Source organism: Dyella sp. 01N448, assembly GCF_056399225.1.
Genome location: NZ_JBFTQX010000019.1, coordinates 1 through 47,700, shown reverse-complemented (window position 1 = coordinate 47,700; position 47,700 = coordinate 1). Strand labels below are relative to the sequence as shown.

The following is a 47,700-nucleotide window of genomic DNA, read 5'->3' as shown; positions in this document are numbered from 1 at the left end:
GGCTGCCGCCGCTCGAGTCACTTTTCTTTTGCTGGCCCAAAAGATCCCACGGGACTAGCTTCGCGTCGAAAGTAACCCAAAGAAAATGGCCTGATAACGCCCGCAGCATCGTGCTGGGATAAGCCCGAACGCTCGAGGCGCGTCCTTATGGGACAACCTCCGAGGGTACGCAGCGGGTACCTCAATGCGCTGCGCAACGCGCCCGAATCGCTGAGAACTTAAAGCGGGCCCACGCTGCGCATCGGCTTTCGTCGTCCCGCTTCCCTTTGCCACGCGGGCTTGTCTGTGGGAGCGCACCCTGTGCGCGACAGCCACGCCGCGGTGTACCGCTCCGTAGGTTTGTCGCGCACAGGGTGCGCTCCCACAAAGAGTCGACCGGCAAGGTTGATCCGCAACCCACGAAGCTGCCTAACCCTTGTAGGAGCGCACTTGTGCGCGACCGCGGAGCTGCGGTGTACCGCTTCGTAGGCTTGTCGCGCACAAGTGCGCTCCTACAAAAATGCAGAGGCTCCCAATCTTTTATCAGCGCCCCACGACGCGCGCTCCCACAAAGAGCGATCGCAAGATTGAATGGGCGCCACAGCGTGCGAAACCCTTGTAGGAGCGCACTTGTGCGCGACCGCCGCGCTGCGGTGTATCGCTTCGTAGGCTGGTCGCGCACAAGTGCGCTCCTACAAAAATGCAGCGGCCTCTAATCTTTTATCAGCGCCCCACGACGCGCGCTCCCACAAAGAGCGATCGCAAGATTGAATGGGCGCCACAGCGCGCGAAACCCTTGTAGGAGCGCACTTGTGCGCGACCGCGGAGCTGCGGTGTATCGCTTGGTAGGCTGGTCGCGCACAAGTGCGCTCCTACAAAAAGGACGGACGGCAGTGCCGCATACTGTCGGGCTCTTGATGTAGCCCGCGCCTATCGGGGGCTCCGTATGATCTTCCCTACGGAACCCCACCCTCACGCACCAGGGCGATCACCTCATAACACGCGCCCATGGTGTGATAGTCGGTCTTACCGGCAGGGCTCTTCTCGTCATCAACCTTGTGATTGTCACGAGTAAGAATGCGAAACCACGCCCCATACCTGTGGTCGACGAAATACTTCCACGCATACGCCCACAGCTTCTCGTACCAAGCGTCGTATTCAGCCAGGCCCGTACGTGCATGCAGCAGCGCCGCCGCAGCGAGCGATTCGGCCTGCACCCAGAAATACTTGTCGTCGTCGCAGACTTCGCCGTCGGGCGCAAAGCCGTAGGCCATGCCGCCGTATTCGTTGTCCCACGAGCGTGCGAGTGCGGTGTCGAACAGGTGCTTGGCGGTGGGCACCAGCCAGTCTTTCTCGATGCCGCGTTCGAGCAGCAGCGGTTCCATGATCAGCAGCAGCTTCGCCCATTCGGTTTGATGGCCGGGCTGGAAGCCCCATGGACGGAACAGGTGCTTGGGATTGTCGAGGTGGTATTTCCAGTCGACGTTCCAGTTCACGTCATAGTGTTCCCACACCAGGCCATCGGCCTTGGCCGCCTGGCGACGCGTCATATGGTCGGCCAGCTCCAGCGCGCGTTCCAGATAGCGCGGCTCATCGCTGGCCTGGTACGCGGCGAGCATCGCCTCGCACATGTGCATATTGGCGTTCTGGCCGCGGTAATCGCTGAAGTGCCAGTGCTCGTCGGCTTCGTCGCGATAGAGGCCGGCGTCGGCATCCCAGTAGCGTTGTTCCAGCAGCTCCCAGGTTTCGTCCATCCACGCTTCGGCCTCGTGCACGCCGGCCTTCTTGGCGGTCGAGTACGCGAGCAGTACGAAGGCCACGCCATACGCGTGATACGTGGTGTCTTCCGGCTTGCCATCGCGGATGGTCCACGCGTAGCCGCCGGTGGCGGGATTGCGGTGCACCTCGCGCAGGTAACGCAGGCCGTGATGCACGGCGTCGAGATACTCGGGATTGCCGAACTCGTTGTACGCCATCGCGTAGTTGAAGACGAAGCGCGTGCTGCTCACCAGGTGACGATGGCTGCGGTCGTAGATCGTGCCGTCGTCCTTGTAGTAGTGGAAAAAACCACCGGCGGGATCGATCGCATGAGGGTGGTAGAACGCCATCGTGGTCGCGATGTGTTCGCGCAGAAACGCCTCGCTGCGGAAATCAGGCGTCGTGGTCATGCGTACGTCTCCATGAAGTTGAGCACTTCGGCTTCATCGGGAATGGCCGAGAACGAACCCTGGCGCGTCACGGTGAGTGCGCCACAGGCCGCTGCGAAGCGCAGGGCTGCATGCAGGCGGGGCAGTTCGGTGATCAGGTGATCGATGCGGTCGTCGCTGTGTTCGAGCTTGGCCAGCTGATAGAGCAGGCCGCCGACGAAGGCGTCGCCCGCGGCCGTGGTGTCCACGGCAGGCACGGCATATACCGGCAGCTCGCCTTCCACATCCGGATGGAACCAACGCAGGGCCTTCGGGCCATCGGTGATGATGACCAGACGTGTGCGTCCTTCCCACAGCTTTTCCAGCGTGGCTTCCTCGCCGTCGACGGCGAGCCAGGCGAATTCCTCGGCGCTCAGTTTCACCACGTCGGCCAGATGAAGAGCCGGCCACAACAGCGGGCGTGGCTCCACATCCCGCGGCCACAATGCAGGACGCAGGTTGAGATCGAAGCTCACCAGCGCGCCGGCGTCATGCGCGCGGCGCATGCCTTCGCGGGTGGTCTCGGCGAGCGCCGCATCGGTCATGCTGTTGGAGCAGACGTGGAAGACGGCGGCGCCGCGGAAACTGTCCGCATGGAAATGCATGGGACGGAACAACAAGTCGGCCGACGGCGGGCGATAGAAGCTGAAACTGCGCTCGCCGTGGGCATCCAGCGACACGAACGCAAGCGCGGTGTTCGCTTCATCGGTGCGCGCCACGCCATCGGTGTTCACACCGAAACGGTGCAGGCTGTCCAGCAGGAAATCGCCGAACATGTCCTTGCCGAGCATGCCGGCAAACGCCGCATCGCCGCCCAGACGGGCAACGGCGACGGCCACATTGGCGGGCGCGCCGCCGGCGTAGGGCACAAAACTGCGTGGGAAGCCGGCTTCATCGCCGCCTTCACTGTGGAAATCGATCAGCGCTTCGCCGAAACAGAGGATGGTGCGTGACATCGACAAAGACTCAATGTTGGGGAACAACGGGATCGCGAACCAGCGAACCGCGCAGACCGTAGAACACGATGTAGCCGTAGCAGAGCAGCGGCAGGATGAAAGCGTGCTGGATGCCCATGTGGTCGGCCAGTACGCCCTGCGCCAGCGGCAGCAGCGCGCCGCCGACGATGGCCATGATCAGCAGGCTCGAAGCCTTGCCGGTGAGCGGACCCATGCGTTCGATGCCGAGCGCAAAAATGGTCGGGAACATGATCGAGTTGAACAGGCCGATCGCGATCACGCTGACCATCGCCACGTCGCCATGGGTAAGCATGGTGGTGAGCACCAGCAGGCCCGCGACACCGGCGAACACGGCGAGCAGCTTGCGCGGGTTGATGATCACCAGCAGGGCCGAACCGGCCAGGCGCCCGACCATCGCGCCGCCCCAGTACAGCGACACGTAGTGCGCTGCCTGCAGTTCGCTCATGTGGCCGATCTCCGGCAGCGACAGGTAGTTCACCAGGAAGCTGCCGATGGACACTTCCGCGCCCACGTAGAAGAAGATCGCCAGCACGCCAAAGAACACATGGCTGTGGCGCAGCGCGTCCATCAGCGTGTGATGCGTGGTGTCGGCCGCTTCGGTCGACTCGGTCAGCGGCGGCAGTCGGAACAGCCACACCACCAGCGCCAGTACCAGCAAGGCGCAACCGAGGCCGAGATACGGCTTCTGCACCAGCTCGGCCTGCTTCTGGCGATAGCTGGCCAGTTGCTGTGCGGTCTCCGGCGTCAGATTCGCGCGCACCTTGGCGAACTGGGCATCGCCGCTGGCATCGAGATGCGAGGAAGCGAGCTTGTCCAGCGCCTGGGCAAGATTGGCCGACGGCAACGCGGCAAGCTGTTGCGGCGACAGCGCGGAAAGCGTGGCCAGCAACGGGGCGCCGGCAAGCCGGTCCAGTGCGCGCGGCAGTTGATCCTGCGGAAGTTGCGCGATGCTTGCAGCCACGTCAGTCGCGGGCAGGCGATCGAGCGCCGTCGCGGCAGCATCGTTCAGTGCGGCCACCAGACGTTCCGGCGGCGCCTGACGCATCGCCTCAACCGCCTGCGCGGGCGGCGCATCGTTGAGCGTCTGCACCAGCTGCACGGTTTCCGGCGCCTTGCGCACGGCGTCGGGCACGGTGAAGGCAACGGCGGAAAGAATCAGCAGGCCGCCAAACCAGGGGCCCAGCGTGGTGCCCAGCGAATTCATCGCCTGCGCCAGCGTGAGGCGGCTGGAGCTGGTGCGTTCGGGACCGAGCAGCGCCACATACGCATTCGCTGCGACCTGCAGCACCGTGATGCCGGTGGCCAAGACGAACAGCGCCGCGAGGAAGGCCGCATACGAATGCAGCAGCGCCGCCGGCCAAAAGCCGAACGCGCCCACGGCAGCAATGGTCAGGCCCGCCACGATGCCCTTCTTGTAACCAAGCGCGGCGACCAGGCGCCCCGCCGGCAGCGACATCAAAAAGTACGCGCCGAAAAACGTGAACTGCACCAGCATCGCCTGTGCGTAGTTCAGCTCGAACACGGTCTTGAGGTGCGGAATCAGGATGTCGTTGAGGACGGTCAGGAAACCCCACATGAAGAAAATCGTGGTGGTCACCGCCATCGCCATCGGATAGTCGGTGTAGCGCGTCGAACCGGTGGTCGACGACGTGGTCGCCGACTGAATAGGTGGTGCTGCGAAGGCCATGCGGAATCCGTGGGTCAGGAAAGAGGACAGCTGCTTTCGCGCACGACCAGTTCCACCGGCGCGATGATGGTGCCCGAAGGCGCCTGCGGATCGCGCAGGCGAGCGAGTAGCATGTCGGCCGCCTGCCGTCCGCGTGCACGCGGGGCAGTGGACAGCGTGGTGAGCGACGGCATGCTCATCGAGGCTTCGGCGATGTCGTCGAAGCCGGTCACCGCGAAATCGCGGCCCGCCTGTCGACCATGCTGGTGCAGGCCGAGCATCAGGCCCAGCGCCACGGCGTCGTTGTAGCAAACCGCGGCGGTGGGCGCGGAGCCCGGGCCTTCGAACAGAGAACCTGCGGCGCGCGCGGCATCCATGCGCGTGGGCGTGCTTTGCACGCGCCAGTGCGACTCGACCGGAAGACCGGCCGCGTTCATGGCCTGCGTATAGCCCGCATGGCGTTCGCGGGTGGAGCTGGCATGGTCATGGCCGCCAAAAAAGGCGATATGCCGATGACCCTGCGCGATCAGATGTTCGGTGGCCTGGCGGGCGCCGCGCTCGTTGTCGAGCATCAGGCGATCCCAGTGCGCGTATTCCGGCAGCTCGCCGCCCAGCTCGCGGTTGAACAGCACCACTGGGGTGTGGGTGCCCACGGCGGCCAATACCTTGCGCGCTTCGCTGTCTTCGGCGGGCGACAGGATGATGCCGCCTGGTCCGTGTTCGATCAGCGAACCGAGCACGGCATGTTCGCGCTCGGCCGAATCGCCGGAGCTGCCGAGCAGGGTGACGAAACCGGCTGTACCGAGCGCGTCGTCGACGCCCGCAGCAAACTCGGCGAAGAACGGGTTCGCCAGTTCGTTGATGACCAGGGCCACGCTCGACGACGTACGCCGGCGTAGGTTGGCCGCGGCCCGGTTATAGACGTATCCCTGGCGTCGCAGTTCTTCCTCGACCCGTGCCCGGGTAACCTTATTCACGAGGGGACTGCCACGCAGCACCAGGGAAACCGTGGCGCGGGACACACCGCAGCCGGCTGCGATGTCGTTGAGTGTGATCTTTCTACCGACCGGGGTCTGGCTTTCCATCGCAGGCCTGGGTTGATTGGAACGATCCAAAGGTACCTGCCTCCGCGCACGAACGGAACCGATTTCGATGGCGCGACGCAGCATGCAACGATGCCTGCAGAGATGTTAGCGTCAGGCGAAATTAGAACGATTCAAATCCACTCTTTCGGGGAATTCTATGCGTAATTCGCGTTTCCGTGCATGGCTGCCCACTTTGCTGGCTGCAGCGGTGTCGATTTCCCTGGCTGCGCCGGCCTGCGTGCGGGCTGCCGAGGGGCATTCGGTCGATGTGGATCCCCGCATCGGCACCGGCGGCGACGGGCATACTTTTCCTGGCGCCACGGTGCCGTTCGGCATGATCCAGCTGTCCCCGGATTCGGCCATGCCCGACTTGAAGCACGCCTACAAGTGGGCCGCCGGCTACCAGTACGGCGACAGCAGCCTGCTCGGTTTCTCCCACACCCATTTCTCCGGCTCGGGCCATTCGGACCTGGGCGACGTCCTGGTGATGCCGATCGCCGGCGACGTGCGCCTGGAGCAGGGCGACCCGGCCAAGCCGGGCAGCGGTTACCGCTCCCGCTTCAGCCATGACACCGAAGTGGTGCAGGCAGGTTATTACGCGGTGACGCTCAGCGATTACGACGTGCGCGCCGAGCTGACCGCCGGCCGCCGCATCGGTTGGCACCGCTATACCTTCCCGACTGGCAAGCCCGCGCATCTGTTGCTGGATCTGCGCCCGAGCATCTACGACTACGCCGGCAAGGTGCTGTGGTCCAGCCTGCGCGTGCATGACGACGGCACGGTCACCGGCTGCCGCACCACGCGCGGCTGGGCGCCGGGCCGCGAGCTTTGCTTCGCCATGCGTTTCTCGCAGCCGATGCAGGCGCGCACGCTGTACAACCGCGAGACCGACATTCCCTATAAGGGCTTCAAGGGCCCGGGCTATCAGCCGGAAGACCACGATGCGCAGAGTGGCCGCGCCCTGGTGGGCGTGTTCGACTTCGGCTCGCTCAAGCAGCCGCTGGGCGTGAAGGTGGCCATTTCGCCGGTGAGCGAAGCCAACGCCATCGCCAACCTCGATGCCGAAGGCCAGGGCTGGGATTTCGATGCGCGTCGCGCCGAAGCCCGCAGCCAGTGGGACAAGGCCCTCGCCTCGATCGACGTGGAAGGCAGCAAGGATCAGCGCGTCGGCTTCTACACCTCGCTGTACCACGCGCTGCTGTCGCCCACGCTCAGCATGGACGTGAATGGCCAGTTCCGCGGTGCGGACAACGCCGTGCACCAGGCCGTCGACAAGAACGGCAAGTTCGAATTCCACTCCACCTGGTCGCTGTGGGACGTCTACCGCGCCCAGCAGCCGCTGATGGCGTTGCTGATGCCCGAGCGCAGCACCGACTTCATCCGCTCGCTGATCGCCTCGCGCGAAACCAGTCCGTTCGGCATCCTGCCGGTGTGGGCGTACCAGGGCCTGGAGACGTGGTGCATGATCGGCTACCACGCCGTGCCGGTGATCGCCGACGCCTATGTGAAGGGCGTGCGCGGGTTCGATGCGGACGCCGCGCTGAAGGCGATGGTCGCCAGCGCCACCTATGCGCCTTATGGCGATCTGGGCGACTACATGAAGCTCGGCTACGTGCCCATCGACAAGGAGCCGGAAGCGGCCTCCAAGACGCTGGAATACGCCTATGACGATTGGTCGCTGGCGCAGATGGCCAAGGCGATGGGACGCAAGGAGATTGCCGCCACCTTCGACAAGCGCGCCGGCAACTGGCGCAATGCATATGATCCGAAGACCGGCTTCATGCGCGCACGCAAGACGGACGGCAGCTTCCGCGAGCCGTTCAACCCGGATGCGGCCGGCTACGGCAGCGACTACACCGAAGGCAACGCCTGGCAGTACTCCTGGTATGTGCCGCAGGACGTGGCCGCGCTGATCAAGGCGATGGGCGGCGACCAGACCTTCGTCACCAAGCTCGACAGCGTGTTCGAGGCCAAGGTCGACAAATCGCACTTTGCCAACGTCGAGGACATCACCGGCCTGATCGGCTGGTACGCGCACGGCAACGAGCCCAGCCATCACCTGGCCTATCTCTACGACTACGCCGGCGCGCCGTGGCAGACGCAGAAGCGCCTCAAGCAGATCATGGACAGCCAGTACGCCACCCGCCCGGACGGCCTGGCCGGCAATGACGACCTGGGCCAGATGTCTGCCTGGTACATCTTCACGGCAGTGGGCTTCTACCCGGTGACGCCGGCCAGCGACGAATACGCCATCGGCCGCCCGTTCGTGAGCAGCGCCACCCTGCACCTGTCCAATGGCAAGACCTTCAAGGTCACTGCAGAGCCGCTGGATGACGCCCACCCCTATGTCGGCAGCGTCACCCTCAACGGCAAGCCGCTGGACCGGGTGTTCCTGCGCCATGCCGAAATCGTGTCCGGCGGCGAGCTGCACTTCACCATGCAGGCCGAGCCGAACCGGGCCTGGGGGCAGGCTGTGAGCGCACGCCCTAGCTCAATGAGCGTGTCTACGACCAAAGTCCACGGTAATTCCGACAAAGCTGCCCCTAAAACGCCACTTTAAGAGGTGGCGTTCTCTGGGGTGATTCTGCAACCATGCCTGTCATGTTGCGCTCATCCTGGAAACTGGCGTCGACGCTGCGACCGGCCATGAAGGACCGCGTCGCCCTGCGCTGGCGCCTGGGCGGCCTGCTGGCGGCGGTGCTGGTGATCGTGGCCTTGCCCTACGTGGTCACCCGCAGCGGTGCCAGCGAGGCCATCCTCGCCAATGAGCGCGTCACCCACTCCAGCGAGGTGAAGTCGCTTACCTATCGCATCGCCTATGTCACGCGGGACAGCGAGGCGGCCATTTACCGCCTGATCCACGGCGACGCGGACGCGACGGTACGCATGCGTGCCGAGCGGGCTGCCCACGAAACGCCCGGCCTGCTGCAGCAGTTGCGCGACATGACGCGCGACAGTCCGGATCAGCAAGCCCTGATCGGCTCGCTCAGCTCCACTGTGAGCGGTCGCCTCGCCTTGAGCGGGCAGGCCATCATGCGGCACGACCATGGCGACGAAGCCGGCGCATCCGATGCGATGCGCGACTCCGGCACCTTGTTCAAGATGGACGATCTGATCGACGGCATCGTGCGCAACGAGAACACCACGTTGCTCAGCCGTCGCGATGCGGCCAGCCGCGAATCGTTCAACAGCGCCCTGGCCTTGACCATCACGGCGATCGCCCAGGTGCTGCTGCTGACCATCGTGGTGATCGTGTCCGAACGCCAGATCAGCCGACGCCTGCGTGCCGAGGTGCGCGAAGGCCAGGCGGTGCAGCGTTCGCAACTGATCGTGCAGGCCGTGCGCGAACCGATCGCCCTGCTCGACGCCGGCCTCGGCACCCTGCTGGTGAATGCGGCCTTTGGCGAGCTCTATGGCCTGCCGCCCGATTTCCGGCAATCGCTGCCGCTGACCGATATCGGCGATGGCGCGTGGACCGACGGCGCACTGCTTCAACGGCTCAACGACGTGCTGCTGCTGGACCGCGAGTTGTGGGATTACGAGCTTATCCAGCGCACCGTCGATGGCGTCGACCGCCACGTGGTGATCAACGCCCGTCGCCTCGAACAGGACAACGGCGGCGATCCGGTGCTGCTGCTCACCCTGAGCGATGTCACCGCACGCGCCCTGGTCGAGCAGCAGGTGAAGGAGCTCAATCGCCAGCTCGAAGGCAAGATCGAACAAGTGTCCGATGTGAACCGCGAGCTGGAAGCATTCAGCTATTCGGTATCGCACGACCTGCGTGCACCGCTGCGCCATATCAGCGGCTTCGCCGGCAAATTGCAGCAGCACCTGGGCGAGGCGGCGGACGAGCGCTCGCGCCATTACATCGAAGTGATCAACGACGCCGCCAAGCGCATGGCGCTGCTGATCGAAGACCTGCTGGTGTTCTCGCGCCTGGGTCGCGGCGCGCTGCGCCTGCAGCCGGTGGATATGCAGTCGCTGGCGGACGAGGCACGCGCGCTGGCCGAGACGGATGCGCACGGGCGTCACATCGTGTGGTCGATCGCGCCGCTGCCTATTGTCATCGGCGACGAGAACATGTTGCGCACGGTGTGGCAGAACCTGCTCGGCAACGCAGTGAAGTACACCGGCAAATGCGAGGTGGCGCGTATCGACGTGGACGTGCAGCGCCACCGCGACGGCAGCTACGAATTCGTGGTCAGCGACAACGGCGCCGGTTTCGACATGCAATACGCGGGTAAACTGTTCGGCGTGTTCCAGCGCCTGCACCGGGCCTCGGAGTTTCCGGGCAACGGTATCGGCCTGGCCAATGTGCGTCGCATCGTCACGCGACACGGCGGACGCGTCTGGGCCGATGCCCAGCCAGGGCAGGGCGCGCGTTTCCACTTCACACTGCCGTCTTCGGACCTCGCAGAAAGCTTCGCGCAGAGGCGCCAATGAACCACGACCTCCGTACCATCCTGCTTGTCGAGGACAGTCTCGCCGACGCTGAAATGGCCTTGGACGCGCTTGCCGGTGCCCATCTGGCCAATCCCGTGGTGCACGTCGAAGACGGCGTGGACTGCCTGGACTACCTTTATTGCCGCGGCGAATGGGCCGGGCGCGAACCGACCGATCCGGCCGTGGTGCTGCTGGACATCAAGATGCCGCGCATGAGCGGGCTGGAAGTGCTCACGCAGTTGCGTGCCGACGATCGATTCCGCCGCGTGCCGGTGGTGATTCTGTCATCGTCGCGGGAGGAAAGTGATCTGGCGCGCAGCTGGGACATTGGCGCGAACGCGTACGTGATCAAGCCGGTGGACGTGGACCAGTTTTTTGAAGCGGTGCGAACCGTGGGGCAGTTCTGGGCAGTGCTCAATCAGGCACCTGACCATATCTGAATGGGACGAATGTTAGGGGTGGTTCCACGACGGGGTGGTTGACAGTGGATAGGCAGCAGTGGGCGTTACCCCGAATCCGTGTACTGCAGATCGAGGATAGCCAGCTCGATGCGGAGCTCGTGTTGTCCGAGCTGGACGCCGATCACATCGAATACGACGTGACCCTGGTGGACGCCGAGCGCGAGTATCTCTCGGCGCTGGAGGATTTCCAGCCGGATATCGTGTTGTCCGACTTGAGCATGCCGGGTTTCTCCGGCCAGCGCGCGCTCGACATCCTGCGCGAACGCGACCAGGACCTGCCCTTCATCTTCGTCTCCGCCACGCTGGGCGAGGAAGCGGCGATTGAGGCGTTGCGCAACGGCGCGACCGATTACATCCTCAAGCAGAATCCTGCGCGGCTGGCCTCGGCAGTGCGCCGCGCCATGCGCGAAGCCGAAGCGCAACGCGCGCGTCGACGCGCGGAAACCGAACTGATCCGCGCGCAGCGTTTCGAGAGCCTGGCGATGCTGGCGGGCGGCCTGAGCCACGACTTGCGCAACCTGCTGCAACCCTTGTTGCTCGCCGGCGACAGCCTGCAGGACTACCAGGACGATCCACGGCTGGCGCGCCTGGGACGGCTGGTGCGCGACTGCGGCAAGCGTGGCCTGGACATGGTGCATTCCATGCTTTCCTTTGCGCGCGGCGCACGTCGCGCGGAACAAGTACGCGTGGGCGCGCTGCTCGAAGCACTCGGCTTGTTGCTGCAGGGCAGTGTGCCGCGCAATGTGACGCTGGAACTGGATGCTTATGATCCCGATCTCAGCTTCGACGGCAATCACACCGAGCTGCAGCAGTGCCTGCTCAACCTCAGCCTCAACGCGCTGCAAGCGATGCCCGAGGGCGGCAAGCTGCGCATCTGCACATCGGTGGCCAGCTTGCCGGAGCATTTCTTCCAGCCCGGCGAGGAAAGCCGCGAAGGCAACTATGTATGCCTCAGCGTGATCGATACCGGCACCGGCATGGACGAGAACGCATTGCTGCATCTGTTCGAACCGTTCTACACGACCAAGGAAAGCGGTACCGGCCTCGGCCTGGTCTCATGCAAGCGCATCATTACCGCGCATGGTGGCGTGATGCGGGTGGAGAGCGTGCTCGGCGAGGGCACCAGCTTCCATATGCATATTCCGCTGATGCAGCAGCCCGCCGATGTGGTGGGCGAGCAGGAAACCGCCAACCTGCAGGGCGAAGCGGAGCGCGTGCTGGTGGTGGTGGAAGAAGCCGGTCAGCTCTCGCTGCTGGTGGATACGCTCGATTCGTGGGGCTATCAGGCGCATGCGAGCCAGAGTGGTACGGCTGCCTTGCAGTGGCTGGAGGCGCAAGGCGTTCCCGATCTTGTGGTGCTTGATGCCGACATGAATCTCTTTACCGGCGTGCGCACGTTGGCGGCCTTGTTCGACCATGGTTATCGCGGTGCGGTGCTTTTGCTTGCGCGTCCGGATGCGCCGCCGGATATGGATGAGTTGCCGGTGATGGAGCATTTGTATCTGGTGGACAAACCGGTTTCGACGTTGCGGTTGTTGAAGACGGTCAGGGATGCGTTGGAGGAGAGTACGGGTGGGGATGGGCCGCAAGGGCCAGTGTGAGTTTTTGCTCCCTCTCCCCTCCGAGGAAAGGGGTGGGGTGAGGGGCCAACCTAGCCTCGTTGTTTGGATGTGCCGCAGTCTTGTTCTTGTTCGTCATCCCGGTGCAGGCCGGAAGCGCTCGTCAACAGCCGAATGGCTGATAATCCAGAGCCTCGGTGTTTTGTTGTCGCGTATTCGCGACCTGGTTCGCCCGCCGCGTCATACGGGGACCCCGGGGCTGAGCCACATCAAGAGCCGATAAGTGCTCTGCGCTGCCGAGCCGGCAGCTTTTTTGTAGGAGCGCACTTGTGCGCGACCAGCCTACGGAGCGGCACATCCCAGTCCTGCGGTCGCGCACAAGTGGGCTCCTACAAGGGTTATGCAGGTTCGTGGGTTGCGGATCAATCTTGCCGGTCGGCTCTTCTGTGGGAGCGCACCCTGTGCGCGACAAGCCTACGGAGCGATACACCAAGGCGTGGCCGTCGCGCACAGGGTGCGCTCCCACAGATGGTGCGCACGCCACCACAAAAACAAAAAGGCCGCACTGTGTGCGGCCTTTTCTGTGCATCGACCTATCAATCTCAATCGATACCCAACTTCTTCAACTTATACCGCAGCGCCCTAAACGTAATGCCCAGCTTCTTCGCAGCTGCCGTCTTGTTGTAGCGCGACTCCTCCAGCGCCTTGATGATGGCCGTGCGCTCAAGGTTGCTGATGTAGTCATCCAGGCCGCCGCTGGCCGACGGTGCGGCAGCCACGGCAACGGGTGCCGGTTCAACGGCGGGCATGCCGGTGGGAGACGGTGGTGCCGTTTCGTTCTGCGGGCGCGGCGTGCGCTGCGGCAGCATCAGGTCGCTGACGTCGACCTGGTCGCCGTCGCACATGGCCATGGCGCGTTCGAGGATGTTCTCCAGCTCGCGCACATTGCCCGGGAAGTCATAGGCTTCCAGCGCCTGTTGGGCGGCAGGCAGCAAGTGGCCGGGCGTGCCGCCGCTCTTGTTGGCGAGCTGGCGCAGCACGAAGTTGGCGAGCAGCGGCACGTCGCCGCGACGCTCACGCAGCGGCGGCACGCGCAGTTCGATCACGTTGATGCGATAGAACAAGTCCTGGCGGAACTGGCCCTGGTCCACCAGCGCGGCAAGATTCTTGTGGGTGGCCGAGAGGATGCGCACGTCGACCGGCACTTCCTCGCGTGCACCGATCGGGCGCACGGCTTTTTCCTGGATCGCGCGCAACAGCTTCACCTGCATGTGCAGCGGCAGTTCGGCGACTTCGTCGAGGAACAGCGTGCCGCCGTGCGCGGCCTGGAACAGGCCTTCCTTGTCGCCTACCGCACCGGTGAAGCTGCCTTTGCGATGGCCGAAGAACTCGCTTTCCATCAGTTCGGACGGAATGGCGCCGCAGTTGACCGGCACGAACGGCCCGGTGGCGCGCGGGCCCTGCTCATGGATCAGGCGGGCGACCAGTTCCTTGCCCACGCCCGATTCACCGGCGATGTACACCGGCGCCTGGTTGCGCGCCAGCTTGCCGATGGTGGCGCGCACCTGGTGCATCGCCGGCGACTCGCCGATCAGGCGCTCGTTGCCGTCGGGTTTGGCGGCGGCCTGGCCGCTGCGTTTTTCCTCGGCCAGTCGCAGTGCCGTGCGCACGAGGCGACGCAGCATCTGGATGTCGACCGGCTTGGAGACGAAATCGAAGGCGCCCGCCTTGAGCGCGCTCACGGCCGCATCGACATTGCCGTAGGCGGTGATCATCGCCACCGGCGTGTCCGGATGTTCGGCGGAGATCAGCTCCACCACTTCATGGCCGTTGCCGTCGGGCAGGCGCATGTCGGTGAAGCAGAGGTCGTAATGCCGTTCGGCGAGGGCGCGTCGGGCTTCGGTCACGGTACCTACCGCATCGACCAGCAAATCCATGCGGCCGAGGGTGATGGTGAGAAGCTCGCGGATATCGCGTTCGTCGTCGATGACCAGAACGGTCTGTTGGCTCATGTCGTCACTGTTTGCTGTGGACACGGCTAGGATAACCGTCCCCCTCGCGGGGGGCAAAGACTGATATGCGTGAACGCCTACCCGCGCGTCAAATGTTTGTCGAAGAATTTCACGATGGTCTGGTAGGCGGCCCTCGATTCAGGCATCTCCGGGTCGGAGAAGAAGGAGTGCCACATGCCCTCCCACACCTGCAGGTCGGTGGCCACGCCGGCCTGGCTGAGCAGGGTCTGGCTGCGGATCACGGCGCTCATGGCCGCATCGCGGGTACCGGTAATCAGCAGGGTGGGCGGAAACTGGTGCAGCAACTCCGGCGAAAGTCCGGGAAAAACCAGCGGATCGGTCGCGCTGGCGCCCTTGAAGTAGGGCAGCTCGCCCAGCCGCAGCGGGTGATCCGGCACCGGGGCGCCGTTGAGCAGCGGGCCCACCATCACCGAATCGCCGGCCATATCCACCACCGACCCGCAGAACGTGCCGATGGCGCCGGGTACGGGAAGCTTGTCGGTGATCAGTCGCGCCACGGCCTCGCCGGTGAGCACGCCGCCGGCCGAACAGCCGTAGATCCCGATGCTGCCGGGCTTGTACTGCTTGAGCAGGGCGCGATAGACGGCCTCCACGTCCTCGCTGGCGGCGGGAAAGACGTGCTCGGGCCCCTGGCGGTAGTCCACGCTGATCACCTTGATGCGGCCCAGGCTGGCGATGGGGATGGATTCCACCAGTGCACCGCTGTGCGCGCCCCACAGGAACGCGCCCCCATGCAGGTTGATCAGCACGCGCCCCTGGTTCTCGGGCGCGATGCCCTGGGCCGGCTCGACGACATCCGTCAGCACCCCGGCAATGGTTTCGCGATGGGTCTTGACCGGGTAAAGCGCCATCAGGCGATGGGCGCGATCGGTGTTCATGCGGTCGTAGAACGCGCGGCTCTGTTCGATCGGCGCGGTGATCGGCGGCGCCTTGCTGCCGGCGGCGAGCATCTTGGGAAAGAAGGCGTGCGCCTCCGGCGAAGCTTCCGATGAGTAGGGAAGGGTGATGTTGCCTACATGCACGCTACCGTCGGCGCGTACCGTGGGCTTGGCATCCTGCGCGTGAAGCACACCACCCAAAAGCGCCGTGGCGAGCGCAAACCGAACGGCCGCGCCGCGCGTCACGGCGTCTTCTCCGTCTTGGCAGCAGGTGCGGCCTTCTTCGCCTTGCCATCGAGCAACTCATGCAGCTTCAGATACACGCCGTTGGTCCAGCCGAAACCCACCACGTTTTCGCTATAGCCGGCCATCACTTTCACATCGGCGTTGCCGAGCACCATGTTGTATTTCTCGCGGATAGTGCCGTCGTCGGCCAGGCCCTGGTCCACCGTGGTGGCGAATTTGCCGGCGAGGCGGCGGGCATCGTCGTGGAAGCCGTAGTCGTCGAGTCCCTTGATCGCCAGCCAGTTAGTGGGCGCCCAGCCAAATGGCTCGCCCCACTGCACGCCTGCCGGATGATTGTCCATGCTCAGGCCGCCCTTGCGCTCGAACACACTGAGCTTGCCGCGCACGGCCGCAGCCTGTTGTGGTGAAGCCAGGCCGGCCCACAGTGGGTAATAGGTGGTGACGTAGGGCAGCGGCGAGGGCTTGCCGGCGATGAAGTCGTAGTCGAGATACATGCCGGCCTGCGCGTTCCACAGGTATTTGTCCATCGCTGCCCTGCGTGCGTCGGCGGCCTTGGCCCAGCGATCCGCCTCGCCGGCCTTGCCCAGCTGCAGGGCAAAGTCGTGCAGGTCGCGCTCGTAGCGATAAAGCAGGCTATTGAGGCTGGCATCGGCATAGTGATGGGTGGAGCCGCCAAACGGGCCGAAATGCGCGTTGGTGTCGAAACCCGATTCGCGCATCGCGCGGTCGCCGTGGAAATAGTCCGCAGTGAGCCGATAACCATCCACCCAGGCGCCTTCACACACTTTCGAAGCGTGCACGTCGCAGCTTGCATCCTTGAGCGTGGCCGCCTCTGCATCGCTCGGATGCTCAGCAGCCTTGATCAGATAGCCGGGATCGTCTTTGGGATGCGCACGCAGCCAGCGGATCACGCCCTTGTAGTACTCGCTGTCCTTCGCTTCGAGCACCGGGCCGCTGGCGAGGTCGTAATAGCGCGCCAAGCCCGTATCGCCGGCGCGATGTTCGGGACGCGTCCAGATCTCGTAATTGCGCACCGCAAGTGGATAAGCCTTGGCCAGCCACTCGCGTCGCGCGTCCGCGTTCGGGAAGGCGGCGGGGTCATCCAGCACCGCGGTCATCATCGCGGTGAGGAAAGGCGGCTGCGAACGGCTGAGGTAATACGTGCGGTTGGCATTGAGCACGCCGCCGTAGTTCTCCACTTCGAACAGCGCGTTGTCGACCATGTCCCTGGCCAGGTCGAGGCGGTGATCCGCCACCAGTCCGAGTTGGATGAAATAGCTGTCCCAGCCGTACATCTCGTTGAAGAAGCCGCCGGGCACTACATAAGGATGCGGCAGATAGAGCAGGCCCTGCTGCGGCAGCCGGGTCGCATCGATATCGCCCAGCTGCTCCACCTTCTTGGGCAACGGACGCACGTCGACGCCGCAACGTTTGCCGATGGCCGTCACCGCATCCGGAACGGCCTGGCCGGCGGGCACGTAGAGCACCGGATGCCCGACCACCTTGGTATCGACCAGCGACGCGCAGGCTTCCTGCGAGCGCGTCAACGTGGTCCAGGCCTTGTCGATATAGGCGCGCGTTTTCGCCGGATCGGGTGTGCCGGCGGCGAACGCCGTGCTGGCGACGGCGCATGAAAGCGCGAAGGCGATAAGGCGAGGACGAAGAAACGAAGGATGGGCTTGGCGATTCATATCGGCTCCCGGGTCGGTGCGTGATCGTGTGTCTTCATCGCGTTGGCGCTTACAGGGTCTTGCGCGTCAGTCGCGCCTTGCCGTCGGCGCCATGCTCGACGGTGATGTCGTATTGCTTGCCGCGGAAATGCACGCCCTTGAGCTGCATCGATTTCCACGCGGATGGCAAGGTCGGTGCGTAGGCCTGGGTGAGGCCATCGTCATCGATGCGCAAGCCGCTCAGTCCGTAGACGAAGCTCTGCACGAAACCGGCGGAGGTGGCGAGGATGTAGCCCGCGTTGTTCGCCACCGTTTCGGTGCGCACGTTGAACGGCGGCTTGAGGAAGCCCACCAGGTTTCGCTGGATCCAGTCGTTGGCGCCCTGCGCGTCGCCCAGTTCGGCCGAGCCTACGGCCAGCATCACCATCATCATTTCGTTCGGATCGTCGCCGTGTTCCTTCAGCTCGTGCAGCTGGAAGTCGAAATCGTTGCGGCGAATCTGCGGCGTCATCGGCAGGTCGAGGTTGGGATACATCAGCCATGCCAGCGACGAACCCATCCAGGTGATCTTGTCGTGCGGCACCGACGCATCGAAATCGAGATGGCGCTGGTTCTTCTCATCGAACGGAACATACATCTTGTCGGCGATCACGCTCCACTGCGGATCGGCGTTTGCGCCCACCTTCTTCGCCGCCTTCACCGCAATGCGCAGCGCCTTCTGCGCCACCGCATTGGTGAACGAGTCGTTGGGTACGTCGTCGTAGGCTTCGTCGGGCGAGGTGACGTGGTGGATCTCGTAGCGGTCGCTGGCCTTGTCATAGCTGACGCGGCTGGCCCAGAAGGTGGCCACCTGCTCGATCACCGGCCAGCCGACCTGCTTCAGCCACGCCTCGTCGCCGGTGGCGTTGTAGTACTGCCACTGCGCGATGGCGATGTCGGCATTGACGTGGACCTCGCGGAACACGCCGTAGGCAAAATGCGGTGTGTAATCCTTGCCGGTTTCCGGATCGGATTCCCACGGATACATCGTGCCCTTCACGCCGTACTGCCTGGCGCGATCCTGCGCGGGGCCGATGGTGCGGTGACGGAACATCACGATCGGCTTGGCGCGTTCCGGATGCAACAAAAGCAGCGCGGGGAACACCCATGAATCGCTGTCCCAGAACGCATGGCCAGCGTAGCCCGGCGTGAGCGCACACGCGCCCATCGGCCAGCTCGTGCCCACGGTGGTGTTGGACAGCAGATAGTAGAGATCCGAATGCACCGCCTGCTGCACCTTGGCATCGCCCTCAATGCGGATATCCGACTGCCACAGCGTATGCCACGCGGCCTGATGCTTGGCGAGCAAGGCGTCGAAGCCGGTCTTGCGCGCCTGCGTGGCGAGTGCGAGATCGGCCTGCGCATTGCCGCCCCAGCCTTCGCGCGACGCGGCGATATATTTGGTGAAGGTGTAACTCTGGCCCTTGTGCAGCCTGGCCTTGAGGTTCAGTGAGAGCTTGTACGGCCCCTTTTCGAGCTGCACGTCTTCGACGCCCAGCCCCTTGGGCAGCTCAACCGCCACCGCCTGCGCCACGGCGACGCCTTGCTCGGCGCGTCCATCCAGCCACAGCGTAAGCGTCTTGGTGTCGCCACCGTTGGACTGGATGCGCACCACGCCCGGGTACCACACGGCCGCGCGATCCGGCGTCGGCACGGGTTTGTTGTCCAGGTTCTGCCCGCTGGCGATCACCGCGGCGATCATCTCGTCGCCAGTCATCTTGCCGATGGGGAAGCGCGGCTGGTGTTCCGACCACAGGCGAATGGGAAAGGTCAGCTGCACGCTGCCGTCGAACTGCGGCGTGAGCGTAAGGCGCGTGGCGGCAAGATGCCCCGCGTCCTGGCTGACGAAGGTGGTGACCTGCACGTCGGTGGACTTGTTGGCGTAGACGAAGCGGTACTTCGTGCTCAGCGTGGCGCCGTACATGTCCAGCGTCTGCGAGTAGTCGGTGAAGATCTCCTTCGCCACGCGGGTGGAATTGAGCCAGCCGCCACCGGGGTTGTAGTCGATCTCGTTCCAGCCGGGCATGGCCGCGGGACGGGCGATATCGTCCTTCGCATAGTCCATGGTCGCGACCATGTAGCCCATGGTCGGTTCGGTGCCACGCACCGAGGTGAGCGTGGAGTAGTAGCCGTTGGCCAGGTAACTGGGGAAATAACTGCCAAATTGTTCCGACGTGCCGGTGAGCACAAAGCTGGGATCGGTGGCCGCGCTGACGCGGGCGGCAACAAACAGCAGGCCTATGGCAGCCGCGCGTGGCAGTTGTCGTAGCGGGGACTTCATGGGGCGCGTCTTCCTTGTTCCATCGGGTGATCACTCGCGCGCTTAGCGGGCGGGTCCAAAAGGATTGGTGATGCCGGCCATCCACGGATCGTGCGTGGCGGTGCGCCAGCGCGCGAGCTGCGTGCGTACGTCGGCCAGCACGTGGGCATGGCTCGCCTCGCCGGCCAGGTTCACTACTTCGTCCGGGTCGGCGTGCAAATCGTAGAGTTCTTCGTCGGGGCGATGCTCAAATGCTTCGAGCGTGCGCTTGCCCAGACGGGCGCCCGGCGTGCTCGTGATGGCCTTCCACGATGGCGATAGCGCCACGTCGCTGGCAATCGGCACGCGCAGGCTGGGCTGAAGATTCAGGAAATAGCTGTAGCCCCGCGTGCGCAATGAACGGGTGGGGTAGTACTGATCGATCTCGTGGAACGAGTGCGTGGCGAACACCTCGTCCCAGCCGCCGGGCGTTGCCTGCTCCAGGATCGGCAACAGCGAACGGCCGGGCAGCGGCAGATAGCGATAGCCCTGCGGCGGCGACACGCCGGCCCAGTCGAGGATGGTGGGCGTGATGTCGATCCAGCTCACCATCGCGTTGTTGCGGATGCCGCGACGCGTCGCCTTCGGCGCTCGAACGATCAGCGGCAGATGGATGCCTTCGTAGTAGAGATTGTCCTTGGCGCCGGGAAACGGGCGGCCGTTGTCGGACAGATAGATCACCAGCGTGTCGTCGGCGTGCCCCGAGGCCTGCAGTTCGCGCAGCAGGATGTCCACGCCGCTGTCCATCCGGCTCACCGCTTCGTAGTACTGGGCGAGGTCCTCGCGCACGCCCGGCAGGTCCGGCAGATGCGAGGGAATGGTCACCTCCTGCGGCCGATAGCTCATGCGCTGAACTTCCGGCCAGTCGCGCGTGTTGCCGAACTGCGAGGCATCGCCGGCGCGATGCGGGTCGCTGTAACCGATGGTAAGAAAGAACGCCTTCGCACCCTGAGCGCGCATCCACTGCCCGGCGGCATGCCCCATGGCGGCCACGTCGCGGTTACCCGCTTGCTCCGGCAATAGCCACGCATCGTAGGCAAGTGCGGCCTCCGGCTTCACATGCAGCTTGCCCACCAGCGCAGTGGCGTAGCCGTGCTGCTTGAGCATCCACGGCAGCGTCTTGACGTCTTCCAGCAGCGAGAAGTTGTGTACGTCGTGCGCCAGGCCGTACATGCCGTTGGTATGCGAGTACAGGCCCGTATACAGCGTCGAGCGGCTGGAGCTGCACGACGACACCGAGGCATAGGCATCGGTGAACAAGGTACCTTCGCGTGCCAGCCGATCAAGTGCGGGTGTATGTACTGCCGTCCCCACGCCGGACATGTCGTAACCGTGGTCATCAGCGACGATCAGAAGGACGTTGCGTGCCCCCGTCGTCCGGTTGCCAGCGGCTGCCGTCCACTTCGATGTCAGCGCGGCTCCCGCCGCCACCACGCCCGACGCCAGGAACTGGCGGCGCGTGAAACTCACGCCGCACCCTCCGGTGCCAGCAAGGCGGGCAGGGCCGATCGGTCGGTTTCGCGCTTGAAGAAGAACAGCGTCACCAGGATCAGCGTCATCGGCACCAGCGAAAAATAGAACGCGTGGATGCCGCCGAAGTTGGTGAAGACGATGGCGGTGATGCGCGAACCCAGCGTGCCGCCCAGCGCGGAGAAGATCACGATAAGGCCGGTCATGGCGGCGTGCGAGGGCTTGGGCAGCGAGCTCAAGGCCACCGAATTGATGACCGGGTAGATCGGCGCCATCAGCAAACCGATCAGCGGGATCAGGTAGGCAGCGACAGGCGCGTTGAACCAACCCACCTCCGTGCCAGTCGCGGGATGGCTCGCCAATGGAAGTACCAGCAGGATCAACGCGCCCATGCCCACCACGCACAGATTGAGCAGCACGTGCCACGACATCCGGCGAAGCAGCTGCCCGGCAAGAATGCGACCCAACGCCGTCGCACCGGCCAGGATGCTCGCCATCTGGATGCTCATCGCATTGGGCAGCTTGAGGATCTCGTTGTTGAATGTCGGCAGCCACGTGCTGAAGCTCTGTTCAATCAGCACGTAGAGAAACGCCGACAGCAGGAAGACGTACACCAGCGTGCGCATCAGCAGTCGATACATGTCGCGCATGGCCTGCACCAGCGACAGCGGCGAGCCGCCATGGGCTGCCGTTTCATCCAGCTGCGCGCCCGACAGCAGCGCAATGGTGCCGAAGCACATCAGGGCCAGCACCCAGTACACGTTGAACCAGGATGGGTTGGCCGGGTTGCCGTGGTCGATGAACGCGCTGAACAGCCAGCCGCTGGCCAACACGCCCAGCATGAACAGCCCTTCGATGGTATTGGTGAGGCGACCATGCTCGGCCTTGCTGTCAGTCAGCAGGCCGATGGAGGAATACACGGCCACCTTCGCCAGCGCGAACGACACGCCGACGCAGGTGAACAATAATTCGGTGGTGTGAAAACTCGGCAGCAGCGGCATCAGCACGCAGGCGCTGCCCACGATGCCCAACGCCAGCATCATCGCGCGGCGGTAACCCAGCCGTGGCAGAAACGAGGCCACCAGGAACGAGGTGAGGGCGATCGGCAAGTCCTTGAACAGTTCCAGCAGGCTGGCCTGCGGCTTGTCGATACCGAAGGTGTGGATGGACTGCAGGATCACCGTGCCGACACTGTTGAGCAGTATCGCGAACACCATGTAAATCGTCGCCAACGCCACGACCATGCGGAACCGGTTCATGCACACCTCGTAATGAGGTTTAAAAAGGTCCCGGTCCGCCGCACTAGTGGCGGACCGGGACAGTCGAGGGAAGTGCTCTTTAGAACTTGTACTTGACCTGCAGGTTGACCTCGCGACCTTCGATCGAGCGCGCCAGAATCACGCCGTTGGTGCTGGCGAAGCCGAACAGGCGCGAGTTGCCCTCCGTCACGCCGATCTCGTTGGTCAAGTTAGTGCCTTGCAGGTTCACCTGCCAGCTCTGGCCGATGTTGGCCGTGGCGCCGAAGCTCCAGCTGTAGTAATCGCCCAGCGGCTGCTGTTCGATCAGGTCGCCGTAGCGATTGCCCACGTACTCATAGGTGATCCAGAACTTCATGCTGCCGAACGAGGTGGGGAAGTCGTACGACGGCGTCAGGCGGCCCTGGAACTTGGGCTGGCGCTGCAGCTGCATGCCATCGAGGCTGGCGCAGGCCTCGGTGCCATCCTGCGTCATATAAGGCGTGCAGGCGGCGCTGTGGGTGTAGTGGCCGTCCATGTAATCGCCGCTGAGGGCGAGCTGGAAGCCCGGAACGTTCGGGATCGGCTTGAGCACCGTGGTGAAGTTGATGCCCTTGGTGGCCGAGCCGTAGTCGAACGAGAACTGCTGGCCATTGCCCTGGGTGATCGTGTAGGGCACGTTGTAGAACAGCTTGCGGTACGCGTTCACATCCAGGTACACCCAGTCCGCCTGGTATTTGTAACCCACTTCCATATTGTGGATCTTGTTGATCGGCTGGCTGGGCAGGCCGCGCAAGTCATCGAAACCCGGGAAGTGCACGCCGTCGTTGATACGGGCGTACACGCTCATATTGCTCTGGATTTCGTAGTTGGCGCCGATGGTCCACGAAGGCGCGGTCTTGGCGTAGTTGATGTAGTTGTTGCCGCCCACCACGTACTGCGAGTTGTTGTTGTAGAGCGTGGTCGGGTTGTTGTCCAGATCGCCCGTGGCAGTGTTCTGGATGCGGCCATTGGCTTCCTGGCGCTCCACGCGCACGCCGGCGTCGAACAACCACTTGTCGAGCTTCCACGAGTCGGTGAGGAAGAAGGCGGTGTTGAAGCCGTTCCACGCCTCACGAATGGCCGTGGACGGGCCGCTCACGAAACCACCCGGGCTGGACAGCACATCGCCATTGCTCAGCGACACAGCGATCGGGCTGGGGTTGTTCTTCGCCTGCAGCAACATGTTGTTGCCCAGGAACCAGGTGTCGTGATCGTTGTAGACCGCGGTGTAGTTGCCCACGGTCAGCGTGTTGCCGTCGAAGATTTCCTTGCTGATGTGGAACTCGTTGGTGGCGCCCTGGATGCGCTTGTGCACATACCACAGGCCTTGCGTGGTCACGTTCTGGTTCATGTCCGCCGCCTGGCCGTTGTTGGTGTACACGGCGGTGGCGGTGGTGCCGGCAGGAAGGCCGTTGGCGGTGATCTGGTCGTCGATATAGCTGCTCAGCGTCTGCGGGTTGGCGCCCGTGCTGAAGAAGGCGGTCGTGTTCATCTGGCCGCCGGTGAAATTGAACTTGTCCGAGACGTTCCAGTTGTCGCCAAAGGTCAGGTCCAGATTGCCGCCCACGGAGAAGATGTCCGCACCGCGGCCGTCGGCCAGGTTCACGTGCTGGCCGCCGGGCTGGCAGCCGGCCGTGTTGCAAGGCGTGGTCTGCAGGAAGTTGTACTGATCGGCCTTGCTGCCGAAGGTGCCGGTGAGCGCATCGAAGCCGGGGTAGTTTTCAAACTGGCCGCGGCCCGGATTGAGGATCGGCGTATCGGTGACGAACTGGTTGTGGTCCTTCAGGTCGCGCGCATAGAACATGATCGAGCCGCTGTCGCCGAAGTTGTGCGTCAAGGTGGCAGTGAGCTGGCCACCCTTGTCGGCATCGAACTGCGGATCGCGCACGCCGTCGGACTTGCGCCAGAAACCGCCGACGCTGCCGTACCAGCCATCGGCGATCTTGAAGCCGTAGAAGCCGTCCAGGCGCACCAGCCCTTCCGAGCCGTAGGTGACGCCGACATCGCCGCTGGGCGTATCAGTGCCTTCGCGCAGGATGAAGTTCGCGGTAAGGCCGGGCTGGCCATTGCCGTACAGCACGGCCGGGCCGCCGAGCACGAATTCGGCGTGGTCGATGGTGTCGTCCAGACGGAACATCGAGGAGTTTTCCATGAACGACAGCGTCGGCATGGGATACAGCGGCGAACCATTGAGCTGGAAGGTCACGAACGGGGCATCGCCACCGCCCGGGAAGCCGGCCACTTCGATGTTCGCACCGGTCTGGCCGCCCGAGGATTCCGGAAACACACCCGGCGCCATCTTCAGCAGGTCAGCGGAGCTCTTGGGATTGAATTCGCGAATCTGGTCGAGCGTGGCAGCGGTGACCGAGTACGAGGTGTCGATCTTCTTCAGGCCGCCCGCCGTGGCGGTGCCGGTGACCACCACCTGGTCGAGATTGGTGGCGTTCTTCTGGTTGGCCGCCGGAGCGGCTGGCGCTGCCGATGGACCTTGGGTCTGTGCCGGCGGAGCCTGCGCTGCGGGTGCCGCATCCTGCGCGTGCAGAGAACTGGCGACGAGCAAAGCAGCAATGCTGGTGGCAAGCAGCCTACGAGTCATGCGTTGCGTGTTCATGGTGTTTCCTCCCCATCAAAGAAAAGCAGTTGTAGTGTTTCTTAGGAGTGGTACTGCACGCTGTCAGAAGGGTCCTGATCAGTGGTTCGACACGGCCTCCGCCGCCGTTCCCGGAACGGTCGGTGGTCGGTTGAGATAGCGCTGGATATCGAACGCATCGATACCCGCCAAAATGTCCTCGGCACGCGCAAGCACGGTGGCATCGCCGACACCCACGGCACGCATGCCGGCGGCCAGGATGCTGTCGACGCCGGCAGCGGCATCCTCCACGCCGAGGCAGGCTTGCGCTGCGACGCCAAGACCCGATGCCGCCGTCAGAAAGATTTCCGGATGCGGCTTGGAGTGCGTGATGCGCGACGCATCGACCACATAGTCGAACAGTTCGGCGATGCCCAGCCGCTCCAGCAGCAGCGGGGCATTGCGGCTGGCCGATGCCAGTGCGGTGCGCAGGCCTGCCGCGCGTACGCTTTCCACGGCATGACGTGCGCCGCTCAGCAATTGTCCCGGGCCGAAGCAGTCGATCTGTGCGACGTAGTAGTCGTTCTTGCGGTCTTCCAGTACGCGTTTCTCGCGCTCGGAATAGGCGTGCGGCGCGCGCTCCAGCAAAATCTCGAGCGAACCGCGGCGGTCCACGCCTTTCATGCGTTCGGCGATGTGTTCGTCGAACGGCGCGCCGATGTCGTGCGCCAATTGTTCCCATGCAGCGCGATGCACCACGGCGGTATCGGCGATCACGCCGTCAAGGTCGAAGATCACGGCCTGCAGCGGCGCTTGCTCGAGTGCGCGATGCGGCATCGAGATCGATTCGCCATGGCGCAGGCGCACTGGCTCACCGGCATGGCTGAAGCGCACGCTGTCGCCGCGCGTGACGGTGTAACGCACGCCGGTGCGATCCACTTCCACGCGAAGATGACCCTGCTGCCAGGCGACGCCAAAGCGATAGCGGTGCCAGGCGTCGGGCAGTTGCGGGCGCAGGCGCAGTTCGCCGTTCACCACGCGCATGCCGCCGTATCCCCAGGCCAGCGACAACCAGCTGCCGGCCATCGCGGCCATGTGCAGTCCGTGCGCGGCATTGCCGTGCAGATCGTCCAGATCCACGCGCAAGCTGTCCTGGAAGTAGCGCCAGGCCTTTTCGGTTTCGCCCACTTCCGCGCCCATCACGCCGAAGGTGGAGGCGGACAAGGTCGAGTCGTGCACGGTGACGCCTTCGTAATAGTCGAAGTTGCGTCGCTTGGCGGCGAGGCTGACCTCATCGCCGGCGAGCATCAGCGCGAGCAGCGCATCGGCCTGCTTGGCGACCTGGTGGCGATAGATGGTGAGCGGATGCAGTTCCAGCAATAGCGGACGCTTGCCTTCGCCGTCCGCGTGCGCCGGCATGCGCGGCTTGTCGAGGAAGGTGTCGTCCTGCGGAAAGATGCCGAGCTGCGCATCTTCGGCCAGATACATCAGCTCCGCGGCACGCTGCCACTGCATGATCTCGAACGATTCCAGGCCGATGCGGCGGGCCAGTTCCGCGTAGGTATCCGGCGCCGAGCCGGCCAGCCAATGCGCCACCGCAGCCGCGTCGCGCAGATGTCGTTGCGCCATGCGGTTGGTGTAATGGTTGTTGTCGACCAGCGCGGTGTATTCGTCGGGACCGGTCACGCCATGGATGCAGAACGCCCCGCCGCGACGCGGATTGAAGTGGCCGATATCCAGCCATATGCGCGCCGTTTCGAACAGCATCTCGGCGCCAACGTCGCGCAGAAAGGCGTCGTCGCCGGTGGCATCCACATAGTGGCGGATCGCCCAGGCCACGGCGGCGTTGATGTGGTACTGCGCCGAGCCGCTGGGAAAATACGCGGAGCACTCGTCGCCGCTGATGGTGCGCCACGCATACAGCGCGCCGCGGGCGTGGTTGAGTTCGCGTGCATGGGCGCGGGCGCGCTCCAGCGTGCCGTGGCGGTACATCAGCATGCTGCGCGCCACATCGGGTGCAAGCGCGACCATCGCCGGCAGCATGAAGGCCTCGGCATCCCAGAAGTAGTGGCCTTCGTAGCCTTCGCCGGTGAGGCCCTTGGCCGCGGTGGTGCCCTGGCCATCGCGACTGCTGGACTGGAACACGTGGAACAGGTTGAAGCGCAGCGCCTGTTCGGTGGCCGGATCGCCATCGATGGCCAGATCGGCGTTATGCCACAGCTGTGCGAGTGCCTGGGTCTGGCGCGCAAGCAGGGCGTCGTAACCTTGCGTGCTCGCTTGCGAGAGTGCGCTGGTGGTGAGCGCTAGCAGTTGGGCGTCGGTGTCGTCGCCCTCGGGCTGCGTCCAGGCGTAAGCGACATATTTTTCGAACGACACCGATTGACCCGGCGCCAGCTCGCCTTCGAACACCTGCATCACGCCATGCTGCGCGAGATTGGCGAGGCGAAAGCCCAGGCTGTCATCGATGATCGCGTGCTGCTGCATGCACGCCACGCGGATGTTGCTGTGGGCGGTGCGCTGAAGCACGTGGGCGAGCAGGTCGCCCGCTGCCGCGTCGATACTGGCCAGGCCGCCGTCCACGCGCGTGCCGATGCGCGGGTCGTCGCCTTGCTCGGTGGCGTGGCGTGCCGTGCTGATGCAGGACTCCAGCGTGATCGGCCCGGAGTAGTCGATCGACTGCACGCGATAACGGATCGCCAGCAGGGCGGCGCTATCGAAACTGACGATGCGTTCGGCATCGATCAGCAAGGTCGCGCCGTCGGGCGAGCGCCAGCGCAACTGCCGGCGATAACTGCCGCTGCGCAAGTCCAGGGCTCGCTCGAAGTGCAGCCACTCGCCGTCGCCAAGGCGTACCGGCGTGTCTCCAAGGCGCAGATGGATGCGCGTGCCGTCGGCGACCGGAATGCGGGTGTCGGTATGGGCGGCGAAACCGGGAAAACGCTCGTGATACTCGATCGGCGTGCGTTCCCAGGCGCCAGCCAGGAAACAGGCCTGACTCGGGCTGTCGCCTTCCTCCAGTCCGCCGCGCACGCCCAGGGCGCCGTTGGAAAGGGCGAACAGGCTTTCATCCTGCGCGAAACCGGCAGGATCGGCGTTCTCACGGGTGACCACCCAGGCGTCGCGCAAAGCACAGCCAAAGGGCGGCAAGACCTGCGCCGTTTCTGGTTGATCCAACGTCTCTCTCCGCTCTTATTTTCTGCTTTTTGGCGGGACCACTAGAGGCGTGGACCAGCCTGGCTTTTTGGTGTGCGGGCGGAGCTTCGCAGCAAATGTTATCGATATCAAGATATCGATAACATTTGCTGCGGCACAACATCGTTGCGCCTGAAATCGATCTCATGGATGGTGTGTTGCGAGCGCAAGGTCTTGCGCCACCGAAAGAGCGCGTGCCGGCTGGGCAAGAGGTAGGGGAGCGATGTTTCCATACGGTGTTGGACGTTGGCAGTGCAAACCACGACACTGTCGGGGTTTGCCAAGGTTGGCCGTCGTGCGGATGCCGTGCGATCGCTCACAAGACATTGGGGCCAGGTCTTGAGTCGTCAGCAAAAGAATCGCCAGGGCGCCACGCCTTCCGCCAGTCTGACCATGGCGGATCTGGCGAAGGTGGCCGGGGTATCCAAGATCACCATCTCGCGGGCGCTCAGCGACAGCCCGCTGGTGCAGCGCGAGACCCGCGAGCGCCTGCAGGCGCTCGCGCACGAGCTCGGCTACAAGCTCAATGTGAGCGCGCGCAACCTGCGCCTGCGCCGCAGCCATACGGTTGCGGTAATCGTGGAAATGAAACCTTCCCACGACCGCACCATGCTCGATCCGTATCCGCTGATCCTGCTCGGCGGCATCTCCCAGGAACTGACCGAGCACGGCTACAGCGTGCTGCTGACCACCCGCCAGGGTGCGACGGCTGCCGCGGTGCAGGCGGCCGATGGCCTCATCCTGCTCGGCCAGGGCTCACGCCAGGACGCGGTGCGCCGCTTCGACAAGCTGGGCCTGCCGATGGTGGTGTGGGGCGCCCCGGGCGACGAACACGTCGTGGTGGGCAGCGACAACCGCCAGGGCGGCCGCGTGGTGGCGGAACACTTCATTCGTCTGGGTCGCCGCAATCCGGTGTTCGTGGGCAACCCCAATCACCCCGAGATCTTCGAGCGACTCAACGGTTTCGTGGATGCGCTGGCCGCGCACGGCATCAAGCCGCTGCTGATACGCCGCGACGAATTCACCCTGGCCTCGGGCGGCGACGCCATGCATTCGCTGATGGATCGCGGGGTGCCCTTTGATGCGGTTTTTGCCTGCAGCGACCTGTTGGCCATGGGTGCGATCCGCGCGCTCAACACGCTTGGCCGCACCGTGCCCGGCGATGTTTCCGTGGTGGGTTACGACGATATGCCGCTGGCCGCGAGCTTCCTGCCGCCGCTGAGTTCGGTGCGACAGGACTGGCAGGAAGGCGGCACCCTGCTGGCGCGCAAGGTGCTGGCGCTGATCGGCGACGAGCCGGAGCAATCGGAAACGTTGCCGGTGGAGTTGATCGTCCGCGAGACGTGATCGCACGCCTCGGTTCTCCGTTCTCTTTTTTTTGTAGGAGCGCACTTGTGCGCGACCGCAGCGCTTCGTCGATGCCTCATCGCGGGATGGTCGCGCACAAGTGCGCTCCTACAGAGAGCTGGGCCGAGGTTCGGCCAAATGTTGCAGACTCAGCCGGCCGCTGCTGTGTCCCCAGTCGCCTTGCCCACACGCGCCGGCGTCAACACCAGCCGGAAGCAACTACCGCCGCCCGCCACACGCACATATTCCAGCGAGGCCTGATTCGCCTCACTCATCTGGCGCGCGAGATAAAGACCCAGGCCAGTCCCATATTCGTGCGTCGTATAAAACGGCTCGAAAATCTGCGCGGCGACCTTGGGCGCAATGCCCGGACCGCGATCGATCACTTCGAGTATCGGCACGCCATGTTCGCCATGACGTGCCACCACCATCACGCGCGCCGGTTCGCCTGGCATGCGTCCATAACGCAGCGCGTTCTGCACGAGATTCCACACCACCTGCTGCAACTGCTGCGGATCGGCCACGGCCGCCACCGGCGTGCTGGCCTGGATCACGCGCAGCGAATCCTCGCCAAGGTCGTTGCCCTGGCGGTATTCGTCCACGAACTGGTTGGCCCAGGTGCCCAGGTCCAGCGTTTCCGGGCGTGAGCGTTCGCGCCGCGACAACTGCAGGATGTTCTCGATGATCTCGTTCAGGCGCACGCAGTGGTTGTTGATGATCTCCACCATGCGCTGGTCGGTGGGCGGCAGGTCTTCGGACTCGGCCAGCAGCTGCGCGGAATAGCGGATCGCCGCCAGCGGGTTGCGGATTTCGTGGGCGATCGAAGCCGACAACCGACCCAGCGAACTGAGCGTGAGCTCCTCGGCGCGACGCGACACCAGCGAGGTGTCGTCCAGGAAGATCAGCACGTGCGAATCGTCGTTCGGCGCCAGTCGGCTGAAGCGCGGCACCACTTCGGGCACGCCGTCGGCCAGCTGGGTGGCGGACTCGTCCAGCTTGCCCGAGGTCATCCAGTGGTACAGGCGGCGCGAGAGTTCCGGCGCCACGCGGCCCAGGTCGCGCTGGTCGGCGGCGGGATTGCCCAGCAGCATCCAGGCGGACTCGTTCATCTGGTGGATGCGGTTGGCATCGTCCACCAGCAGCACGCCCGTCTTCATGCGACGGATGATCAGCTCGTTGACCTGGGCCAGGTTGGCCAGGTCCACGCCGCGCTGTTCGGCCAGTGCCTCACTGGCGCGGATCTGCCGGCTCAGCACGTAGCACAGCATGGTGATGGCGAAGTAGGCCAGGCCGAACAGGCTCGATTCGAGCAGTTCGCGGTCCATGCCGCCCTGGCCCTGGGCTTCGAGCACCGAATGGCCGATCACGCCCAGGGTGGCCAGCGCCGCAAAAAAACACGAAAGCCGCAATGGCAGGATCAGCGCGCCGGCGGCCAGGTTTACTGCCAGCATCATGGCGATGCCGATGCGGGCGTCGTGCATGGTGATGATGGCCAGCACCGCCGCGATGATGTCCACCACCAGGGCGCCGGACACCGTCCAGCGCAACCAGGGCGTGGAGCGGCGGGTCAGCGAGAGCATGCCCAGCGCGAACAGCAGGAACAGCACCGCCACGCCGCGGGCCAGGCCGACATCCGCCAGCTTGGGCCAGCCCAGCGTGCTCGGGCTCAGGGCCAGGCCCACGTAGACCAGGGCCTGGGCCAGGCGGAAGCAATTGAGGAACAACAACTCGTGGCGCGCCGCCTCGGGGGCGGTGCGCGCGGCGGGGTAGGCAGGCTGGATGGTGCTCGACACCGGGTCTCTCTCAGTCGGCCCAAAGGCGGTCCGGACCAGTATAGACGGGGCTTTGGAGACTTGCGGGCGGCCCCGCTCAAGCAGGGTCCGATAGCCCCCGGGCCGCCCGGCCCCTTTCCATTGGTGGCCGCTGCTGCGAAAATACCGGGCCGTATTGCGCGGTTTTCGTCATGTCGACAGGCCTGACGGCGGCGCACTGCATCCCGGCAGCGCTTGTACCGCCGTCGTTCCCCTGACCGTACGGATCACCCACAGTCCGTCCGGCCGCCATGTTTCCCCGTACTCTCGAGGTATCCATGAATTTCCACGAGTACCAGGCCAAAGAATTGTTCGCGAAGTACGGCATTGCCGTGCCCCCGGGCAAGGTCGCCAACTCTCCCGATGCCGCTGTCGACGCCGCCAAGCACCTTGGTGGTTCGCAGTGGATGGTCAAGGCACAGATCCACGCAGGCGGCCGCGGCAAGGCCGGCGGCGTCAAGTTCTGCAAGAGCCTCGACGACGTGCGCGCAGCTGCCAAGGGCATGCTGGGCACCAACATGGAAACCTACCAGTCGGCCGGCCGTGCGCTGCCGGTGAACCTGGTGCTGGTCACCGACGCGACCAACATCGCCAAGGAACTGTACCTGTCGATCCTGACCGACCGTGACAGCAAGTCGGTCTCGTTCATCGCCTCCAAGCACGGTGGCGTGGACATCGAGCAGGTCGCCAAGGACACGCCCGAAGACATCCACACCATCGTGGTGGACTTCGTCGAAGGCCTGCAGCCCTACCAGTGCCGCCAGCTCGGCTTCGCCATGGACCTCAACGCGAAGCAGGTCGGCCAGCTGACCAAGATCATGCTGGGCCTGTACAAGCTGTTCAACGAGAAGGACCTGGCCCTGGTCGAGCTGAACCCGCTCGCCATCCTCGAAGACGGCAACCTCGCCGCCCTCGACGGCAAGGTCAACTCCGACGACAACGCCGAGTTCCGTCATCCCGACCTGGCCGCCATGCGCGACCTGACCCAGGAAGACGCTGCCGAGGCTGCTGCCGTCGTGCACAACCTCAACTACGTCACCATGGACGGCACCATCGGCTGCATGGTCAACGGCGCCGGTCTGGCCATGGCCACGATGGACGTGATCCAGCTGGCAGGCGGTGAGCCGGCCAACTTCCTTGACGTCGGCGGCGGCGCCACCAAGGAACGCGTCACCGAGGCGTTCAAGCTGATTCTTTCCTCCGACAAGGTGAAGGCCATCCTGGTCAACATCTTCGGCGGCATCGTGCGTTGCGACCTGATCGCCGAAGGCATCATCGCGGCCGTGAAGGAAGTGGGTCTGAAGATCCCCGTGGTGGTGCGCCTGCAGGGCACCAACGTGGAGCTGGGCCGCGAACTGCTCGCCAACTCCGGCCTGGCGATCACGCCGGCCAACGATCTCAACGATGCGGCGCAGAAAGCCGTGGCTGCGGCCAAGGCCTGAGGAGCAAAGATCCATGAGCGTTCTCGTCAATAAGAACACCAAGGTCCTGGTACAGGGCTTTACCGGCCAGCAGGGCACCTTCCACGCGCAGCAGGCGCTGGACTACGGCACCAAGGTTGTCGGCGGCGTGACCCCGGGCAAGGGCGGCAGCGAGCACATCGGCCTGCCGGTCTTCAACTCGGTCTCCGAAGCGGTCGATGAAACCGGCGCCGATGCGTCCGTCATCTTCGTGCCGCCGCCGTTCGCGGCCGACTCGATCCTCGAAGCCATCGATGCCGGCATCAAGGTCATCGTGGCGATCACCGAGGGCATCCCGGTGCTGGACATGCTGCGCGTGAAGAACGTGCTGGCCCAGCATCCGGAAATCGTGCTGATCGGGCCGAACTGTCCCGGCATCATCACCCCGGGCGAGTGCAAGATCGGCATCATGCCGGGTCACATCCACATGCCGGGCAAGGTCGGCATCGTCTCGCGCTCCGGCACGCTGACGTACGAATCGGTGTTCCAGACCACCAACGAAGGCCTGGGCCAGTCCACCGTGATCGGCATCGGCGGCGACCCGATCAACGGCCTGAGCTTCATCGACTGCCTCAAGCTGTTCCAGGACGATCCGCAGACCGAAGGCATCATCATGGTCGGCGAAATCGGCGGCAGCGCTGAAGAAGACGCCGCCGAATTCATCGGCGAGTACGTCACCAAGCCGGTCGTCTCGTTCATCGCCGGCGCCTCGGCTCCTCCGGGCAAGCGCATGGGCCATGCCGGCGCCATCATCTCGGGCGGCAAGGGCACCGCAGCGGCGAAGTTCGCCGCGCTGGAGAAGGCTGGCGTCACCACGGTGAAGTCGCCGGCCGATCTGGGCAAGACCCTTGCGGGTTTGATGAAGAAGTAATCGAGTCTTTCCGATCGAGCGAAGAAGGGCCGCAGCGATGCGGCCCTTTTTCTTTGGATAGCGTCCTGCACCACCTCGTGTGACACCGCATCTGTGGGAGCGCACCCTGTGCGCGACAGCGCTGCCTACATCGCGCGGCTTCCGGCCTGCGCAGGCCGTGCTCTGATTGCGATGCACCGCAGTCGCGCACAGGGTGCGCTCCCACAAAAATCGGACCGCGGGATTACCTCCGCTGACGCAGTCCATCTTGCGCAGCGCGCAACAACGCCTCCGTCACCGTCGCCAGCGTCGCCGAACGAATCGACCAGCACTGCCAGTACAACGGTACGTCGAGCCATTGATTGGGCGCTATTGGCTTGAGCGTGCCGGCCGCAAAATGCTTGGCCAGCATCGACTCCGGCGCCATCGCCCAGCCAAGCCCCAGCTCGGCGCCTTCCACGAAAGCTGTGGACGAGGGCACGTAATGCATCGGCGGCACCATGCGCGCGCGGGTGACGCTGTGGATATAACGCCACTGCAAGGCATCCTTGCGGTTGAACACCAGCATCGGCGCATGGCCGAGAGATGCTGCGTTGACCCCGCTGGCGAAGTGACGCTTCACGAATGCCGGCGAAGCGACCGGCAGATAGCGCATCACGCCGAGCTTCTTCACGCTGCAGCCCTGCACGGCTTGCGGCTCGGCCGTGATGGCGCCCAGCACGGAGCCGTCGCGCAACAGATTGGTGGAATGGTCCTGATCCTCCACGCGCACGTCGAACAGCAGCTGGTGGCGATCGTGCAGCTGCGCCAGCGCGGCGAGAAACCAGGTCGCCAGCGAGTCCGCATTGACGCCGATGGCGACCGTGGTCGGGCCGGCGCTGTCCGGGCCGACCCGGAATTCGTTCAAGGTCTCCGCTTCCAGCATGCGCATCTGCTGCACGCTGCGCAGCAGGCGTTGGCCGGCCTCGGTCGCTTCGCTGGGCGTGTGCCGCAGGATAAGCACCTGGCCCAGCCGATCCTCCAGCGCCTTGATGCGTTGGGAAATGGCCGAGGGCGTGAGCGACAGGCGCTGCGCGGCGCCGTCGAAACTGCCTTCTTCGAGGACGGCGGCGAAGGCGGCGAGTTGGGGATTGAGCAGGCTCATGCGGGCACCACGCTGGATATCTGTTGTGGGAGCGCACCCTGTGCGCGACAGGCCCGCAATAAGCCTCGAGGCATGGCCGTCGCGCACAGGGCGCGCTCCCACAGTGGCATTAGGGCGATTAAAGTAAGTTAAGAATATTTAGTTTTACTGTCCAAGACGTCTACGCCAAAGTAGCCGTCTTTTCGGAGTATCCCCATGATTTCCACGGCCTACCTGGCCGGCCTCGCCACAGGCGCGGGGCTGATCATCGCCATTGGTGCGCAAAACGCCTTCGTCCTGCGGCAAGGCCTGCAGCGGCACTACGTGGGCGCCGTGGTGAGCGTATGCATCCTTGCCGACGTCGGCCTGATCCTGCTGGGCGTGGCGGGCATGGGCCTGATCGTGCAGCAACATCCCAGCTTGTTGCAGTGGCTGCGCTTTGCCGGCGCGGCGTTCCTGGCGGGTTATGGCGCCATGGCGTTGCGGCGCGCATGGCAGGGCGAAAGCGGACTGCAGCCAGCCGGTGATGGCGCGCAGAGCCGGGGCCGCGTGGTGCTGGCCTGCCTGGCGTTCACCTTGCTCAATCCGCACGTCTACCTGGATACGGTGGTGCTGCTCGGCAGTCTTTCCACCCATTACGACGATGGCGCGCGATGGCTCTTTGCTGGCGGCGCAGCGACGGCCAGCGTGATCTGGTTCCTCGCGCTGGGCTACGGCGCGCGCCTGCTGCTGCCGGTGTTCCGCAGCCCGCTGGCCTGGCGCGTCTTCGATGTGGCGATCGCCGTATTCATGCTGACGCTGGCCGTCGTTCTGCTGCGACAGCCCGTGGCTTGACTCGCAGGCGGTACCGCCCGGCGGTGGGTCAAGGCGGGCCTCGGGTACAATTTCAGGCCCCAAGAGTATGGATTCCCCGGCATGCCCTCCTTACGCTTCGCGCTGGCCCAGTTCGATTTTCCCGTAGGCGCGGTTGCGGCCAATGCGGCCAAAGTGGGAGACCTGCTGGCGCAGGCGCGCGATGGCGGCGCGGCGCTGGTGGCGTTCCCCGAGTTGACCCTGAGCGGTTATCCGCCGGAAGACCTGTTGCTGCGCCCTAGCTTTCTGGCGGCCTGCCAGTGCGAGCTCAATGCGCTTGCCGGCGGCACCAATGGCGTGGCTGCGCTGGTCGGTCATCCGCACAGCGAGGGCGAGGTGTACAACGCGGCCAGCCTGCTGCGCGGCGGCAGCATCGAGCTGACCACGCACAAGCAGGCCTTGCCGAACTACGGCGTGTTCGACGACAAGCGCTATTTCCGCCCTGGCCATGACAGCGCCGTGGCGATGATCGAGGGCGTGCGCGTCGGCATGCTGATCTGCGAAGACATCTGGCAACCCGAGCCGGCGGCCAAGGCTGCGGCGGCGGGTGCCGAGCTGATCGTGGTGATCAATGCCTCGCCCTGGGACGACGCCAAGCAGTCATCGCGCGAGGCCGTACTCACCCAGCGTGCGCTGGAAACCGGCTGCGCCATCGCCTATGTGAACCTGGTCGGTGGCCAGGACGAAGTGGTCTACGACGGCGGCTCCCTGCTGGTGAACGCGGACGGCAGCATCGCCGCGCGCGCCCCGAATTTCGTGGACGTGATGCTATGGGCCGAATTCGACGGCGAAACGCGCACCCTGCGCGCTGAGAACTGGCCCACCGCGGCCGATGCGTCGATCGAAGCCACGCTCTACGCGGCACTGGTGCGCGGCATTCGCGACTACATCGAGAAGAATGGTTTTCCGGGCGTGCTGCTAGGCCTTTCCGGCGGCATCGATTCCGCCCTGACTTTGGCGTTGGCCGTCGATGCGCTTGGCGCCAACCGCGTCACCGCGGTGATGATGCCCACGCGCTACACCTCGCAGCTGTCGCTCGATGGTGCACGGGCGCAGGCCGTGCAGGCGGGCGTCGATTACCACATCATCAATATCGAGCCGATGGTCGATGCGTTTCTGGGGGCGCTCACGCCGGCATTCGCGGGCAAGGCCGCGGATACCACCGAGGAAAACCTGCAGTCGCGCACGCGCGGCGTCACCCTCATGGCGCTCTCCAACAAGCACGGCCGCCTCTTGCTGGCGACCGGCAACAAGAGCGAGATGGCGGTGGGCTACGCCACGCTGTACGGCGATATGTGCGGTGCTTATGCGCCGCTGAAGGACGTCTACAAGACCGTCGTCTACCGCCTCTCGCGCTGGCGCAATGAGCATGCAGCGCGCATGGGCGAGCCCGAAGCGATTCCCTCGGCGGTAATCGATCGCCCGCCCTCGGCCGAACTGCGCGACAACCAGACCGACCAGGATTCGCTGCCCCCGTACGACGAACTCGACGCGATTCTTGCGCGCTTCATCGAAGCGGAGCAGTCGCAGGCGGAAATCGCCTCGCAGGGCTTCCATGCCGATACCGTGCGGCGTGTGGTGCGGCTGGTGTTGCTCAATGAGTTCAAGCGGCGGCAGTCGGCGCCGGGGCCGCGCGTGACGACGCGTGCGTTTGGGCGCGAGCGGCGGTATCCGATTACGTCGGGCTGGAAATAGCGAGAGCGTGTACGTCCTCTGTGGGAGCGCACCCTGTGCGCGACCGCGGAGATGAGATGTACCTCGGTGTCGCCGGATGGCGTCGCGACAACCAGAAACCGCGGCGGGATTCAGCGCCGCGGTCGCGCACAGGGTGCGCTCCCACAGTGGGTGGGGCGCTACCCGACGTAAGACACAAAAAAAGCCGGCGGCCATGGCCACCGGCTTTTTCCATTCCCAGGTCGCAAAGCGACCGGCTTAACTCTTCACAGGTCGCAAAGCGACCGGCAATCCCGCTCTCGAATCAATGATGCCCCGAGAACGGCACCGCCTTGCGCAGCAGCGACGGCGAGTGCGGCCACTTCGGATCCTTCAGGTACGGGTGATCCGGGTAGTTCAGGGCCAGCACCTGGCGGGTCTGGTCGGCCAGGTTTTTCTGTTCCATGCCCAGGTAGCTGCGGGTGAGGATGGCCAGCGCATCGCCTGTCTGCGGGGCCTGCTGGTAATGCTCGATCACATACTGGGCGCGGTCGGCGGAGGCCACGTAGGCCTTGTTGCGCAGGTAGTACTCGGCCACGTTGATCTCGAACTGCGCCAGCACGTCGCGCAGGTAGATCATGCGCTGGCGCGCATCGGCGGTGTAGGCGCTGTCCGGGAAGCGGCGCGAGAGCTCCGAGAAGTCGTCGAACGACTTCAGGTTGAAGCCCTGGTCGCGACGCGTCTGCGCCTCGTTCTTCTGCAGCAGGCGCTCCATGGCGCCGCCGGTGCGATCGAAATTGATCAGACCGCGCAAGTAATAGGCATAATCTACGTGCTTGTGGGTCGGATACGTCTTGATGAAGCGGTTGATCGTGGAGTAGGCGTCGTCCGGCTGGTTGTCTTTGTACTGCGCATAGGCCAGGTCGAGCTGAGCCTGCTCGTTGTAATTACCGGACGGGAAGCGCGCAATCAGGCGCTGGTAGGCTTTGCTGGCGGCCGAATAATCGGCGTGTTCCAGCGAGTCGTGAGCTTTGTCGTAAAGCTTGTCTACCGGCAGCGTATCGTTGGTGTCCCTCTTGTGATGGAACATCGAGCATGCGCTCATCGACAAAACGATGGCGAGCACGACAAAAATTTTGAAAGCCGGCAGCTTGGTTACGCGCATGAGAAGGGTTCAGATGTTTGAGCGAAAAGGGATGATAGCCGAAACGGCCGGGCGGCCGGGCGGCCGACCATGACGATGATTCGTCATGACGCCACGGTACCCCTGTCGGCCGCGGGTCGGAGGTTCGACCAGACGGTGGCCGAGATGTTCCCGGACTACTCGCGGTCGCGTCTCACGGCGTGGATCAAGGCCGGTGCCGTGACCCTGGACGGCGCCGTCGCGCCGCCTCGCCAATTGCTGCGTGGCGGGGAAAAAGTCCAGGTAGAAGCGGAACTTGAGACCGAAGTGGAGCTCGAGCCGGAGGCCATCGCCCTGGACATCGTCCACGAGGACGACTACCTGCTGGTGCTGAACAAACCGGCTGGCCTGGTGGTGCATCCGGGCGCAGGAAATAGTGCCGGCACGGTGCTGAACGCCTTGCTGCACCACGATCCGAAGCTGGCCGAGCTGCCCCGCGGGGGCATCGTCCACCGCCTGGACAAGGACACCTCGGGCCTGATGGTGGTCGCCAAGACCCTGGCGGCCCATACGGGGCTGGTGGACATGCTGTCGCGCCACGACGTGGAACGGCAGTACGAAGCCGTGGTGCTGGGCACCCTGGTGGCCGGCGGCACGGTGGACGCGCCGATTGGCCGCCACATGGGCGACCGCCTGCGCCAGGCCGTGCGTGACGAGGAGGACGGCAAGCACGCCGTCACCCATTACCGCCTGCGCGAGCGCTTCCGCGGGCACAGCCTGATCCAGTGCAGCCTGGAAACCGGCCGCACCCATCAGATTCGCGTGCACCTAGCGCATATCAACCACCCCCTGGTCGGCGACCCGCTGTACGGCGGTGGCCTGCGCCTGCCCAAGGGCGCCACGCCCGAGCTGGTGGCGGCACTGCGCGGCTTCCGCCGGCAGGCGCTGCACGCCGAGCGGCTGGCCTTCGAGCACCCGGTGACGCATGAACCGATGTCGTTCAGCGCCGATCGCCCGGCCGACCAGCAGGCGCTGATCGACGCCTTGCGCGCCGATACGGCCCAGGCCGATCCGAGCGACTGGCGGTGACCCTGGATAGCGCCTGGCTCGTGCCGGACTGGCCGGCGCCCGCCCGTGTGCGGGCGGCGGTCAGCACACGGCAGGGGCCGGGCGTCTCGCAGGGCGCCTGGGGGCGCTTCAACCTGGGCGCCCGTTGCGGCGATACGCCCGAGGCGGTGGCGGCCAATCGAGCCGCCGTGGGTACCGCCCTGAGTCTTGAGCGCGATCCGCATTGGTTGCAGCAAGTGCATGGCGTGGATGTCGCCGATGTCGACCGCTCAGACGATGGGCAGGAGCCGCGCGCTGACGCCTCCGTCACCCAGCGTGCGGGCGAGCCGCTGGTCATCCTCACTGCCGACTGCCTGCCGGTGCTGTTCTGCACCGCCGACGGCCGCGCCGTGGCCGCTGCCCACGCGGGCTGGCGCGGTTTGCAGGCCGGCGTGCTGGAAGCTGCATTGAATTCCCTGCAGGCGCCGCCCGCCCAGGTGATGGCCTGGTTGGGGCCGTGCATTGGCAAGGCCAGCTATGAAGTGGGCGTGGAAGTGCGCGATGCCTTCGTGGCGCTCGATGGCGGTGCGGCTGAGGGTTTCGAGCCGACGCGTCCTGGGCACTGGTTGTGCGATCTGGCTTGGCTGGCGCGTCGCCGTTTGCAGGCGGCGGGCGTCGATCGGGTCTACGGCGGTGGCTTTGATACCCGTACCGACGATCGTTTCTATTCGTACCGCCGCGATGGCGCGCAGAGCGGGCGCTTCGCCAGCTTGATCTGGCTCGAAGGCTGAAGGAACCTATCGATCCCCTTGGACGCGACGGTCCCCTTGTAGGAGCGCACTTGTGCGCGACCGCGGAATGGCAGTGCACCTCTGGGCATCATTATGAAGCCCCTGTTGTCGCCTGGGCTGATGTTATCGAGCCCATCCGCGTGGCGGTCGCGCACAAGTGCGCTCCTACAAGGGAGAGATCACGTCAATCCGCCAACCGCCGCAAAAACGCATTCCGCCACGCCGTCACATCCTGCTTCTCCAGCACATCCATCATCCGACGCCAGCGAACCCGCCGCTCATGCAGGGGCATCTCCAGCGCAATGCCCAGCGCTTCGGCCAGTTCCTCGGTATCGGCCGGATTGACCAGCAGCGCATCACGCAACTCCTGCGCAGCGCCCGCAAAGCGCGACAGCACGAGCACGCCGGGGTCTTCCGGATCCTGGCTCGCCACGTATTCCTTGGCCACCAGATTCATGCCATCGCGCAGCGGCGTCACCAGGCCCACGCGCGCGGTGCGGTAGTAGCCGCTGAGCAGGCTGTGCGGAAACGAGTTGTTGACGTAGCGGATCGGCACCCAGTCCGGCGCCGCATACATGCCGTTGATATGGCCGGCCATGCGTTCGAGCTCGCGGCGGATCTGGCGGTATTCCAGCACGCCGCCGCGCGAGGGCGGGGCGATCTGCAGGAAGGTCACCTTGCGATGCAATTGCGGGGAGCGCTCCAGCAGGCGCGCATAGGCATGGAAGCGCTCGGGCAGGCCCTTGGAGTAATCCAGGCGGTCGACGCCAATGATCAGCGCACGCCCTTCCAGGCTCTGTTTCAGATCGTGGATTTCCTCATGCTCGTCCGCATGGCTGGCCGACTCGGCGACCTGCGCGGTGTCGATGCCGATGGGAAACACTTCAGCGCGGAAGGTGTGTCCTGCCGGGGTTCGGATGCGCCCGTCCCGGCGCATGCTCGCGCCCACCTCGAACAGGAAGTACTCCTGCAGGGCTCGCTGGTCGCGTGCTGTATGCAGGCCGACCAGGTCATAGCAGGCCAGGGTCTCAAGCAATTCCAGATGGCGCGGCAGCGCGATCAGCAGGCTGGCGGCCGGCAGCGGCGTATGCAGGAAGAAACCGATGCGATTGTGCACGCCGCGTTCGCGCAGCATGGCGGCCAATGGAATCAGGTGGTAGTCGTTGATCCAGACCAGGTCGTTGGGCCCGATCAGCGAGATCAGCTTCTCGGCGAAAAGGTTGTTGACGCGCAGATAGCCGGCCAGGTGCTTGCGGTCGTAGTCGACCAGGTCGGGTCGGTAATGCAGCAGCGGCCATAGCGTGCGGTTGGCGAAGCCGTCGTAGAAATCGTCGTGATCGGTGCGGGACAGATCGATGGTGGCGTATTCCACCGGACCATCGGATTGCTTGTGCACCTCACTGGCGGTTTGACGAGCGATCTTGCCGCTCCAGCCAAACCACACGCCTCCGCGCTCCTGCAGCGCGGCCCGCATGGCTGAAGCCAAACCGCCGGTTGCGGTCTGGTCGGGTAGTGCCACTCGGTTTGAAACCACGATCAGTCGTCCCTGACCGCTGTTTCTTCCAGCCATCGTCACAATGCATCCTCCCAGCGCCTGGACAGGCGCATTGCGGCCTGGATCAGGCCCACCATCGAATAAGTCTGCGGAAAATTGCCCCAGTGCTCACCGTTCGCCGGTGCGATGTCTTCGGACAACAGGCCCAGGGGATTTCGCTGCGCCAGCATGTGCTCGAACATCTCGCGCGCACGCTCCCGGCGCCCGGTGGCGGCCAGTGCTTCGATGTACCAGAACGTGCAGATGTTGAAGCTGGTTTCCGGTGCGCCGAAATCGTCCGGGGCGATGTAGCGGAACAGATAGTCGCCGCGTCCCAGCGCGTGGCCGATGGCATCCACGGTGGCGATGAAGCGCGGGTCCATCGCATTGACGAAACCGATATCGGCCAGCAACAGCAGGCTGGCGTCCAGGTGTTCGCCGTCGTAAGCATCGACAAAGGTGCCGAGCTTTTCGTTCCAGGCATGCGCTTCGATGCGTTCATGCAAGGCGACTGCCTCGTCATGCCAGTAGCGCGCACGGTCATCGAGGCCAAGCTCGGTGGCGATATGCGCCAGGCGATCGCAGGCGGCCCAGCACATGGCGGCGGAATAGGTATGCACGGCGGCGCGGCCACGATATTCCCATAGCCCGGCATCCGGTGTTTCAGCCACGCGCAGGGCCAGTTCGCCCATGCGTTCGAGCCGGCGGAAGGTGAGTTCGTCGCCGGGATGTTCGAGGCGGCGATCGAAAAAGATCTGCGCCGAGGCAAGCACCACCGAACCGTAGACATCGTTCTGCCGCTGCCGCCACGCGTCGTTGCCCACGCGCACCGGACCCATGCCGCGATAGCCGGCCAGGCTTTCCACCTGCGTTTCCATCAGGTCATGTTCGAAGGTGATGCCAAACACGGGTCCGATCTCGCCGTCGCCATCGGCGACCAGGTTGAAGACGTAGCGGATGTACTCCTCCATGCTGCGGGTGGCGCCGAGACGATTGAGTGCGCGCACGGTGAAGGCTGCGTCGCGGAGCCAGCAGTAGCGGTAGTCCCAGTTGCGGCCGGAATTGGCGGACTCGGGGATGGAGGTGGTGAGCGCGGCGACAATCGCGCCGGTCGCTTCGTACTGGCACAACTTCAAGGTGATGGCGGAGCGGATGATCGGCTCCTGCCATTCGTAGGGCACCGACAGATTGCGCACCCATTCGCGCCAATAGGTAAGCGTGTTTTCCAGCGTGTGATGGATGAAGTCCGCCGGACTTTCCGTCAGCGTTTCGTCCGGTCCGAACACAAAATGCGCGGGCTTTTCCAGGAAGAACGGCAGGCTGCGTTCAATCATGGTGGACGACACATCGCTGGTCAGTCGCTGCACCACGCCATCGAGCATGAAGCGGATATGGTTGCTGCCGGAGGTCGTCTGCGGCACGTCGCTGCCGTACCCGCAGAGCGGGCGCAGCCGCACGCGAATCCGCGGCGAGCCGCCGATGGGCCGCACGCGCCGCGCGATCAGCACGGGATGATAGAAACGGCCGCGCGCACGAAAGCGCGGCATATAGTCGACGATCTCCACGCCCGAACCATGATGGTCGTAAAGGCGGGTCACCAGTACGGCGGTATTGGGCATGTAGTGCTGTTCGGCGCGGTCGATGTCTTCCAGCTCGATCGACCAGTCGCCACCGTCGCGTTTAGGCGACAACAGTGCGCAAAAACTGGCGTCGCCATCGAAGCGCGGCAGACAGCACCAGACGATGCGGCCACGCCCGTCGATCAGTGCGGCGACGCTGCCGTTGCCGATGACACCCAGCTCCAGGGTCGATTTCGCTCCCGGATCAGGCTGGGTGTCAGGCGTTTCCTCCTGAGGAATGGGCATGCGCGAGGGCTCCATGCTTGAGTGCGTGCAGCACGCGGAACAGCCAGGCCCGCGCGGCGGCAGGCTCCGGCAGCGAATAGCGGGCCACGCTCGGTTCACGCGAACCCACGCGTACGCTCAACCCGTTCTGGAGATTGGCCGTGGCGAAGCCATGTTCGTCGGTGAGATCGTCGCCCACGTAGACCGGCAGGCGATCGCGGAACGGCCAGGCCGACATCAGCGTGGCCACGGCCGAACCCTTGTCCATGCCTTCGGGCTTCAGTTCGATGACCAGGTTGCCCGGCTGCATCTCGTAGCCGGCCAGCGACGGCAGCACTTTCTGCACGCGCTCGCGCAAACGTTCGAACATCTGCGGCGCGGTGCGGCAATGCAGGGCCACCGCCATGCCCTTGTCTTCCAGCATGACGCCGGGCAATTCCGCAACGATGGTGCCGGCGATATCGCGAACCAGCGAGCGGCGGGTGGCACCGATATGCACACCACGATAGCGACCGTCGGCGCCGCGCAACTCCAGGCCATGCAAACCCGCCATCGCCCACGGCGGATGGCCAAACAAGTCGTCGAGGTCGTCGAGCCCGCGACCGCTTACCAGGGCGAGCGCGCCATCGAGCGCGCCGTAGAGATCTTCGACCAATTCGCGCAGGCGCGAGTCCACGCAGACCTGATCGGGATGATCGGCAAAATCCAGCAGCGTGCCGTCCACGTCAAGAAACAACGCCCAGCGGTCATCCACGCCAGGCATAGGCGGAGCCGGAAGAGGCGTCTGGGCGGACATGGCGGAGTGGGGCACGGGGGATAGCACGAGCGCAGACTATCAAGGCAAATGTGAAGGCAAGCTCTGGGTGCGGCGTGCGTTGGCTGAAGAAAAGTCGTACACCTGACGTTGACGTGGCTTGAATCACGCGCGGGTGATCCGCATCTGTTTTGGCAGTGGCAGTCAGGGATGCCCTGATCTGCCAAATCCTATTGATCGAGGGGACAACCCATGCGGATGGACAAACTCACCTCGCGTTTTCAGCAGGCCTTGGCAGACGCCCAGTCGCTTGCCGTCGGACGCGACAACAACATGCTTGAACCGGTCCACGTGATGGCCGCGCTGCTGGACCAGCAGGGCGGTTCCACCGGGCCGTTGCTGACCCAGGCGCAGGTCAACGTGCCTACGCTGCGCCAGCGCATCAACGAGATGGTCGACCGCCTGCCGCGCGTCACAGGGCAGGAGGGCAATATCCATGTCGGCAACGAGCTGACGCGCCTGCTCAACCTCACCGACAAGCTGGCGCAGCAGCGTGGCGATCAGTTCATCGCCAGCGAATTGTTCGTGCTTGCGGCGTTGGAGGACAAGGGCGAACTGGGCGCCGCGCTAAAGGCCGCCGGCGCTACCAAGGCGAACGTCGAGGCTGCCATCGAGAAGCTGCGCGGCGGCGAAAAGGTGCAGAGCGAGAACGCTGAAGACCAGCGCCAGGCGCTGGAGAAATATTGCATCGATCTTACGTCGCGCGCCGAGTCGGGCAAGCTCGATCCGGTGATCGGTCGCGACGAGGAAATCCGCCGCACCATCCAGGTGCTGCAGCGTCGCACCAAGAACAATCCGGTACTGATCGGTGAGCCCGGCGTGGGCAAGACCGCCATCGTCGAAGGCCTGGCCCAGCGCATCGTCAAGGGCGAAGTGCCCGAAGGCCTGCGTGATCGCCGCGTGCTCGCGCTGGACATGGGCGCGCTGATCGCCGGCGCAAAATTTCGCGGCGAATTCGAGGAGCGCCTCAAGGCGGTGCTCAATGATCTGTCCAAGCAGGAAGGCCGCGTCATTCTGTTCATCGACGAGCTGCACACCATGGTTGGCGCCGGCAAGGCCGATGGCGCCATGGACGCCGGCAATATGCTCAAGCCCGCGCTGGCGCGCGGCGAGCTGCATTGCATCGGCGCCACCACGCTGGACGAATACCGCAAGTACATCGAGAAAGACGCCGCGCTGGAGCGCCGTTTCCAGAAGGTCTACGTGGGCGAGCCCAGCGTGGAAGACACCATCGCCATCCTGCGCGGCCTGAAAGAGCGCTACGCGGTGCATCACGGCGTGGAGATCACCGACCCGGCCATCGTCGCGGCGGCCACGCTGTCCAACCGCTATATCCCCGATCGCCAGCTGCCGGACAAGGCCATCGACCTGATGGACGAGGCGGCCTCGCGCATCCGCATGGAAATCGATTCCAAGCCCGAAGAGCTCGATCGCCTGGAGCGTCGCCTGATCCAGTTGAAGATCCAGCGCGAGATGCTCAAGAAGGAAACCGACGACGCGTCCAGGAAGCGCCTCGCCGATCTGGAAAGCGACATCGAAAAGCTCGAGCGCGAGTTCTCCGATCTCAACGAGATCTGGAAGTCCGAAAAGGCCGCGCTGCAGGGCGCGACCAAGGTGAAGGAACAGATCGAAGCCGCGCGCGTGGAACTGGACGCCGCCCAGCGTCAGCAGGACTACGCCAAGATGAGCGAGATCCAGTACGGCAAGCTGCCGGAATTGGAGAAGCAGCTCGCCGCCGCGCAAGCCGCCGAAAAGCAGGACTTCAAGCTCGTGCAGGATCGCGTCACCGAAGAAGAAATCGCTGAAGTGGTCTCGCGCTGGACGGGTATCCCCGTCAACAAGATGCTCGAAGGCGAGCGCGACAAGCTGCTGCATATGGAAGACGCGCTGCACAAGCGCGTGGTCGGCCAGGATGAAGCCGTGCGTGCGGTGTCCGATGCGATTCGCCGTTCCCGTGCTGGCCTTTCCGATCCCAATCGCCCCAATGGCTCGTTCCTGTTCCTCGGTCCCACCGGCGTGGGCAAGACCGAGCTGTGCAAGGCGCTGGCCGAGTTCATGTTCGACACGCAGGATGCGATGGTGCGCATCGACATGAGCGAGTTCATGGAGAAGCACTCCGTGAGCCGCCTGATCGGCGCGCCTCCGGGCTATGTGGGCTACGAAGAAGGCGGCTATCTCACCGAGGCAGTGCGTCGCCGTCCGTACAGCGTGATCCTGCTGGACGAGGTGGAGAAGGCGCATCCGGATGTGTTCAACATCCTGCTGCAGGTGCTGGACGATGGTCGCCTCACCGATGGCCAGGGTCGCACGGTGGATTTCCGCAATACCGTCATCGTGATGACCTCCAACCTCGGCTCGCAGATGATCCAGGAGCAGGCGGGCGACAGCGAAGCGGACTATCTGCAGATGAAGGCTGCAGTGCTGGGCGTGGTGCAGGCGCACTTCCGTCCGGAATTCATCAACCGACTCGATGAGCTGGTGGTGTTCCGTCCGCTGGAGAAGAAGCAGATCCGCAAGATCGCGCTGATCCAGCTGACTTATCTGGAGAAGCGTCTGGCCGAGCGTCAGCTGCGCATGGAGATCAGTGACAAGGCGCTGGATCTGCTGGGCAACGTGGGCTTCGATCCGGTGTATGGCGCGCGGCCGCTGAAGCGGGCGATCCAGCAGCAGTTGGAGAATCCATTGGCGCGGCAGATTCTGGAAGGGAAGTTTGCCGCTGGCGCCACCATCGTGGTGGAGGCGGAGCAGGGGCATTTGGTGTTCCACACGCAGTAACGCGCGGTTTGGATGTTGATGGTTGTGGCGCCCGTCCTGTGCAAACAGGGCGGGCGTTTTGTTTTGCGTGGCCTTTCAAAGGCGCGCCGCTTTGCTCCCTCTCCCCTGCGGGGAGAGGGCTGGGGTGAGGGGCGGGTGCTCGCGGGAACCTTTCTATTCGTCATCCCGGCGCAGGCCGGAAGCGCTCTTCAACAGCTGAAGGCTGGTCATCCAGAACCTCGGTCTTTGGTTCTAACGATACGGCGACCTGGCTCGCCTGCCGCGGGCTTCCGTGCCGCTGCCGCTGCCGCGGCCCGGGTTACTTTTCTTTGCTTGCCCACGCACGCGCAGGAGCGCGTGCGAACGGCGAAGCCGGCCCGCAGGGCGGAGGGCAGGATGCCCGGAGTAAAGAAAAGTAACCAAAAGAAAGGGCCCCCCGGATGACGCGCCTTCCGGGCCTTCGGCCCTCCAGGTGCGCGGGCGGGCTCCGGGGTTTTTCGACAGGACATCCCTGTCCTGTCGAAAAACTGGCCGCATCCATGCGGCCACCCTTCGGGCTTTCCTCCACCCGCCCGCCGCGTCATACGGGGACCCCGAGATCAAGAGCCGCATCAAGAGCCACGCGACTTCTGACGCTGTTGGGCCGCTCTTTTGTAGCTCTTTTGTAG

General features: G+C 64.6%; 30 protein-coding genes. 12 read left to right on the top strand and 18 right to left on the bottom strand.

The genetic code is table 11. The annotated features are described in order from the left end of the window. Positions 1–935: 935 nt before the first annotated feature. The 4 genes from AC1DKY_RS19700 to AC1DKY_RS19685 are packed head-to-tail and all read right to left on the bottom strand — an operon-like array spanning position 936 to position 5,893. Positions 936–2,147 carry an AGE family epimerase/isomerase gene (locus tag AC1DKY_RS19700; RefSeq protein WP_441605354.1) on the bottom strand — a complete coding sequence of 404 codons (1,212 nt, stop codon included), beginning with the start codon at positions 2,145–2,147 and terminating at the stop codon, positions 936–938. Next, positions 2,144–3,127: a carbohydrate kinase family protein gene (locus AC1DKY_RS19695; protein WP_441605353.1), complete on the bottom strand. Its 984-nt coding sequence runs from the start codon at positions 3,125–3,127 to the stop codon at positions 2,144–2,146. Before AC1DKY_RS19695 ends, AC1DKY_RS19700 begins: the two co-directional genes overlap by 4 nt. A gap of 4 nt (positions 3,128–3,131) precedes the next feature. Then, the gene (locus tag AC1DKY_RS19690; RefSeq protein WP_441605352.1) at positions 3,132–4,829 is read right to left on the bottom strand and encodes a sugar MFS transporter; all 1,698 of its coding nucleotides are present in this window, start codon (positions 4,827–4,829) and stop codon (positions 3,132–3,134) included. Between the two features lie 14 nt (positions 4,830–4,843). After that, positions 4,844–5,893, bottom strand: a complete 1,050-nt coding sequence (locus AC1DKY_RS19685; protein ID WP_441605351.1) for a LacI family DNA-binding transcriptional regulator — start codon at positions 5,891–5,893, stop codon at positions 4,844–4,846. 157 nt (positions 5,894–6,050) lie between these two features. On the opposite strand from AC1DKY_RS19685, the gene AC1DKY_RS19680 reads away from it, so the two are divergent. The 4 genes from AC1DKY_RS19680 to AC1DKY_RS19665 all read left to right on the top strand — a co-directional run bounded on the left by AC1DKY_RS19680 (position 6,051) and on the right by AC1DKY_RS19665 (position 12,398). Then, positions 6,051–8,453 carry a GH92 family glycosyl hydrolase gene (locus AC1DKY_RS19680; protein WP_441605350.1) on the top strand — a complete coding sequence of 801 codons (2,403 nt, stop codon included), beginning with the start codon at positions 6,051–6,053 and terminating at the stop codon, positions 8,451–8,453. Between the two features lie 86 nt (positions 8,454–8,539). After that, positions 8,540–10,336: a sensor histidine kinase gene (locus AC1DKY_RS19675; protein ID WP_441605356.1), complete on the top strand. Its 1,797-nt coding sequence runs from the start codon at positions 8,540–8,542 to the stop codon at positions 10,334–10,336. Then, complete coding sequence (locus tag AC1DKY_RS19670; RefSeq protein WP_046972442.1) at positions 10,333–10,776, top strand: response regulator; 444 nt, start codon at positions 10,333–10,335, stop codon at positions 10,774–10,776. Before AC1DKY_RS19675 ends, AC1DKY_RS19670 begins: the two co-directional genes overlap by 4 nt. Before the next feature lie 38 nt (positions 10,777–10,814). After that, positions 10,815–12,398, top strand: a complete 1,584-nt coding sequence (locus AC1DKY_RS19665; RefSeq protein WP_441605349.1) for a two-component system sensor histidine kinase NtrB — start codon at positions 10,815–10,817, stop codon at positions 12,396–12,398. Positions 12,399–12,958: 560 nt separating this feature from the next. Here the strand turns inward: AC1DKY_RS19665 and AC1DKY_RS19660 are convergent. The 8 genes from AC1DKY_RS19660 to pgmB all read right to left on the bottom strand — a co-directional run bounded on the left by AC1DKY_RS19660 (position 12,959) and on the right by pgmB (position 28,011). Then, positions 12,959–14,368 carry a sigma-54-dependent transcriptional regulator gene (locus AC1DKY_RS19660; protein ID WP_441605348.1) on the bottom strand — a complete coding sequence of 470 codons (1,410 nt, stop codon included), beginning with the start codon at positions 14,366–14,368 and terminating at the stop codon, positions 12,959–12,961. 77 nt (positions 14,369–14,445) lie between these two features. Continuing rightward, a complete protein-coding gene (locus AC1DKY_RS19655) occupies positions 14,446–15,513 on the bottom strand; it encodes an alpha/beta hydrolase (RefSeq protein WP_441605347.1) in 1,068 nt (355 codons plus the stop codon). Continuing rightward, positions 15,510–17,204, bottom strand: coding sequence for a trehalase family glycosidase (locus tag AC1DKY_RS19650; protein ID WP_441605346.1), 1,695 nt, complete (start codon positions 17,202–17,204; stop codon positions 15,510–15,512). Before AC1DKY_RS19650 ends, AC1DKY_RS19655 begins: the two co-directional genes overlap by 4 nt. Positions 17,205–17,253: 49 nt before the next feature. Next, positions 17,254–19,503 (bottom strand): glycosyl hydrolase family 95 catalytic domain-containing protein, encoded by a 2,250-nt coding sequence (locus AC1DKY_RS19645; RefSeq protein WP_441605345.1) that lies wholly within the window; start codon positions 19,501–19,503, stop codon positions 17,254–17,256. Between the two features lie 42 nt (positions 19,504–19,545). Continuing rightward, the gene (locus tag AC1DKY_RS19640; RefSeq protein ID WP_441605344.1) at positions 19,546–20,991 is read right to left on the bottom strand and encodes a sulfatase family protein; all 1,446 of its coding nucleotides are present in this window, start codon (positions 20,989–20,991) and stop codon (positions 19,546–19,548) included. Continuing rightward, on the bottom strand, positions 20,988–22,250 hold the full coding sequence (locus AC1DKY_RS19635) for an MFS transporter (RefSeq protein WP_441605343.1): 1,263 nt from the start codon (positions 22,248–22,250) through the stop codon (positions 20,988–20,990). The genes AC1DKY_RS19640 and AC1DKY_RS19635 overlap by 4 nt, the downstream gene beginning before the upstream one ends. A gap of 79 nt (positions 22,251–22,329) precedes the next feature. Further along, a complete protein-coding gene (locus tag AC1DKY_RS19630; protein WP_441605342.1) occupies positions 22,330–24,864 on the bottom strand; it encodes a TonB-dependent receptor in 2,535 nt (844 codons plus the stop codon). Positions 24,865–24,957: 93 nt separating this feature from the next. Beyond that, positions 24,958–28,011 carry a beta-phosphoglucomutase gene (gene pgmB, locus AC1DKY_RS19625; RefSeq protein ID WP_441605341.1) on the bottom strand — a complete coding sequence of 1,018 codons (3,054 nt, stop codon included), beginning with the start codon at positions 28,009–28,011 and terminating at the stop codon, positions 24,958–24,960. Between the two features lie 411 nt (positions 28,012–28,422). Between pgmB and AC1DKY_RS19620 the strand changes: the two genes are divergently transcribed. Continuing rightward, positions 28,423–29,376 (top strand): LacI family DNA-binding transcriptional regulator, encoded by a 954-nt coding sequence (locus AC1DKY_RS19620; protein WP_441605355.1) that lies wholly within the window; start codon positions 28,423–28,425, stop codon positions 29,374–29,376. Positions 29,377–29,525: 149 nt separating this feature from the next. On the opposite strand, the gene AC1DKY_RS19615 is transcribed toward AC1DKY_RS19620, so the two are convergent. Beyond that, the gene (locus tag AC1DKY_RS19615; RefSeq protein WP_441605340.1) at positions 29,526–31,169 is read right to left on the bottom strand and encodes a sensor histidine kinase; all 1,644 of its coding nucleotides are present in this window, start codon (positions 31,167–31,169) and stop codon (positions 29,526–29,528) included. A gap of 296 nt (positions 31,170–31,465) precedes the next feature. On the opposite strand from AC1DKY_RS19615, the gene sucC reads away from it, so the two are divergent. Next, positions 31,466–32,629: an ADP-forming succinate--CoA ligase subunit beta gene (gene sucC / locus AC1DKY_RS19610; protein ID WP_441605339.1), complete on the top strand. Its 1,164-nt coding sequence runs from the start codon at positions 31,466–31,468 to the stop codon at positions 32,627–32,629. A gap of 13 nt (positions 32,630–32,642) precedes the next feature. Further along, on the top strand, positions 32,643–33,518 hold the full coding sequence (sucD, locus tag AC1DKY_RS19605; protein WP_046972115.1) for a succinate--CoA ligase subunit alpha: 876 nt from the start codon (positions 32,643–32,645) through the stop codon (positions 33,516–33,518). Between the two features lie 223 nt (positions 33,519–33,741). Here the strand turns inward: sucD and AC1DKY_RS19600 are convergent, their stop codons facing one another. After that, the gene (locus AC1DKY_RS19600) at positions 33,742–34,641 is read right to left on the bottom strand and encodes a LysR family transcriptional regulator ArgP (RefSeq protein WP_441605338.1); all 900 of its coding nucleotides are present in this window, start codon (positions 34,639–34,641) and stop codon (positions 33,742–33,744) included. A gap of 195 nt (positions 34,642–34,836) precedes the next feature. On the opposite strand from AC1DKY_RS19600, the gene AC1DKY_RS19595 reads away from it, so the two are divergent. Further along, a complete protein-coding gene (locus tag AC1DKY_RS19595) occupies positions 34,837–35,454 on the top strand; it encodes a LysE/ArgO family amino acid transporter (RefSeq protein ID WP_441605337.1) in 618 nt (205 codons plus the stop codon). 81 nt (positions 35,455–35,535) lie between these two features. Continuing rightward, positions 35,536–37,167, top strand: coding sequence for an NAD+ synthase (locus AC1DKY_RS19590; protein WP_441605336.1), 1,632 nt, complete (start codon positions 35,536–35,538; stop codon positions 37,165–37,167). 283 nt (positions 37,168–37,450) lie between these two features. Here AC1DKY_RS19590 and AC1DKY_RS19585 read toward each other — a convergent pair whose 3' ends face one another. Then, complete coding sequence (locus AC1DKY_RS19585) at positions 37,451–38,290, bottom strand: outer membrane protein assembly factor BamD (RefSeq protein ID WP_441605335.1); 840 nt, start codon at positions 38,288–38,290, stop codon at positions 37,451–37,453. 69 nt (positions 38,291–38,359) lie between these two features. Between AC1DKY_RS19585 and rluD the strand changes: the two genes are divergently transcribed. Both rluD and pgeF read left to right on the top strand, forming a co-directional pair. Then, on the top strand, positions 38,360–39,337 hold the full coding sequence (rluD, locus tag AC1DKY_RS19580; RefSeq protein WP_441605334.1) for a 23S rRNA pseudouridine(1911/1915/1917) synthase RluD: 978 nt from the start codon (positions 38,360–38,362) through the stop codon (positions 39,335–39,337). Continuing rightward, a complete protein-coding gene (gene pgeF / locus AC1DKY_RS19575; RefSeq protein WP_441605333.1) occupies positions 39,334–40,086 on the top strand; it encodes a peptidoglycan editing factor PgeF in 753 nt (250 codons plus the stop codon). The genes rluD and pgeF overlap by 4 nt, the downstream gene beginning before the upstream one ends. A gap of 184 nt (positions 40,087–40,270) precedes the next feature. Here the strand turns inward: pgeF and otsA are convergent, their stop codons facing one another. The 3 genes from otsA to otsB are packed head-to-tail and all read right to left on the bottom strand — an operon-like array spanning position 40,271 to position 44,227. Then, entirely contained in the window at positions 40,271–41,656 is a 1,386-nt protein-coding gene (otsA, locus tag AC1DKY_RS19570; protein WP_441605332.1) for an alpha,alpha-trehalose-phosphate synthase (UDP-forming), read from the bottom strand. A gap of 2 nt (positions 41,657–41,658) precedes the next feature. Continuing rightward, a complete protein-coding gene (locus AC1DKY_RS19565) occupies positions 41,659–43,485 on the bottom strand; it encodes a glycoside hydrolase family 15 protein (RefSeq protein WP_441605331.1) in 1,827 nt (608 codons plus the stop codon). After that, on the bottom strand, positions 43,457–44,227 hold the full coding sequence (gene otsB / locus AC1DKY_RS19560; RefSeq protein WP_441605330.1) for a trehalose-phosphatase: 771 nt from the start codon (positions 44,225–44,227) through the stop codon (positions 43,457–43,459). The genes AC1DKY_RS19565 and otsB overlap by 29 nt, the downstream gene beginning before the upstream one ends. Before the next feature lie 243 nt (positions 44,228–44,470). Between otsB and clpB the strand changes: the two genes are divergently transcribed. Further along, entirely contained in the window at positions 44,471–47,053 is a 2,583-nt protein-coding gene (gene clpB / locus AC1DKY_RS19555) for an ATP-dependent chaperone ClpB (RefSeq protein WP_441605329.1), read from the top strand. Positions 47,054–47,700 lie beyond the last annotated feature (647 nt).

Coding starts and splice junctions, on each gene's coding strand:
- AC1DKY_RS19700 (WP_441605354.1), bottom strand. CDS start 2,147: ATGACCACGACGCCTGATTTCCGCAGCGAGGCGTTTCTGCGCGAACAC.
- AC1DKY_RS19690 (WP_441605352.1), bottom strand. CDS start 4,829: ATGGCCTTCGCAGCACCACCTATTCAGTCGGCGACCACGTCGTCGACC.
- AC1DKY_RS19685 (WP_441605351.1), bottom strand. CDS start 5,893: ATGGAAAGCCAGACCCCGGTCGGTAGAAAGATCACACTCAACGACATC.
- AC1DKY_RS19680 (WP_441605350.1), top strand. CDS start 6,051: ATGCGTAATTCGCGTTTCCGTGCATGGCTGCCCACTTTGCTGGCTGCA.
- AC1DKY_RS19675 (WP_441605356.1), top strand. CDS start 8,540: ATGAAGGACCGCGTCGCCCTGCGCTGGCGCCTGGGCGGCCTGCTGGCG.
- AC1DKY_RS19670 (WP_046972442.1), top strand. CDS start 10,333: ATGAACCACGACCTCCGTACCATCCTGCTTGTCGAGGACAGTCTCGCC.
- AC1DKY_RS19660 (WP_441605348.1), bottom strand. CDS start 14,368: ATGAGCCAACAGACCGTTCTGGTCATCGACGACGAACGCGATATCCGC.
- AC1DKY_RS19650 (WP_441605346.1), bottom strand. CDS start 17,204: ATGAATCGCCAAGCCCATCCTTCGTTTCTTCGTCCTCGCCTTATCGCC.
- AC1DKY_RS19645 (WP_441605345.1), bottom strand. CDS start 19,503: ATGAAGTCCCCGCTACGACAACTGCCACGCGCGGCTGCCATAGGCCTG.
- AC1DKY_RS19635 (WP_441605343.1), bottom strand. CDS start 22,250: ATGAACCGGTTCCGCATGGTCGTGGCGTTGGCGACGATTTACATGGTG.
- AC1DKY_RS19630 (WP_441605342.1), bottom strand. CDS start 24,864: ATGACTCGTAGGCTGCTTGCCACCAGCATTGCTGCTTTGCTCGTCGCC.
- AC1DKY_RS19620 (WP_441605355.1), top strand. CDS start 28,423: ATGGCGGATCTGGCGAAGGTGGCCGGGGTATCCAAGATCACCATCTCG.
- sucC (WP_441605339.1), top strand. CDS start 31,466: ATGAATTTCCACGAGTACCAGGCCAAAGAATTGTTCGCGAAGTACGGC.
- sucD (WP_046972115.1), top strand. CDS start 32,643: ATGAGCGTTCTCGTCAATAAGAACACCAAGGTCCTGGTACAGGGCTTT.
- AC1DKY_RS19600 (WP_441605338.1), bottom strand. CDS start 34,641: ATGAGCCTGCTCAATCCCCAACTCGCCGCCTTCGCCGCCGTCCTCGAA.
- AC1DKY_RS19595 (WP_441605337.1), top strand. CDS start 34,837: ATGATTTCCACGGCCTACCTGGCCGGCCTCGCCACAGGCGCGGGGCTG.
- AC1DKY_RS19590 (WP_441605336.1), top strand. CDS start 35,536: ATGCCCTCCTTACGCTTCGCGCTGGCCCAGTTCGATTTTCCCGTAGGC.
- AC1DKY_RS19585 (WP_441605335.1), bottom strand. CDS start 38,290: ATGCGCGTAACCAAGCTGCCGGCTTTCAAAATTTTTGTCGTGCTCGCC.
- rluD (WP_441605334.1), top strand. CDS start 38,360: ATGACGATGATTCGTCATGACGCCACGGTACCCCTGTCGGCCGCGGGT.
- otsA (WP_441605332.1), bottom strand. CDS start 41,656: ATGGCTGGAAGAAACAGCGGTCAGGGACGACTGATCGTGGTTTCAAAC.
- AC1DKY_RS19565 (WP_441605331.1), bottom strand. CDS start 43,485: ATGCCCATTCCTCAGGAGGAAACGCCTGACACCCAGCCTGATCCGGGA.
- otsB (WP_441605330.1), bottom strand. CDS start 44,227: ATGCCTGGCGTGGATGACCGCTGGGCGTTGTTTCTTGACGTGGACGGC.
- clpB (WP_441605329.1), top strand. CDS start 44,471: ATGCGGATGGACAAACTCACCTCGCGTTTTCAGCAGGCCTTGGCAGAC.